This is a genomic window from Veillonella parvula (assembly GCF_945949885.1).
Classification (GTDB): Bacteria; Bacillota; Negativicutes; order Veillonellales; family Veillonellaceae; genus Veillonella; species Veillonella parvula_B.
In genome coordinates this window covers 1-49898 of the sequence record NZ_CAMFFZ010000015.1, presented here as the reverse complement: position 1 = coordinate 49898, position 49898 = coordinate 1, and the positions used below count along the sequence as shown (strand labels likewise).

Here is a 49898-nt window from a genome sequence, read left to right as displayed (position 1 = left end):
GTATTTCTTATCTCATGCTGCATAGGCTGTGTCACAAATGTTTGACTACTCTAGAGAAAAAATACAGGCTACTAGGTTTTTCCTATAGCCTGTTTTTCTATTCTATGAGAAAATAAAAGATAAGAGTTATTAATAATAGGAGGTCACAATGAGTGCAATTGGCGTAATTGGTGGTACTGGTGTTTATGATCCGTCCATCTTTGAAAATATTCATGAAGAATCCTTAGTGACACCATATGGTGAAATAGATTATGTACAAGGTACATACCATGGGAAAACTGTAATCTTTGTAGCTCGTCACGGCAAAGATCATACAATTCCTCCACACAAAATTAACTATCGTGCTAATATTTGGGGCCTCAAAAAACTAGGCGTTACATTTATTATCTCCACGACAGCAGTAGGTTCTTTAAATGAGAACTTTAAGCCAGGTCATTTTGTGTTGACTGACCAATTCTTAGATTTCACAAAGAACCGCATCACTACGTTTTATGAAGGTGGGGACCGTCCAGTGGCACATCTTGATGTAACAAATCCTTACTGCCCTGAGTTGCGTGATATTCTTCAAAAGGTGGGAACGGAACAAGGCCTTACTATTCATAACGGTGGTACTTATGTATGTACGGAAGGTCCTCGTTTTGAAACTCCTGCGGAAATTAAAATGTTCCACATGCTCGGTGGGGATACAGTAGGTATGACAAATGTTCCAGAAGTAAGCCTTGCTAACGAAGCTGAAATGGCTTATTCTACGATTTCTATGATTACAAACTATGCGGCAGGCATTTCCGAAGCTGCTTTGACTCATGGTGAAGTAGTAGAAATGATGGCTGACATGGCGGCTCAACTTAAATCTCTTATCTTAGGTGCTATTGATGCAATCGATGTAGATGCTCGATATGATGCTCACAATCGCATGCATGAATATGGTGGTTTTAAATTATAATCCATTCATCCTAGAAAACAATAGTTCATCGAAGGAGACGCTATGATTAATATTGAATGGCGTAAAGATACGCTAGTACTATTAGATCAAACTAAATTACCAACAGAGATTTCCTATGTACACTGTACTGATTGGCGCCAAGTGGCCGAGGCTATTAAAATGCTTCGCGTTCGTGGTGCACCTGCTATTGGCGTAGCTGCTAGTTATGGTCTCATTTTAGCTGCTATGGAAGCAGGACGTTTAGAGGCGCCATTTAGTGAACAACTTACAAGCTTATATGAGTTTAGTGAGACCTTAAAAGAAACTCGCCCTACAGCAATCAACTTAGCTTGGGCTGTAGATCGTGTCATTTCTCTTGTGAAAACTAATGTTGACAGTATGTCCTCAATGAGTGAAGTAGTAGACCTCATTACAAAAGAGGCTATTATCATTCACGAAGAAGATGTGTCTTTGAATAGACGTATGGCCGAAGCAGGGGCTACATTATTTGAAGGTAAAAAGAATATTCGCATCTTAACTCATTGTAATGCTGGTGCACTAGCTACAGGTGGTCTAGGAACAGCACTTGGTGTTGTTCGTAAATTACATGAAAATGGACAATTGGAACGCGTGTATGCTGATGAAACACGTCCATTATTACAAGGTGCTCGACTTACAGCCTTTGAACTTCACGAGGATGGTATTCCTATTACTCTTGAAACAGATAATATGGCAGCCTATGCTATGCAACAAGGTCTCATAGATGCTGTTATTGTTGGTGCAGACCGCATCACTACTAAGGGTGATGTAGCGAACAAAATCGGTACCTATGGTGTGGCTGTGCTCGCTAAATTCCATAATATTCCATTCTATGTAGCTGCACCCTATAGCACATTTGATTTTACCTTGGAAAATGGTACTGATATTCCTATAGAGATGCGCGATGATTATGAAGTGACATCTTTACACGGTGTTCAAACAGCACCTAATGGTATCGGTGTACTAAATCCTGCTTTCGATGTAACACCTCATGAGCTAGTGACTGCAATCGTTACTGAAGAAGGTGTTTTAAAGCCAAATTACGAAGAGTCTATAGGTAAGCTACGCCAGATTGTAGAATCTAAATAATTTATTATCTGAATGGTGTAGAATCAATAAATCCAAGTGGATTAACTATTAAAGGTTTATTTTATTATATCTACTCATATTATTAAAAGGAGTTATTATGCAATCCTTAATTCGAGATATTAACTTAGCAGCAGAAGGCCGTAAAAAAATTGATTGGGTTTCTAACTTTATGCCTACCTTAAATACATTAGGCGATCGTTTTGAAGCTGAACAAACTTTTAAAGGCCAAACTATTGTTGTTAGTGTTCACTTGGAAGCAAAAACAGCATATCTTGCAACTGTTCTTAAACGCGGTGGTGCTGATGTTATCGTAACTGGCTCTAATCCATTGTCTACACAAGACGATGTTGCCGCTGGCCTTGTAGATATGGGCATTACTGTATATGCTTGGTACGATTGTACTGATGAAGAATATTTTGATTTCCTTCATAAAGCATTAGATCACAAACCACATATCATCATCGATGATGGTGGTGACCTAGTAAACTTGTTACATACTACACGTCAAGACGCTAAAGAACGTCTTATCGGTGGTAGTGAAGAAACTACGACAGGCGTACATCGTTTATATGCATTAGAGAATGCTAAACAATTAACATTCCCTATGATTGCAGTAAACGACTCTTACTGTAAATATCTTTTTGATAATCGCTATGGTACTGGTCAATCCGTTTGGGATGGTATCATGCGTACTACAAACTTGACTGTAACAGGTAAAAACGTTGTCGTTGCTGGTTACGGCTGGTGCGGTAAAGGCGTTGCTATGCGCGCTAAAGGCCTTGGTGCACACGTATATGTAACTGAAGTAGATCCAATTAAAGCAGTTGAGGCTGTATTTGATGGCTTCAAAGTGTTACCTATGATTGAAGCTGCTAAAGTGGGCGATATCTTCTGTACTGTAACAGGTTGTAAAGATGTTATCGTAAAAGAACATTACAAAGTGATGAAAGATAAAGCAATCATGTGTAATGCAGGTCACTTCGACTGCGAAGTAAACGTAGCTGAATTAGCTGACCTTGCTGTAAGCCACGAGCGCGTTCGTCAAAATATCGAAGGTTATACCATGGCTGATGGCCGTAAACTCTATGTATTGGCTGAAGGTCGCTTGGTAAACCTTGCAGCTGGTGATGGTCATCCTGCAGAAATCATGGACTTGTCCTTTGCTATGCAAGCTCTTGCTGCAGAGCATATCTTAAAAAACGGCAAAGAAATGGAGTCGAAAGTATATGTATTACCGCATGAATTAGATGTGGAAATTGCTAAACTTAAATTGAATTCCATGGGTTATGATTTAGACTCTTTAACACAAGAGCAAATCGACTACCTTACAAAAGTAAACTAATACATATTGAAATATAATGGTTTCTGTAATACATTTTGTATCTAAACTATACTAGCTTTCAAATTAAACAAATATAACCGAGCTATCATGGCTCGGTTATACCTATGAGGGAAGACTATGTCTGATTTATTGATTACTCATGTAGACGTCCTCACCGATGAGGGGGTTCTTAAAAATCATGCCATTGAAATTAATAATGGTTATATTACAGCTATTTTAAACGATATTGAAGCTGAAAAGGTAAAAGACTCTGCTAAGGAAGTACTAGACGGTAAAGGTCAATTGGCTACGCCAGGTCTTGTAAATACACATACTCATATTGCGATGGGTCTATTTAGAAACTATGCAGATGATCTTGAGCTTATGGAATGGCTTGAAACGGCTATTTGGCCAACAGAAGCAAAATTAAATGACGATTATGTACGGTACGGCACACAACTCGGTATTGCTGAAATGTTGCGCACTGGTACCACTACATTTAGCGACATGTATTTCTTTATGAATACTACTGCTGAGGTGGTAAAAGAAACAGGTATTCGCTCTGTATTGTCACGTGGCTTAGCCGGTGTATCCCCAACAGCAGATCAAGCATTAGTTGAAAATGCTGACTTATTCCGCACTTGGAACGGCTTTGATAATGACCGCATCAAAGTATTGCTTGGACCACATGCACCATATACTTGCCCTGATGATTATATGGAAAAGGTGATTGCCTTATCTCATGAATTAAATTGTGGTATTCATATGCACTTGTCCGAAACAAAAGGAGAAGTGGAGAATGTTATGAAAGCTACTGGTAAGACACCAATTGCGCATATGCATGATTTAAGTTTATTCTGGAATACTACCTTAGCCGCACACTGCGTTCATGTAACAGATGAAGATATGGCTATTATGGCTGGAAATAATGTAGCCGTAGCGCATAACCCACAATCTAATTTAAAATTAGCTAGCGGTATTGCACCAGTACCTGAAATGATTGCCAAAGGTATTACGGTTGGTCTTGGTACAGATGGCTCCGCTTCTAATAATAATGCGGATATGCTTGAAGAAGTACGTCTTGCAGCAACATTACATAAAGCACGTCTTTATGATCCAAAGGCTATTCCTGCTCAAGTCGCATGGAACATGGGCACTGTAGAAGGTGCAAAAGCATTGGGATATACAGATCTTGGTGTATTAGATAAAGGCTATCGTGCAGATATCGTGCTATATGATGTATCTGGTATGCACTGGATGCCTCGTTACAATGATTTAGCAGCTCTTGTATACTCTGCTAATAGCTCCGATGTAAATACTACAATCGTAGGTGGTAAAGTTCTTATGAAAGACAAAGAACTGCTTACAATTGATGAAGAAAAACTACGGGCAGAGATTGATAAAGCTCAAGTATATTTTAGTAATTAGCAGTTAATCTAAACACAAAACCCACTCATGATAATCATAGAGTGGGTTTTGTGTTATATACTATGTAGATTTATTTAATTGCTTTCACCAAGAACATGGGGACAGGAATATAAAACTCGTCTTCTTCATTATAAATACGAGAACCTACAGTTAGATCAATGGTAATAGAGCTAGCACCCAGTTTAGTAAGTAATTCTTTATCCCATTCTGGTCGTGTATAAGAAGAAATCTCGAGCATATGATAAATGGTATGACATCGTTCTTTTAATTCCTTACTAACATATTCGTGAGCATGATGAACGGATTGTGGTAAGTCATGGTGATTACGAGCATGTTCCGCATCATAATTGAGAATTAAACCACCTGAGCGAATAACACGTAACCATTCGGCATAGGCTTTATCTGGATGAGGTAAGTTCCACGTCACATTACGAGCTACAACGATATCAAAGGTATTAGTAGCAAAGCTAAGATTTTCTGCATCCATTACGGAGAAAGTTGCATCACAATCTAGCGACTGTGCTAGTTGATTCGCTTCATCTATCATATTGGGCGTAATATCGATGCCATGCACTGTATGACCTAGTTGAGATAAGATGATGCTGAAAAATCCAGCTCCACAACCAATATCTAATATATGTAAAGATCTATCAGAATCAAATATATGACTTGTTAATTCGTCTATCCATAATTTTAGTTTTGGACTTTCCAATTCTTTAGCGCGTAAAGCACCAAAATCTTTAGCCCGATCTGTCCAATAGGATGTAATAAATTCTTTATCATCCTTCATAGGGTGATTGCGTTCAAAAATATCGTTCATATTTTACTTCTCCTCATATTCTATAGTATTTATAGTATCATAAAATAATAACGAACTATACAGCAAAAATCACATTAATTCCATAAATACTAACTATGAGGTATGATATAATACTTCTATGTTTTATTTTAAGGAAAGGGCAGGGCTATGATATTACAGACTGGACAACGTACAGATATTCCTGCTTTTTATGGCCAATGGCTAATCAATCGTGTCCGTGAAGGGTTTGTAGATGTTCGTAATCCATATAATCCGCTACAGGTGACTCGGTATCCTATTAATCAAGAGGTAGTAGATGGCATTGCATTTTGTACTAAGAATCCTTTACCATTTATTCCACTACTAAATGAAATTGTTGACTACAGACAATACTGGCATATGACAATAACGCCTTATGGAACTGATATTGAGCCCTATGTACCACCTTATGCTTCTGTTATAGAGGGATTTAAACACATATCCAAACTGCTTACTCCACAATCTATGGTATGGCGCTATGATCCTATCATTTTAACCAATGAGTATACAGTAGATTTTCATTTTGAAAGCTTTTATATAATGGCCAAGTCCCTTAAAGATTATACAGATACAGTTGTTGTTAGCTTTTTAGATATATTTGATAAGGTGGCTCAGAATTTCCCAGAAGGGTACAGACCGAGTTTAGATGTTCAAAATAAGATCATTAAAGAATTTCTATCCATAGCTCGTTCTCATCATATGACTCTCAAAACCTGTGGAGAAGGGCATATTTTTAAAGAAATTGGTGCTGATACGGAGGGATGCCTTACTTTAGATTGTTATGAAAGGGCCTGGAATATAAAATTAAAAGCACCAAAACGTACGCCAGCACGCCCAGAATGTAATTGTTATTTACATGGTGATATTGGGGCTTATGATAGCTGTAGTCATTTTTGTCGATATTGTTATGCCAATACTAATCAAGCGGCAGTTCGATATAATTGTTTACATCATGATCCAAACTCTAGCTTACTTATTGGAAAACTTTCAAAAAGAGAAATTATCAAAGAAAGTACAGAGAAGAGCTGGATTGTAAAGGAAACTATAAAACAAGATAGCTTATTTTAAGCAAAATTACTAGAAATTACTAAATTAAATGAATTGACTTACCGTGTAAAATAGATACCAAAGGGGTTGTCAAGAAGGAATCTCAGGAATATAAGAGAGTGTAAATGTATTTTTTGTTTAATTTAAAAGGAGGTACATTTTATGATAACGTATAAGAATGATAGTAAAGATAATTTACAATCATCTGACTCATCTATGCCCGTGTTAGCAATGTGTTACGACTTCGATAAAACCTTAACCCCTGACGATATGCAGGCACAAGGATTTATTCAATCGGTAGGTTATAACGAGGAGCAAATCAAACAATTTTGGCATGAATCAAATCAGTTGGCTAAAAAACATGATATGGATAATAATTTAGCCTATATGTATAAAATGATTCAAGAAGCAGTAGGCCATTTCTATGTAACAAAAGATAAGCTCATGGAATACGGCAATCAAGTAGAATTATACGAAGGGGTACGGACTTGGTTTGAACGTATTCGCCAATATGGCTTAGAACAAGGCGTTAAGATTGAACATTACATTATTTCATCTGGCTTAAAAGAGATGATCGAAGGCACTGAAATGGCAAAAGAGGGGGCTTTCACCAAAATCTATGCCAGTGCATTTATGTTCGATGATAAAGGTGTAGCTGTTTGGCCTGCACAAGCCATTAACTATACGAATAAGACACAATTTTTGTTCCGTATTCAAAAAGGAATTCTCGATATTAATGATACTGGTGTTAATGATTACATTAAGCCTGAAAATCAACGAGTGCCGTTCCGTAACATGATTTATATTGGGGATAGCGATACAGATATTCCTTGTATGAGTCTTGTGAACGCTAATGGGGGTCATTCTATAGGTGTATATGATCCATTTAAGAAAGATAAAGAAAAGGTATATAAGATGATGCGTCATCATCGTATCCGTTATTATGCACCTGCAGACTATACAAATGGTTCTAAACTAGATACATTAGTAAAGCAAATTATACGTAAAACCACAACCTACGAAGTATTAGAAGGCGAATATATTCATTGTAAATACGAAGCCGAGGAGTAATATGGAACAATCTAAATTAACTAGCGAATGGATTCAAACCTTTAACCGATTAGGTTCTGAAGGTAAATTAAAACCTACTGTACCATATCATGATTTATTTAACCGAAAAGAGTTAAAAGGATTTCCGTTACATACATTACCCATGTGGACGGTAAACTTCCCAACAGGGCATATTACATGTTGTGATCCTTTAGTTTCATTGCCGAGTAAGCCTGATACGTATCTTAGAACGGTAGAGCCAGGCACATATCTATTAGAGACTAAGATTATCGAAATGGAACCAAATGAATATCGTTATGTAGCTAGTCGAGTTGTTTTTAGCGGTAATGAGCCTGTATATTACGAATTAGCATTAAAAGGAACTGAAGACTTAACCGATTTAGATGATGGGGATACCTATATTGGATTTCCTGTAGATTCGGGTTTAGCTACAATAGTAGATGCACAAACTATTGAGACATATAACAAATTTTATGAACAATGGCATATAAACTACCCTGAAAAAAATATCTACGATGATTATTATAGTGATTTATTCCAATTGAATGCTATGGCATATCCACAATTCCAACGTTCTAAAGGTGATTGGATTAACTTTACAATTCCTGATACAGAATTAACAGTACCAATGATTCAATCTGGCTTTGGCGATGGTTTATATCCAGTATACTGGGCATTTGATAAAGATGGTCAGATCTGCCAAATTATTATGGAATACATAGATTGCAGCGAAGCATATGAGTAATATATTAGCTGTAGTGAAGAAAATAACTAGATATAACTGAATATATAAAAATAAGGCGCTTAGAATAACTAAGCGCCTTTTAATATGATCGTATTATATTTTGAGATTTAAATACCAAAAATCCAGTTTACTAATACGCGAATGATACTTATACTAAGAATAATTTCAGCAAGAAATCTTAAAGAACTCTCCATGCCATTACCTAAATGTTTTAAACCGCCAATTTTGGCTTTACTTACAATATCACACCAGCACATATAATTCCTCCATAAGAGTATGAGTAAATTAGATAATTTATATTACTATTTTACAATCTAATTCTAAAAATTTCAATATTTAGAATAGGTTATTTCTTGTTATTTTTATAATTACTTCCGATAACGATATATTATCGGAAGTAATTTAATACCAAAAATTGGGCCTAAATGGCCCAATCCCTTGTGTTATATAGTTTTTTGCTTATTTACGTTTAAATGTGTATGGTTCGTATTCTACATCATTATGGCGGTTAGTCCACCAGTTCCAGCCGATTCTTGCTAACTTCCAGGCAATGAATCCTACGATGATTCCTAATACTAAACCTGTTAATACATCTGTTGGATAATGTGCAAATAAGTAAACTCTAGAGAATGCTACTACTATTGAACCTAACAATGCTAAAATCCCTAAATATCGCTTCTGAGGTGCTATTTGGCCTAAGCCTAGGTAAATAGTCATGGCTGATGCGAATGAACCAAAGCTATGACCTGATGGGAATGAATAGCTTGTAGCTTTTGGTAGTGCAGATTCCAACGGTACCGTTACATTTGGAAAATCAACAAATGGTCTTAATCTAGCTACATTTGGTTTTAAACCTTGGTCGCCAATTATAAATACAAATCCTAAAGCAATAATAATCGCCACGCCTAAAACGCGGTATTTTTTTTGTAGCATTAATAATAATGCTATAATAATCCATAATGCGCCATTGCTTGTAATTTTTGATATAAATGCCATAATTGGTGTTAAAAAACTATATACAAAATGTTCATGTACATAGAAGATTAAAGAGTGATCAAATTGTAAAATTGTGTCCATAAATTCCTCTTCTATTCTACTTTTACCTAAATGATAATTATTGAGAATACCTTATTATACTTTTTATTTTAATAATTAATCTATACTAATTTATTTACGTATATAATAATTTCTCATTTACAGCCCAAATAATAGCCTAAACTATTTATATTTAATGGTCAATAGTTTAGGCTATATTTCATAAAAGCTATAGTTATGATTTCTTTTTATCTATTTTCTTAGGTGGCGCTTCAGGTGTTGCAGGCATTGTAATAATCGTATCTACAGGGTCATATACAGACTCAAAGGAATCGGTTTGAGTAACCCAGTTACCATATGTAATGGTTCTATACGTATTCATTTTTAAGCCTACATGGCCCTCTTGTACATCTTTTTCTTTTAAAGATGGATCTACCTTAGTTATTGTTTTATTTGGAATCTCACCATAATCGTCTACAGAGATAGATACATTTTTTGGTTTATCTTCAGCTGTACCTATAATGTAAATAGTTAACGTACCATTATTCATAACACTTAAGATATAAATAGAATGTTGGTACGGATTTCTAAACTTAAAGTCTAAATAGCCCCAAGCTACCGTAGCATCTCTACCAGCTTGAATATATCCAACTGGTTCAAAATGAGGTGTACGTTCAACAATATTCATACCAGATAATAAAGCTGTATTAAAAATAGTAGAACTCACTTGGCAAATACCACCACCAATGCCTGGAACTAATTTGCCATCAATCATAACAGGCGCATCATCATAGCCAGCTTCTGCAGTACGTTCGCCTACTACATCGTTAAAAGAGAATTGTGCACCGGGCTTAATGAGTGTACCATTTATCTTATCAGAAGCTAATTGGATATTATGTGTTCTGCTTTCATTACTTGGATTATACTCCGTTGTGAAAGATGCTAATACAGTATTTAAAGGTTTTAGGTCAGTATCAGTAACTTTTACCGTATTCTGTGTAGTAAATACCATAGAAAGAGAATTTATACTATCGCTAGCCTGTAGATCATCTTTTAGCTTTTTCAGGGTGGCATCGATATCAATACGTTTGCCTTCTTTTGACGGATGTATTACTACTTGTCCATTTTCAACAGTAAGATAGGCATCATGACCAGGTGTATCTATTGTTTTTGCTAACTCAGTGAGATATGTTTTACCCTTTACTTCGTCTAACTTATATTGTGGTTTAAAATGATGACCATAAAATAAACCATTAAATCTATGTGACAATACTGTCCACATATCATCCTCATAGCCGTATGTGGAAATAGCTTTTACCATAGCCTCTGTATCGAATTGAATACCTAAATCATGATATGTGGCTTGTTGTTTTTTATTATTTCCCATATCGATAGATATAGTCTGAGGTATCTTATCATTCACCTCTTGTAAACGTGCTTGTAATTCGTTCTTTGGTGTATTTGATAGATCTGTATCATTATAATATACACCATAAGAAATATTTTCTGTTGGAATGTATGAGCAACCACTTGTACCCAAAAGAACAAGTACTGTTCCTACTAATATGTATTTCTTCGTCATGTATTCGTAAACTCTCCCGAATAAGTTATTATATTTTCTAATTATAGCATATAAAGATCTAATCTATGGTACAATTATATTAATATTTTATGGGTAAGGGTGAATTATGTCAGAGTCTAAGAAACAACAAAAGCATTTTTATTTGCGTAATAATGATGCGCTTATGAATAGTACAAAGTTGTCTATGAAAGCAAAACAAAGCATATTGTTATCTAAGGCTGAGAATACTGTTGATGCTTACGAATCGGATTGGGACGATTTCGTAGATTGGTGTACTTATCAAAAGGTATCTTATTTTCCAGCTACACCAGAAACAATAGTAAATTATATTAACGATCTAGCAGATTATGCAAAGGCAAATACAATTTCACGTCGTATTAGTGCTATATCTGAAAATTTTAATGCTTCTGGCCAAAGAGATAATCCATGTATGGCTCCTATCGTTAAACAGGCCTTACGTGGTATTAGACGATTAAAAGGAACATTCCAACAAGGAAAAACCCCAGTTTTGTTAGAAGATATTGAAGATATTATAGACTGTATGACTAAGCTAGATGTGCCGGAACTTCAATTATTGCGCGATAAAGCTATTCTTTTGATTGGCTTTATGGGTGCTTTCCGGCGCAGTGAGATTGCAGCTATTACAGTAGAAAATCTTCAATTTTCACCACAAGGTGTTGAAATCTTTGTAGCATCCTCTAAGGCCGATCAAGAAGGTCAAGGTGCCGTGGTAGCTATCCCACACTTATCTGGTTCTCCGTTAGATGCAGTACGAGCCTTACAACAATGGTTACGTGCTTCTGGTATTACTGAAGGGCCAGTGTTTAGAGGGTTTACAAAAAATATGTCTTTACGTAAAACAGCTATATCCGATAAGATGATTGCAGAAATCGTAAAGAAATATATTTCTCTTATTGGTCTAGATCCGACCATGTATGGCGCTCATAGTTTACGTCATGGCTTCGCAACGACTGCAGCAGCTTATGGTGTTGAGGAACGTAATATTATGCGACAAACTCGCCATCATAGTGTTAATATGGTTCGTCGCTATATTAATGAAGCTAACAAATTTGTAGATAATCCTATTTCAACGATTTTTGAAAAACGATTTAGATAACAAAAAGCAGCTAACTCAATTGAGTAGCTGCTTTTTTGCGTGGGATATTCCCATATATATTTAGTTTTGAGCCACATAGTCCAAAGCTCTAACTGGACTATCAATTTTTTTAGCTGGCACTTTTAATACTGTACCAGGTACAAGTGCACCAGAATCGCTAATATTGTTAAGTTCCTTCATGGCATATACCATTTCACGAACATCCATATCTTTATGAGCTGTACGTGCTGCAATGTCCCACATTGTATCGCCTACTTGAACCTTTACCTCACGTACATTATGTGTATTTACCTCTGTTGCAGGATTTGACATATTATAACCAAATAATACTGTTAAGCACATTCCTACCATCATCAATATATTTTTCATCTCATACCTCACATTTACATCGAACATAATATCTAAGAACATTTGTTTGTTTACATGCTTATAATAGCACACGAACGAATGTTCGGTCAAGTGTTTTAGAACAAATGTTTGCAAAAACTTTTAAAATTGCCTATAATAGGTATATAAGTTAAGTAAATATCTTATATTTTTATTATATAGTACATTATGTGGTAATTTTTACGCATATATATTGACATTAATCTGACATTAGATTGACTTTGGAGGTTTATCGTGAGACGCCCTGCTACAGATATTAATACAAAACAGCGCCGTATATTAGACTTTATAAAAGATTCATTACATAATGAATATCGTTGTCCTACAGTTCGTGAAATCTGTACACATGTAGGGCTAAGTTCCACTTCTACTGTTCAATCTCATTTGAATGCGCTAGAAAAATTTGGCTATATTAAACGTGATCCAAATAAAAATCGTGCTATTACCGTTTTAGAAGATACTAAACCTTCTATCGCAGTAGCTGGTAATGAAATGTCTAGCTCTGATAACTTTGAGTTTTTAGGTGTAGGTCTTAAACAAGTACCTCTTATCGGTACTGTACAAGCAGGTATGCCTATTACTGCGGTGGAAAACTTAGAGTCTACGCTTACATTGCCAGTTCAATTGACTGGTGATTCCGATTGTTTCTTACTTCGTGTTCAAGGCGAATCTATGATGAATATCGGTATGTATGAAGGTGATATGCTCATCGTACGCCATCAAAATACAGCAAATAATGGCGATGTAGTTGTAGCACGTATCGATGATGAGGCTACAGTAAAACGTTTTTATAAAGAAAATGGTCATATTCGTTTACAACCTGAAAATGATGATTTTGATCCAATCATTGTAGATGATTGTCATATTGAGGGCCTTGTAATCGGTCTTGTACGAGATAGAATATAAACAAAAAAACGGCAACATATTGTTGCCGTTTTTTTGTTGCATGTATAAAGTTTATTTTTAATGTAAACTATTTTCTCTCCGTAGAGTAGCAAAAATAGCACCTGATATATTATGCCATACACTAAAAATAGCCCCTACTAGCGTTGCTAATGGATTTAATGCAAAATTTGTTGCTGCCAATGTTACGGCTAAACCACTATTTTGCATTCCTACCTCTATTGCTAGCGCTGTAGTTTTATCATATCTTAATTTAAGCAGTGCTCCTACACCTAATCCTAGTAATAGACCTAGTATATTATGTATACCAACAACAATAAGTGTTTCAAGCCCAGAAATCAATAGTTTCTCTTTGTTAATAGCAATAATGGCTGCTATTAACAGTATAATAGCAATCATTGAGAAGATTGGACTAATGCTGGTTAAAGTATTGATATGTGATTTACATACATATTGGATTACTGCGCCCAATAAGATTGGCACAATAATAACTTTTACCATAGTAATCATCATAGGTAGTACTTGAACATCTACCCATGCGCCACCGATATATAAGATTAATAATGGTGTAACTATGGGAGCTATTAATGTTGAAGTAATTGTCATTCCTACAGATAAAGGGACATCACCATTGGCAATATAGGTTATAACATTACTGGCTGTCCCACCGGGACAACAACCTACTAATATTACACCAATAACAATATCTGGTGATAATGTGAATATATGGCAAATTCCCCAGGCTAATAGAGGCATTATCGTATATTGTGCAAGTACACCAATACAAATATCTTTTGGATGCCTAAGGATACTACATAAGCTTTCAAACTTAATAGTAAGCCCCATTCCAAACATGGCTATACCAAGTAAAAAAGGTGTATAAGCGATTGCCCAAGTAAAGTATTCTGGTACTATATAGGCAATAGATGAAAAGCCTAGGATTATAAAAATCAAGTATTTGGAAAGGACGTTATTGAGTGTAAGTAAATGATTCATAACTTCTCTCCTTAATTTGGATCGTATGAGAAGTTATCGATAAGTCGTGTAGAACCAATATATATAGCCATAGCCACTAATACTGGAGCAGTAACCTCTTGTATAGGTTGCATAGTCTTAGCATCAACAACTGAAATATAATCTATTTTAGCAAGTGGTTCGGTTTGTATAGTGTCTGTCATAGTATCAATGATACATTTAGCAGGGCAACCATATTGTATAGTTTGTTTTCCCAATTGAATAGCTTTATACAGTATTGTAGCGGCTTTCCGTTCTTTACTAGATAAATATGTATTACGAGAAGATTTTGCTATACCATCTTCTTCACGAACAATGGGAACGCCAATAATATTGACAGGAAAATTTAAATCAAAGACCATTTTACGTATAATGGCTAATTGCTGTGCGTCTTTTTCACCAAAATACGCATTTGTTGGTTGAGTAATATTAAAGAATTTTGCCACCACAGTGCAAACGCCTTTAAAGTGAATTGGTCTGCGAATACCACACAATGTATCAGATAAATCCGCAATGTTTACAAATGCCTTTTTATCTTGGTACATTTCCTCCGGATTTGGAGCAAAAATAAGATCGACACCATGTGATTCACATAACTTTTTATCGCTATTAATATCACGAGGGTAAGTACTTAAGTCTTCATTTTCTCCAAATTGAATAGGATTTACAAATATAGAAACAATGACCTTATCGTTATTTTTTCTAGCTTGATCTATTAATGCAGCATGTCCTTCATGTAAGAATCCCATGGTTGGTACAAAACCAATTGTGTAACCTTCTTTTCTCCAGCTATTTACTGTATTCCGTACATTTTCGATAGTTGTTATAAATTCCATTATATTCCTCCGTTATATTGTAAATACGAAGATAGTCCTATACAGTCTACTGTAATTCGATCAATGACAATTATTTTTGATCAACTAATAAACCATGTTTCTCATAGTTTTTTATATGACTTATCTTGTTATTATTATCTACAAATACAACGAGAGGCTTATGACTCTCAACTTCGCTTTCATCAAGCTGTGCATAACACATGATAATTATCTTATCATGTACTTGTACATGTCGCGCGGCAGCACCATTTAAGCATATAACACCACTACCTGCTTCTCCGGCAATAGTATATGTACTAAAACGCGCTCCATTATTGATGTTTACAATTTGAACTTGCTCATATTCTCGTATTCCGGATGCATTCAATAAATCTGTATCAATTGTAATGCTCCCTACATAATCAAGTTCTGCTTGTGTCACAGTAGCTCTGTGAATTTTACCCTTTAACATTGTTAGTATCATGCTAAACTCCTTGTGTTTTAAATGTACCCGCCATATTGGTCGGTTCGAACTTTCACAATTTGTCTGTTTATCATGAATTAACAGTAGACTAGAGTATAGTTAAAAATACTATCTCCAGAGAAATTATACCACAATTATAAATTTTTACATTAAAATACAACTAGTATAGTATACTATAAATAATGTTACATCAATCAAAAATAATAGTAAGGATTTAGTATAAAGTAAAAACCAGTAGCTATAATGTAGTTACTGGTTTTAATTATACTGATATTTTATTGTAAATATTCTACCAATGCTTTATCAATATATGCTGCTTCATCAGCCGTTGGTTCACACATTGGTAAATTAAATTTTCCCACAGGCAAGCCAACTTTACGGGCTGCATATTTGACAGGAATCGGATTTGTGGTGATGAACATTGCTTTTATGATTTCTGATAAGGCTTGATGAATACGAATCGCTTCGTGGTTATGACCAGATTCATAAGCTTGAATCATAGCATTCATATCTTTGCCTGCTACATGAGATACTACGGATACTACCCCACATCCTCCAATAGAAAGCATCGGTAATGTAAGACCATCATCCCCACTATATACCATGAAATCATCTCCAGGCATTAAGCGCTTAATTTCAGAAGCAATCATCAAATTACCACTTGCCTCTTTAATAGCACAAATATGTGGATATTCGTTATGTAGTTGAACTAAGGTAGTTGGGAAAATACCTGTCCCCACACGACTTGGAACATTATACACCATGATTGGCAATGTAGTAGCTTCTGCAATAGTTTTAAAATGCAAATATTGACCTTGCTGGTTAGGTTTATTGTAATAAGGTACTACAACTAGCAAACCATCGATACCATCGATTTTAGAGACTTCCTTTACAAAGTCTGCAGAAGCTTTTGTATCGTTACTGCCTACATTGGCAATAATCGAACCTTTATGTCCACATTCTTTTGCAATCGCATTAAATAGAGCTAATTTTTCGTCTCTAGACATAGTTGGGTTTTCACCCGTTGTACCACAAACCACAAGACCATCAGAGCCATTATCTAACAGATAATTGGCGATATCAATACAATTTTCAATATTTACGGATCCATCACTATTAAAGGATGTCACCATAGCTGTTAACACTCGACCAAAGGTTTTCATATATATCCTCCCCTTGATAGATTAAAATGCTTGTTTTTCCACCAAGTACTCAGCAATTTGCAATGCATTAAGAGCTGCACCTTTACGAATTTGGTCCCCTACAATCCAGAAGTTCATACCGTTGTCATTGTATAAGTCTTTACGAATACGACCTATTTCACAGTCGTTTTGATTAGATGTATACAATGGCATAGGGTAAATTTGTTCAGCAGGATTATCTTTAACTTGTAAACAAGGGAATTTTTCACATGCCGCTTTGAAAGCCTCTACAGATACCGGTTCTGCTGTTTCTACCAAGACAGATTCAGAATGAGAGCGATATACAGGAACACGAACTGTAGTTGGAACTACTTGAATAGTTTCGTCATGAAGAATTTTTTGTGTTTCGTAAACCATCTTCATTTCTTCTTTAGTATAATCGTTTTCTAAAAACACATCAATTTGTGGCAATAAGTTGAAAGCTACAGGATAGTGTTTAGGAGCAGAGCCTGTTGGTAATAGATTTGCTGTCATCTCTTTGCCTGCAGTATATTGTTTTACTTGGTTTTCAAGTTCTTCAATACCTTCTTTACCTGCACCAGATACAGCTTGGTATGTGCTTACAATTACGCGTCTAATAGGAGAAATATCATGAAGAGGTTTTAAACCTAAGCTCATAATGATTGTAGAGCAGTTAGGATTTGCAATGATACCTTTATGTTTTAAAATATCTTCTGGGTTAACTTCTGGTACTACAAGAGGAACTTCAGGATCCATACGAAATGCACTAGAGTTATCGATTACAATAGCACCACGTTTAGCAGCTTCTGGAGCTAATGTCTTAGATATAGAGCCACCTGCAAATAATGCAATATCAATATCATCAAAAGATTCTGATTTTGCTTCTTCTACAATATAGGTTTTACCATTCACAGAAAGCTCTGTACCTGTAGAACGTGCGGAAGCCAATAGTTTTAAGTTCTCATAAGGAAAGTTACGTTCTTCAATAAGTGTAATAAATTCAGCACCTACTGCACCAGTAGCACCTAGAATTGCAACATTAGGTTTTTTCATTGATATATCTCCTTGCTCAAATATTATAAATAATGTTCTAATCCGTATGTTAAGCCAGTTTTAGAACTAATTTTTTTACACGCTAATACTACGCCTGGCATAAAAGATAAACGACTTAAGCTATCATGACGTATGGTTAATGTTTCATCATAACCACCAAATAATACTTCTTGATGAGCTACATAACCTGGAAGGCGTACACTATGAATTGTTACATCGTCAACCTTAGCACCACGAGCACCTGGTAAGCTTTCACGAGTCAAATCCTCATCAGCAGTTACCTTAGCAGCTTGTTTAGCATCGTTAATTAATTTAGCTGTTAAAATAGCTGTGCCAGAAGGCGCATCGTATTTGTGATTATGATGTAATTCTATAATTTCTACATTAGGAAAATATGGAGCGAGCTCGGCAGAGACTTTCATCATCATTACCGCCCCAAGAGAAAAGTTTGGAGCTACTAAACAATTTGCTTGATTCGAACGACCTATTGTATCAAGTTCATCGCGTTGTTCTGGGGTCAATCCTGTAGTACCGATGACAACATGGATCCCAGCAGATAACATTCTTTTCGCGTTTTCATAAATAACAGCAGGATTAGTAAAATCTACAATAACATCAGGTTTATTTGTATCTAACACCTCATCGATGGAGGCATTCATCTTGATACCTAATTGTTCGATTCCTGCTACGGAGCCTACATCTTCCCCTGCCTTAGTGGGATCAATACCACCAACTAATGTTAATTCAGGATCATTATGTACTGCTTTAACTACTTCACGACCCATTTTGCCGCCAGCGCCATTTACCATTACTCGAATCATATATACCTCCAAAAAAGCCAGTGGATGCATCCACTGGCCTTATAGATTATATAACTATATATACTCTTACGAAAAGCTCAATGATAGCACTCCACCAATACAGGATTGATGACAGTTGTCTATCTATTAAATAGACAACCAGAACGATGAGTCGCAATCATCGAACTTCGGCAAGCATCCCTTTTATCATGGATCAATGCATGCCTACTCCTCATGATTACTCTTAATACTCGCACCTCTATCAACATATTCATTTAATACTATTAGTATAAGTAATTATGCGATTTTAGTCAATTAAAATGGTCAATAAGTTCTTTCGCCGCTGCAAGTGCTGTAGCAGACATTCCCTTACCAGACATCATAGACGCAATTTGTGTTACTCGTTCTTCCTCATTTAAAACTGCTAATGTAGAAATTGTACGATCATCTTGCTCGATTTTAGATAGATGATAGTGTTGTTTCGCAATACTTGCAGTTTGAGGCAGATGAGTAATACAAAATACTTGATTTGTTTTAGATAAATTAAGTATTTTTTCTGCCACCTTAAGTGCTATATCACCGCTGATACCGACGTCAATTTCATCAAATACCATCGTTTTAAATGTATCACTACGGAATACAGATTTAAACGCTAATGCAATACGGGACAATTCGCCGCCAGAAGCGACTTTATGAAGTGGCAATAATTGCTCCCCTTTATTTGCGGAAAATAACATTTCAATGGATTTTGCACCTAATGTAGATAACTCATTACCCTCTTCTATATGAAATTGGATATCTCCTTTTGGCATACCTAAATCTACTAGTTCTTGATGTAAGGCCGTAGCAATCACTTTTGCATTTTTCAGACGTACCTCGTGTAAAATAGCTAAAGCTTCTTCTGCTATCTTTTTAGCTTCTTCTAGACGAGTTTCTAATTCATCTTGAGCAAATACAAAACCTTCTAGTTCTTCTAAGCGAGCTTGCGCCTTTTCTTCGTATGCTAAAATCTCTTCTACAGTTTCACCATATTTTTTCTTTAACCCATAAATTGTTGTATCTCTATCTTGGCAATACTTATAACGTTCTTCATCGTAGCTGATAGTATCCCTATAACGATCTAAGGATTGTGCAGCCTCTTCTAGTTGGAAATAAGCAGAGTCCACCATTTCTGATACTTCTTTTAACTCGCTATCGTATTTTACCAGATCATTAACCTCTACCTTAATCGAGTTAATCGTATCAAGTAATGGTTGACGTCCATTATAAAAAGCATCATAACAAGAACCTAATACCTTATCAATATGTTCAAAACTGTCTAAACGTTTAAGTTCTTCAGCAATAATTACATCTTCACCAACACTTAGACCAGCATCTTCAATTTCGTCGATTTGGTATCTAAGCATATCAAGCTCCCGAGCTCGCTCAGACATATTTTCTTGTAAATGATCTACATCTTGTTTTGCTTGCTTATAAATTTTATACGCATCAGTATAAGCTTTATAGGCTTCTTTTCCTTCTTTATTAAAAGTATCTAAATATTCATGATGTGTATCAGCATCTAGTAAGCGTTGGTTGCTATATTGTCCGTGAATATCTGCTAAGTATTGACCGATTTCCTTTAAAGCTTTTAAAGGTATTGGTTGATCATTAGCCAAAATACTAGATTTGCCATTACGGTTAAAAGATCTAGATAGAATTAACTGGCCTTCTTCTATCATGATATTTTTAGACTCTAATAGGTCTTGAATACTTTGGTGATTAGCAATATCAAATATTCCATCAATAACAAAACTATCTTTACCGTGACGAATAAACTCGCTACTTGCGCGTTCTCCTAATAGGATACTAAAGGCATCCATAAGAATGGATTTCCCTGCCCCAGTTTCGCCGGTAAAGATAGTAATGCCATCATTAAATGAAATATTCATTTGCTCAATCAACGCAAAGTTGCGAATGCTCATTTGCGTTAACATATTATTAGTCCTTCATTAAATCTTGAATTTTCGCTAAAATTGCTGGAACGTCAGCTTCAGATTTTGCAATTAACAAAATAGTATCATCCCCTGCTAATGTACCAATAATTTCAGTCCATTTTGCATGATCGATAGAAAATGCTACAGATTGAGCAGAACCTGGGATTGTATGTAATACAACTTGGTTTAAACTGTGATCAACCTTAATCAAAGAATCTTGGAATAGTCGGTTAATACGACTACGAGATAAAACTACATTTTCCTCTGGAGATAATGCATAACGATAATGTCCATCGCCTGTAGGAATTTTGATTAACATCAATTCCTTTATATCACGAGAAACTGTAGCTTGTGTTACTTCAATACCTTCCTCGAGTAAAGCCGCAGCTAATTCCTCTTGTGTTTCAATCGCCTTGGACTGCACAATCTCTTTAATTTTGTTATAGCGATAGCGTTTCATTTTGAACTCCCTTTTTTAAACCTTGCACATAAAAGAGAATAGTATCTTTCTGATAATATTATACCATATATTCATAATTAATATATGGTATAAATCGCATATATTATACGTCTTATGCATATTATATTAATATTTAAAATATTGTTAATATTCTATATAATAACAACGTACAAATTCATAGCTAATAAGGTTCATCTATTTATAGGAAATTAATAATTTAAAAATAGAAAAATATACATGTATAATTAAAATCCCCTATAAAAGGGGTTTTACTAACTGAGTATGAGTTTTATTCATAATGAATAAAGATATATTTCGTTTTATCGTTTTTGCAATATAAATAACTCAGGTGGATTATGTATTTGGTTCATCGGATGCCAATGGCATACATTATATATTTTCTGATCTAAATCTGCTAAATACGATTTAAGAGACTGCATTTCTTCAAATCCCTCTGTTGTTCCCGGATAAGCAACTATTGTGATAACTCCAGACTTAGAAAGTTTTTGTAAACCTTCATTTATGGCATCAATGGTCTGGTGCGGTTTTGTTACAACTTGATGATCACCTCCAGGTAAATATCCGAGGTTAAAAATCATTAAATCGATAACTTCATCCTTTAATTGATGAGCTACCGCCAAATCATGAGAGTCATGAATAAACGTTAAACTTACTTCTGGCGCAATATCATTTGATTGTAAAAGCTCTTTGCTAGTTTTAATAGCTTTCATTTGAATATCAATTCCATATAGATGGCATGCTTTTTGTGCCCGTTTAGAAAGGTATAAAAGATCATGACCATTACCACATGTAGCATCTACTACCACTTTGGCATTTTTCATGCATCGATCCCAGATTAAATGTTGGAATTGAACAGCATTGTTAATGTTAATCACAAAACCACCCCACTTGAGATTTAGTTATAACAATTCGTCTCGACGAGATGCTAACTTTTTAAATAGTGTACCAAAGAAACATTGATCCTTGAATCGTACAAATAAACAATATACAGGGTTAGAGCTTATATGTAAGGTTTCTTTATTTGTATAAGTATAGTCAAATGTACCATCAATACAAATATGTAATTGTGGTTCTCTTTCCGGCATTGTAATTTGAATCGTATCATGTTCCTCTAAAACAAGGCTTACACCTTGAATTAAATGTGGTGCTACTGGGGTGACAATGATTGATCGATTATCTGGTTTCATGATTGGACCACCAGCCGATAGATTATAGCCCGTAGAACCTGTAGCAGAGGAAATAATTAAACCATCCGATGGATATATTTGTGTGTGTTGATTATTTATGGACATGTTAATTCGCGCCATTTTAGCTGGCTCAGCACGAGTAATGACAATTTCATTAATGATTGGTACTAACTCTTCTTCATTACCATTATTGCGGTCAATATATGCATATAAGTGGCCGCGCTTTTCAATATTGTAATCACCGTTAGCGATACGTTTAATATGGCTTTGCATTTGGTGAACTTCGATTTGGTTTAAAAAACCTAGTTCGCCAAGATTAATACCACAAACAGGTACATTATATGGATAAATTTGTCTTGCAAGATGGATGATGGTACCATCACCACCAAAACTAAAGGCAATATCTATTTGTTTAAAGATTTCTGGGCGACTTAAAATATGAGTTTCAGGAATCTTAAGTACTCGTGCAGGTGCATCTGATTCGAGATCATCTGGCAAAAATACTTCGATACCTTCATCTTTACAAATATGTGCAGCCATTTTTAGAACTGCCATAATATTGCTTTTCCCCATATTAGGGAAGAATCCGATACGCATAGTAATCTCCTATAGTGAATGAGCGTTTATAACGACTGAATCAATTAATTCATCGTTAATCGATAAGGCCCCTTCTTCGTACTTTTTAAAATAACCTAAAAACTCAATATTCCCTTCCATTCCTTTGATTGGAGAGAAAGTTAAGCCGTGTGTATATAAACCACAGTCATACGCAACTTGTAGAATACGATGTAATACTTCTTTATGGATTTCACTATCTCGCACTATACCGCCCTTACCAACATTTTCTTTACCAGCCTCAAATTGTGGTTTTATTAAGGCCACAAGTGAGCCCGTATCTTTTAATAAATTAGTAGCTACTGGTAAAACTTTGTCTAAAGAAATAAATGCTACATCAATAGAAATAAAATCAACAAGTTCACCTATTTGTTCAACAGTAACTGTACGGATATTTTGTTTTTCCATATTGATTACACGTGAATCTTGGCGTAATTTCCAAGCTAATTGATTATATCCTACATCGATGGCAAAAACCTTAGACGCACCGTTTTGTAATGCGCAATCTGTAAAACCACCTGTACTAGCTCCTATATCAATCATCACAGCCCCATGTAAATCGATAGGGTAAGTTTGAATAGCCTTTTCTAATTTAAGGCCTCCACGGCTTACATAAGGTAGGGTATTGCCTTTTACAATAATATTGGCATCCACAGGAATCTTGGTGCCTGCTTTATCTATACGTGTAGTATCCATAAATATAAGGCCCGCCATAATAGCTGCTTTTGCTTTTTCTCTACTTTCAAAAAGGCCTCGATTAACGAGGAGTATATCTAATCGTTCTTTATTGTTCATATTACACCATGATAAATACAATAAAACTGAATAAAGGCCACAAGAATACCGAGAATTAAACCACCAAATACTTCGATAGGTGTATGTCCCAACAACTCTTTTAATGCTTCTTTACGTGTAATGACAACAGGTATATTCTTTTTGGTAAAATAATCTACAATTTGATTAAGTATTTGAGCTTGTCGTCCTGCCTCTAATCGTACACCAGACGCATCATACATAACAACAATTGAAAATACTAAGGATAATATAAAAAGATCTGATACACCATTTTTTAAATAAATTGCTGTTGTTGTAGCAATAACAAATGATGTATGTGAACTTGGGAAACCACCAGATCCAACGAGACGCTCTGGACGAAATTTACCATGTCTTACAAGTTGCCATATGAATTTAATAGCTTGAGCAGTAAACCAGCCCCAAAATGCAGCTTGTGCGATATAATTATGTGTTATTTGTGGTAATATATCAATCATTGTTTATACCTTCTATAGGTAACACCTATTAATTCGTACGTTCTAAAAGATAATCAATCAATGCAGCCAGTATAGTTGTATCATAAGAAAGCAAGTTTAATGCATCATGAGCTTGTTGCCCTACTAAGGAAGCTTGTTGTTTTGCCTCCTCTAAGCCTAGTAAAGATACATAGGTAGATTTATGTTGGCGAATATCACTACCGGGTGTTTTTCCTAATTCTTCAATAGTACCGGTTACATCTAAAATATCATCAGTGATTTGGAATAACAATCCCAAGCAATTAGAATATTCCATAAGGGCTGTTCGTGTAGTATTATTAGCATTTCCAAGAATAAGACCTAATTCTACAGAAGCGTTAAATAGTGCACCTGTTTTACCACTATGTAAAACCTTTAATTCTTTTAAAGAAATATGTTTGTCTTCGCTGAGTAAATCAAAGGCTTGTCCCCCAACCATACCTTCAGGACCAGCCGCAGTAGCAACACATAGTACAGCATCTAGTTTTTGCTGTGCACTAGCAACTGTATTTGATGTCATCAATTGAAATGCATATGTTAATAACCCATCACCGGCTAAAATAGCAAGCCCCTCACCGTATACTTTGTGATTAGTCAAATTACCTCTGCGATAATCATCATTATCCATAGCTGGTAAATCATCATGAACTAATGAATAAGTATGGATACACTCCATAGCACATAAAAATTCCTTATAATCAGCTGGCTCTTTATGAAGCATTTCTAACACAGCCTTAGTTAAAATAGGTCGTATTCGTTTGCCACCTTGCATTAAACTATAATTCATAGATTCATAAAGTTGTTCAAATTCTTGATTTGGGCTATTAAGTACTTCGCCTAACCATTGTTCAATATTTTGTTTGCTAGATGCTAAATAATCTTTGAACATAGAATCTCCTTATTCGCTGATGCGGACTTCTTCGATAATTTGTTGTACTTCATCTTCAACAGAGTCAAGCATTTCAGCACATTCTTTTACCAAAGTTAAGCCCTTTTTATATTGTGATAAAAGCTCAGAAATGGTCATATCCCCATCGTCTAATTGCTTAACAATATCTTCTAAGGCCTTATATTTTTTCTCATAACTTTTTAGTGATGCGGCCATCCTTGTGCGCCTCCTTTACCGTAGCAGTAATATAACCATCAGCTAGTGTAACTCGTATATCGTCATTTGGTTGTAATTGGGCAACCGATGTAATAGGTTTGTTATCATGCTCAACCTTTGCAAAACCTTTAATCATCATTTGTAATGGATTTAGCGACTCTAACTGTTGTGCCAATAATGCTAAGCTATGCCTCTCTGCATTACATCGTTCTTTAGTTGCATTAGTTAGAGTTTGTGAAAGCTCTTGTAAGTGTGATTTTTGCTTATGTAAAAATTGCAGAGCTGGAATGCCAAGTTTTCGATTAAAGAGCAATGTTAAATCTGTACGTTTTTGTTGTAGTGTATAGCGTATATATTCGTGTAAATACTCTTCTTTTTCTGTCAGCTGATCTTGTAATGTAGTAATTGGAAGTACTGCCATTTCTGTAGCATGGCTAGGCGTAGCCCCGCGTGCATCAGCTACATAATCACATAAGGTGTAATCTGTTTCATGACCTACCGCCGAAATAATCGGTGTATGAGCATTATAAATTGCCTCTACAACAGCTCTATCATTGAAACACCACAAGTCCTCCATAGATCCACCACCACGACCAACGATGATGACATCAATATCTGGATCAGCATCTGCCGTAGCAATTCCTTTTGCTATAATTGGGCCTGCGGTACTACCTTGTACAGGAACGGAAAACAATTTAAATTGAACTAGTGGATTGCGTTGTTTACTAACATGTAGAATATCATGTAATACAGCACCAGATTGGGATGTAACAATACCAATGCAACTCGCCATATAGGGTAAACCTACTTTATGGCTATCATCAAAGTACCCCAAAGCAGTTAACTCTCGTTTTAGAGCGTCAAATTCAAGCTGTAACGGACTTTTAGCACCTATCTGCATATCTGATGCAATGAGATTTAAACGGCCCATTTTATTGTAAAAGTTAACAGATGCTTTTACAGTTACTAATAAACCATTTTGAATGGCATTAGCTAGTCCCTTTTGCATGACTGTACTAGACCACATTGTCACATCAATAGCAGATTCCTCATCTTTTAAAGAAAAATACATGTGACCACTACTATGACGTTTTGCATTAATAATGGTACCACTTACATATACATTCTTTAATAGATATTCACGATCTAAGGTACGTTTTATGAGATTGTTTAATTGTGTAATGGTTAATACATTCACGATTATCCTCTAGATTCTTGTAAATAAGCAGCACCAAAAGCATTACCTGTGGCATTATCAACAGAGAATTGTGGCTGCGCCACATGTAATTGGAGATGATTTCGTTTACAATAGGTTTCCATCCGCTTACGAAGTAAACTATTACTCATCACACCACCTACAGCAATGAGTGCACGTACAGATTTCTCTTTAGTATGATAAGTAATCACTTTTTCTAGAGCATTTCCAATGGAAGTAAAAACAGCTCTAGCTAACTTAGATTTATCTATATCACTCATAGCGTTATTTATACGCCGCATAGCAGCACTACAAGGACCGGCAAAGCTAATCCATCCGCCTTTTACAGATGATGGCAATGGTTCATATTCTGTAGTTTGTAATGCTAAAGCCTCTAAATGTTTACCTGCAGGAAATGGTAAGCCCAACGCGACACCTATGCGATCAACATATTGCCCCCCTTGTAAATCTTTAGAACCACCAACGATGTGAGATTCAAAAATACCGTTTCCTTGATAATGGCAATATACTAGTTCTGTCGTGCCACCTGATAGATGTAATGCCAAAAATGGCTCATTAGGAATATTTTTTAAATCCCTCAAAGCAGCTAATATATGATTCTCTTGATGTGCAAAAATATGTAAAGGCACATTCATAAGATGACTCAAGGTTTGCCCCTGTCCTAACCCGACCATAAAGGCAGGCATATAAGAGCATTCTTCACGGCGCGGAAAGCCACTAACACCTATACCGCTAATTGGTACCTGAGGCAACTCGGACATTAACTTAGGCAATGCCTTTATATGCTGAAAGACCATATTTGATTGTTGTAGTCCTCGCTCACCTAGTTTTACCTCTAAGATTTTACGTGCTTCCCCTACTATGTGAAAGTCGCTATCTACAATGGCACAACTTGTAGTGTAACAACTCGTATCAATGCCTAAGTAATATCGTTTCATTATTTACTCTTATTATATGCGTCTAAGATTGCATTAATTAATTTATAAGATGCATCAGAGCCAAACTCTTTAGCTAATTGAATGGCTTCATTAATAGCAATAGATGGCTCTAAAGGTTCCACTTTATTGTTCATTTCCCAAACGGCAATACGTAAAATAGAACGATCCACCTTATCTAAATTTGCTACTTTACGAGATTTACAGAATGGCTGTAATGTAGCATCAATTGCTTCAGCGTTTGATAGTACACCCTCTATAATACTATTTGCATATGCCTTATCCATTGCTTTATGAATGTTTCCTTCGGGAAATTGAACATCATTTTGATCAGTATGAAATTCATTGGCATATAACATTTGGAATGCGTATTGACGAGCCTCTCGCCGATTTCGCTTAGTTACCATGTAAAACTGGCTCCTTTTCTTTTACAATACCTTCAATATGCACATCAACCTTAATATGATCAAGATCTAGCATATTTTTTAAGGTTTGTTTGATTTCTAATTGCAATTGTTTCGATAATTCAATGAGATTATATCCATACAATGCTTTAATATAAATGTTAATTTCAATAAAACCTTTACGATGCTTTACATTGATACCAGGTAAGCTACGCTGACCAAAAGCATGGGTAATACCCTCTACCAACTCATCGTAAAAGCGTGGGCTTAAAGAATGAATACCAGGAATGGTTCCTAAAGTTTTTGTTGCTACATCAATGATGACAGAATCTGCAATATCAATAGTATCCGTGTCTAAACCATAATTTAATTGATTATCTGAACTCATAGAGATACCTCCTATGGCTGTTGAGGTGTTACTAAATCATCAAAAATAATGTCTTGTACAACTACATCAATAGTTTGAACCTCAATTTCTGTATAAGAGACTAAAGCAGTTTTAATGCGCTCTTGTAGACGTAAAACAACATCAGGGATACGATATCCATACTGAATGCACACATATAGTGTAACTGATATTGCTCCTTCATCGTTAAAGGATATCTTAACACCTTCATGATCGGATTTACGTCTAAAAAAAGTGTTAACACCATCATTAAAGGTGGAACTCATATGATGAATTCCCTTTGTGTCAAGCGCTGTCATTGTTACAATTGTAGCATACACATCATCGTTAATCTTAATTTTACCCGACTCTAGTTCAGTATTTTTCTTGGTCATACTGGCCTCTTTCAAAAAAAGCACCTGTCCCTATATATAATTACATAGACGACAAGTGCTTACAGTGCAAATGTTACGATATATGGGGAATAAGATTCCTTGAAAAGATCTTGCCCCAATACATATCAATGAGTATTAGGCACGTTCGATGTATTGTCCTGTACGAGTATCAATACGAAGTACATCATCTACTTCAATGAAGAGAGGTACTTTTACAGTGTAGCCTGTTTCTAATACGGCTGGTTTATTACCACCAGTTGCAGTATCGCCACGGATACCAGGATCTGTTTCAACTACGCGAAGTTCAACAGCTACAGGTAAATCGATACCGATTACGATACCTTGGAAGAACATGATGGATACTTCCATATTTTCAAGAAGGAAGTTTTTAGCATCACCTAATTGTTCAAGGGTAAGTTCAACTTGATCATAAGTTTCGTTATCCATGAATGTATAAGAGCCATCAGATTCATATAAGTATTGCATACGACGACGATCAACATGTGCTTTAGGCACTTTTTCACCTGCATTAAATGTACGCTCAACTACAGAGCCAGTTTGCAAGTTTTTCATTTTAGTACGTACGAATGCAGCACCTTTACCTGGTTTAACGTGTTGGAAATCAACTACTTGCCATACATTACCGTCAATTTCAACGGTTACACCTGGACGAAAATCATTACTGGAAATCATCTAACTCTTCTCCTTCTAAATACCTATTTCAATTAACGCTTTTGGACTATGTGTCAACACCTCATAGCCGTCAGATTTGACGATGACACTATCCTCTATTCTCAATCCGATAGTACCTGTTATATAAATGCCAGGTTCTACCGTAATGATCATATTTTCTGTAAATACCGTATCGGATTTAGTATTGGCTACTGGTTCTTCGTGAATCTCAAGACCTACGCCATGTCCAGTACCATGATTAAATTCCTTGGTATATCCATGTTCTTTAATATAATCACGACAAACTGCATCAAGTTCTTTACCAGTAATACCAGCCCGAACTGCAGCTACGCCACGTTTTTGTGCTTCTAAAACTATACCATACAGCTTCTTTTGTAATTCAGAGGCAGGCCCCATTACAATAGTTCTAGTCATATCAGAATGATAACCCTTATATACTGCACCAAAGTCAAAGGTAACAAAATCACCTACTTCAATGACCTTATCACTGGCTACACCATGAGGCATACTAGAACGATTACCAGAAGCAACAATGGTTGCAAAGGAAGGTTCCTCTGATCCACGTTTTAACATTTCTGATTCTAATATAATGCGCGCTTCGTTTTCTGCCATCCCTACCTTTAGTTGTGGTAGCAAGGCAGCAAAAGCATCATCACCAATTTTAGCAGCTTTACGCAATAAGTCTAATTCGTCTTCACGCTTAACCGCACGTAGTTTTGCAAAATTGATAGATGTAAAATTAAAGCGTTCATCTAATGTATCACATAAGGTTTCATACGTATCTACCGGCATTTGCTTGCCTTCAATACCGAATAAACCTTCGTGAATATGATGCTCATTGAATATATCTACAAGAGTATCCATAACAGAGGATTCATATTGAATGACTGTATATCCTTCACATTGTTTTGTAGCTTGCTCAGTATATCTGAAATCAGTAATCATAAAGGCTTTATCTTGTGTAATAATAGCAAAGCCTGTAGTACCAGTAAAACCAGCAAAATAATGTAAATTTATAGGGCTCATCAAAATGACGCCTGTTAATTTTTGCTCTTTAATATACTGTTGTAGCAGATTTAATCCATTCATAATCTTGCTCCTAGTCTATAAAGTACAATTAATCTTACCATAAAATGCCTATATTGAATAGAATTTTATGCTATTTTTTAAAGCCCTCTATCTGTTCAACGGTCAATTCCATTGCAGAACCAACCTCTTCAATGCCACTTAAATCAATATGACCAATCGTAAGACGTTTCAAATATGTTACAGTACCACCTGCAGCACCAATCATGCGCTTAACTTGATGATATTTGCCTTCTTCAATCGTTATATGTGCTGAGTGTAACGATACAGATTCGATTTCTGCCGGTTTACATTGCGTACCATCTCCAAGAAGAATCCCCTCTTTAATACGTTGTATACCTTCATTAGATAGTTCTCCATCGAATTCCACGTAATAAACCTTAGGCACATGTTTATTACCATTGATGATAGAATGTCCCCACACACCATCATTAGTTAATAATAAAAGTCCTTCTGTATCCTTGTCTAATCTGCCTACTGGAACTACTCCCATTTTTATGAATTCTGGAGGGAGTAAATCCATAACAACAGGGTGACTAGAATCTTCTACCGCTGTAACATAGCCCTTTGGCTTATGAAATTTTACATAATATAGTTGAGTAGTACTAACGGCTTTACCGTCAACAGCAACTATATCAACATCAATATCAATATGAGTATCTTTTTTCGTTGTTATACTACCATTAATTGTAACTCTTCTATCCTTTAGGATTTGATTAACTTCTTTTCGACTACCATAAGCTTTATTGGCTAATAATTTATCTAGTCGCATTATGCATGACCTTGTAATACATCTACGTGTGCTGTATCATTGAGCAAATTTAAAATATTATGATCAAATTCTCCCATGCCATTGTAGAAAATACGATTAATTGCTGTATTACCTTGACTAAAATTCCAACAATGACTAATGGAAATATCTAATAATTTACACAATAATGTTCGTATAGTTCCACCGTGACAAGCAATGAGAAGTGTTTCCTCCTCATTATTAATATTGATGAATTCCTCTAGACCTGCCCACGCACGGTCTTGTAAATTCTTAAAGCTTTCACCATTAGGAACCTTAACTAAATGTGGTCGCAAATACATTTCATCTATTAAACCAGGCCACTGAGCTTCGATGTCGGAAAACAACATAGCTTCCCAATCCCCAAAATTAAGTTCTCGTAAGCGTTTATCTACTGTTATAGGAGTAGTACGTTCCCCGCGAATGACTTCAGCTGTAACTAAAGCACGACTCAAATCACTAGATAATATGCGATCAAATTTAACATCTTTAAGAGCCTGACCACATGCCTTTGCTTGATTTAAACCATTTTCATTAAGTGGAACATCTGTGATGCCTTGGTATTTTCCCATTTTGTTCCAATCAGTTTCACCATGGCGTACAATATACAATGTCTTCATAGTCTTCCTATACTTTCAAAATATCTGTTAATTTTTCTACTAACTTAACATTAGTATCATGATCTTTTATTGCAACGCGAACCCATTGATTATTTAATCCCATATAAGAATCACAGTTGCGAACAATCATATTATCTTTTTTAAGAGCTTCATTAATCGACTCTGCCGTTATTCCTTCTTGCTCAATGTGGAACAACATAAAATTAGCTGAAGGCGGATATACAGTAATACCATCTATAGTATCTAATGAGTTATGCATAAAAAGTTGCTCTTCATGTAATTCCTGTTTTGTTCGTTTCACATACTCTACATCATTCAAAGCCGCCTCTGTATAGGATTGAGCTAATGTGTTAACAGACCAAGTTGGAATAAAACTATTTAGTTGCTCAATGATAAGTGGATTGCTGAAAGCAGCACCGATTCGTAGCCCTGGCACGGCATAGAATTTTGTAAAAGAATGAACCACGATAATATTATCAAACTCGTTAACTAGGGAGCGCATGGAGTATTCATTATCTTGTAATGTGTCGTTACCAACAAAATCGATAAAGGACTCATCTATAACAAGTAAACTATTAGCATCTTTCAGCATGCTTGCAATAGTACGAATATGGTTTTTATCAAGTAACGTACCATCTGGATTATTGGGATTACCTAGAAATACGATAATACGACCATCTTGCCCCTTTAACTCAGCTGCAAAAGTTTCTAATGCTAAATAAGGAACCTCAAAATAAGGTTTTCCATGTTCATCTTCCCGTGGTCGATAATAAATATCGCGTACTGGAATTCTACTTGCTTCTAAAGCTGCTTTATATTCTGAAAAACCTGGTGCGGGAACAAAAGCGCCCGTATAGCCAGGTAACCGACAAATTGCATATAATAGCTCTGCTGCTCCATTGCCAACTACAATTTGATTTTTATTCATACCATAGATATCAGCAATGGCATTTAATATATCATCATTTGTAGCATCCGGATAATGTGATATATATCGCAATTGAGATTCTAATGCAGATAAGCCACGTTGGCTAGGGCCTAGTGGATTGATATTAGCACTAAAGTCAATAACCTCGTATGGTTCAATTCGTTGTTCATGGGCAAACTGAAAGATATTGCCCCCATGTATTTTAGACATACTATTCTCTTTCTATGAAATACTTTATCGTTTGATATAAGTTAATCCTTCATTCGTAGTTTCAACCGTATCTACATAGGTTAATTGTGGCAACTTACGCAAAATCTCATTCTTACAATCATCAATACGACCATAATCAACGGGGAATAATAGTCCCACAATGGTTCCGCTATGAGCGGTGATTGTTCCCACACTATTATAAGAATTACCTACATCGTGAAAGTCATATAAATTAGGTTTATATAAAATACGCTGATTGCCAAAAGCACTTAATGTAGCAGCTTGGCCAATGAGCTTTACATCATGCGTTATAAGACCCTGTTTAAACAAATCAAAGGATTCTTGTATAATAGATTCTTTTTCTAAAATTTTATTTTGTAAATCTGCTTGTTTATTAAAGCTAACTGTATCAATGCTACCGCCTTCGTCAAAAACGAGGATTTTTAAAGGCGGACACATTCCTAATGGTTGAGAGATAGTCCCTTTAATATAATCAAACTGAGTTACACCTTGATAAAAAGAGGCATCTGTAGGCTCTACAGATAAACAAATTTGCTCAAGTTCTTTTAATGATAAATCATAGTTCATGGCCAAAGCTGTAGCCATAGCTGTTACAGAAATATCTGCCGAACTTGAAGCCATGCCTTTTCCTTGCAGAATATCGGATCTTACATACACAGGCGGGCAAATTTGATTTTTATTTTTTTGTTGGACCAATTCTTGTACTAATTTACGAGCTTGTGCAGATTTTGGTTGAAGTGCACAAAATTCTTTAGAAAAAGGTTGTATTACATTACTCAATGCGTAGGAGTATCGATTAATTGGACATGTCACTAAAAATGACTGACCATCAATAGAACCTTGTAGAAATTCCCCACATGTACCTGGGGCTCTTACATAATAGGTCACATTAAACTCCTTTCACATCAAATAAAGTATACGTTCTAAAAATATTAAAACTTTGAAAATCAAAAATTTAGAGTTAGAACATAGTTGGATTATTAACTACCGTAGCTGATAGTATAGATAAAATTATGCTATATACCAATATCAATAATACTTCAGTTACTTCCACAACAAATCCATATGTATCACCGGTAGTGCCACCTAACGCTTTTACAATATAGAGGTTTAATAATCGGTTAATAATATACGTAATAATCATGCTAACAATATTGATTTGGAAAATACCTATAGTAGCATATACTAACACACCTAATCCTACCAAATACCCTACATCAGGTGCTGAAAAAATTGCATAAGCACCATATAAAAATGTATATAATACTAAACCGATTAATAGCAATAGAATAGGCATAAAGAACGTAGATATGGTGTTATAAGTAATAACATGTTTAGGTGCTAAATTAGCAAATGCTGCCCCCATTCCCTGTTCTCTAGCATATGGATAGGATCGAATACTAAAAACCATAGACCAGCGGCTCATTAAAGGCATCATAATGAGTGCCATAGGAATAAATTCAGCCGATGGAATCGAAGCTAATAATTGCCATTTCAAAAGTGTAACAAATACAAAAGCAACAACTCCAAAGGAGCCTATACGACTATCTTTCATGATTTCTAGTTTACGTTCTCTTTCACGACCGGAAAACAAACCATCGCTTGTATCCATCAAACCATCAGCATGAAGGCCACCAGTTATTAAAAACTCAGCCACAACGATAATTAACATCAATGGCATAATCGGAATAAATGGCGATAATACGCCATATAATATAGCTAATATGAGACCAATAATAAGGCCCACATAAGGAAAGGCTACAACAGATTTACCAAAGTCCTCTACAGACCATTCAGTTTGATTTACAATTTTTAAACGCGTTAAAAATTGTAGTGCTATAAAAAAAGGTGTCATTATACATTCATCCCATAGGTAATGACTGTACTAATGATGACCATTAGTATAGTCGTAACATACATCATATAAATTGTTCGAGTAATATGGTTACGGTTTAGCTTTTCAATAGGATCACCCATATATTCACGGAAGGTCATTTTTTTGAAATACTGATTGTAACCACCTAAACGGATATGTAAGGCCCCTGCCACAGGTGCTTCTGCATACCCCCCATTAGGGCTAGGATGTTTTTTTGCATCACGTAAACCGATTTCTATTGCCTTTTTAGCATCAAAGCGTAAAAAGAATGCAGAAATTACAAATAATACAAAGGTAATTCGGGCAGGAATCCAATTTAATATGTCATCAAAGCGTGCAGCTACGCGACCAAAGTACAAGTACTTTTGATTCTTATAGCCTAACATAGAATCCATAGTATTAGCAGTTCTATAAAGAATAGCCCCCATAGGGCCACCGATAATAAAAAAGAAAAAAGGCGCAATAATACCATCTACCGTATTTTCCGCAATCGTTTCCACTGTAGCCCGAGTGATTTCGCTTTCATCTAAGTCTTCAGTATCTCGTCCCACAATCCATGATAAACGTTTGCGAGCATCTACAATATTACCTTGCTTTATTAACTGACTAATCGTAAAACTTGCGCCAGCCAATGAACGTGGAGAAATGGCTATGTAGAGAATCACTACTTCCAGAGCATAGTATACCCATTCATGTACTACTCCACCTAGCCATAATAATAAAGATACTATTATATATACCGATATAAGAATTAAACCTACTGCAATACCACCGTACCACAATTTCTTCGTATCATTATCAGTGTCCTTATAAAGGACGGCTTCAAAAAAAGATATTATACGTCCAATAACGGCGACGGGATGATATTTACTATTTGGATCCCCAATAATTAAATCTAATAAAAATGCTAAAACCGGTATGCACACAAAGCTATACTTTGAAAACCAGTGAAAAATTGCTAAATGTTCCATATATCTCCTCTACTATCCCAAGGTAGACATAATATAATCCATATCTAAATGTTCCTCCACAATATCAGCTAAGCGGTTATATGCCGCATTTTTATGGTCAAAATAATGGAATACTACATCTAATGGTTGTAATCCCTTACGTTCACGTAATTGATTGATAATAAAACGTCTAAACTCGTCATTATCAAATACACCGTGAATATATGTACCCATTACTTGATGATTGCCATCAATAAAACCATCAATAACATTTACAGCCTCTTCACTGCGACTTGTAATTGTAAAGCAACGAGACACCGTATCTGCTAGTGGTGTAGTATCCCCCATATGAATTTCATAGCCTACTAATTCCTCACCACTGAAAGTACCATTTAAGAATTGTAAATTAGATACATTGAATTGTACTTGATGGGTAGTTTTTTGAGCCTTCATAGTCGTAGAGGATTCAACAAGGCCAAGTCCTTCGATTTCCTCGATATCACCCTCCATATGATGCGGATCATAAATAGTTTTACCTAACATTTGGTTACCGCCACAAACACCAATAACAGGTATACCTTGGGACGCTAAACTTTTAATTTCATCAGCAAAACCCGTATCACGTAAATACGTCAAGTCAGCCAATGTATTTTTAGAACCAGGTAGAATAATTAAATCTGGTTTTCCAATAATATCTCCAGGGCCTACAAAACGAACCGATACATCTGGCTCATAATTAAGTGCATCAAAGTCTGTAAAATTTGAGATTTTAGGTGTTTGCATAACTACGACTTGAATATCTTTAGACCCACTATTGCATTTGTTCTCTAATGCAACGGAATCTTCTTCATCAATATCGAGGTTTTCAATGGCAGGAATAACACCTACCACTTTTTTACCTGTTTTTTCTTCAATGAATGTAAGAGCTGGTTCTAATAGTTTGATATCACCACGGAATTTATTGATAACGATACCTTTAATAAGATCTCGTTCTTCTGTTTCTAATAATTCTAAAGTACCAACAATGGACGCAATAGCACCACCTCGGTCAATATCTGCAATGAGAAATACTGGAGCTTGAGTCATCTTAGCAATGCGCATGTTTACAATATCATTTGCTTTTAAGTTGACTTCTGCAGGACTACCAGCACCTTCGATAACCATCATATCAAAATTTGAGTCTAAGAAATCGATAGACTCTTTAACCTTATCGAGAGCTGTTAGTGAATATTTAGTATGATATTCCTTAGCACTATATACACCAACAGGCTTTCCCATCAAAACAACTTGAGACGATTGATTACCTGTAGGTTTTAATAAAACAGGATTCATTTGAACTATTGGATCAATACCAGCAGCTTCGGCTTGAGCTACTTGAGCACGACCAATTTCATCGCCCCATTTTGTCACATAAGAATTGAGGGCCATATTTTGTGCTTTAAAAGGAACCGTCTTAAAACCTTTTCTATAAAAGATACGGCATAATGCAGTACAAAGAATACTTTTACCTACATTAGAACTCGTCCCTTGAAACATTATTTTCTTAGCCATTTATATGAACCTCCTGTGATTTCAATTCAATGGTAACGCCACTGATTGTTAAATAGAGTTTATCTGCAACAGAAGCTACTGTTCGATTTACTCGCCCAGCAATATCTCTAAAATATCTAGCCAGTTTATTATCCGGCACGATACCTAAACCAATTTCATTGGTCACAAATATAACAGTTTTACCTTCACATGATTGTATCGAGTCTAATAAAAGGTTTAGCTCTGACAGTATTGTCTGTTCTAACCGATTGGCATCTTCTTGTCCACAAATGGAGCCATGAGCCATCATGTGGTTGGTAGTAAACATTGTTAAACAATCTATAAGAATTACATCTGCTGATTTACTGATATTTTCCCATTCATCAGCTAAATGCAAAGGTACTTCAAAATTATTCCATATTTCTCCCCGTCGTTCTTGATGTTTTTTGATGCGATCCACCATTTCCTCATCAAAAGCTTGACCCGTAGCTACATAAGCTTTTAAACCTTTTGTAGCCAATGCTAAACGTTCAGCAAATTCACTTTTTCCACTGCGTGCCCCACCGGAACACAATATAATTTGTGATTTCATAATGCACCTATACAAGAATTTATAATTTCAGTATCATTATAAGTATAACAAAGGAGCGATACTATGGAAATTATGAATATGAAACTAAAAATGATGGCTACGCTATGGGATAATACATATCGTGTTGCCATCGATGACGGACAAGGTAAATATATTGGTACTGCACGAGTAGTAGTGAATGTTCCTCTACCACCAGAAACCTTACCAGAAAATGCACCTCAAGTTGAAGCACAACTATTAGTATTAGTTGAAGATTTTGATTTCGGCGCTGATAAAATTATAAACTTTGAAACAACATTAGCCGATTTATTAAGAGAAAAATTCCGTTATGAAATTCCTCATATCTTTTTCTACTATCCTAGCCCTCAAGATGTTTTAAACCAAACAATTTCACAATAAGGTCTATAACGAGCAAAAAGCTATGTAAAATACATAGCTTTTTTTGTTTATTCAGCTCCAAGTTCTTCCTCTACACGACACAAGATAAAGCAAAGGTCGGATAGACGATTTAAGTATTTTAAATTAGATTCGTGAACACTTTCACCAGCGTCTAATACTCGCCATAAAGCGCGTTCCGCACGTCGAGTAATTGTTCTAGCTGCATGTAAGTAAGCAGAAGATTGTTTTTCACCTGGAATAACAAAACTAGATAAAGGTTCTAACTTTGCATCAAAGCGATCAATAACTTTTTCTAAATGCTTTACATATTGCTCAGTAATTACCGGAGCAGTATTTAAACTTGCAATATCGGCCATTAATGTCCATAAGTTGCGCTCTATATCGTATAATTCAGCAGCAACACGTGGATTTTCAGCATAAGCGCGAGCCAAGCCTAAAAAAGCTTGTAATTCATCGATTGTACCATAAGCTTCTACGCGTAAAGATGATTTTTGTACACGTTCTCCCGTGTATAAACCAGTTGTACCAGCATCACCTGTTTTTGTATAAACACTACTTGCCATATGATTACCTCCTATAGATATACATGGATGTAGAAATAAAAGCTAAATGATCCCAACCTTGAGATTATTTGTATTCAGGGAACCAAAGATGAATTTCACGAGCAGCGGCTTCTGGAGAATCAGAAGCATGTACTACGTTAGCATCCATTGTTAGGGCATAGTCACCACGAATACTACCAGGGGCAGCATCTACAGGATTTGTTGCTCCGTTTAAAGCACGTACGGGTACAATTGCGTTCTCACCAGCTAACACAAAAGCAAGAACTGGGCCTGATGTAATAAAATCAACTAATTCACCAAAGAATGGCTTTTCCTTATGTTCTGCATAGTGTTCTTTCGCTAATTCACGAGGTACTTGTAAGAGTTTTAATGCTTTAATAACAAGGCCTTTACGTTCATAACGGCTAAGGATTTCACCACTTAATTGACGTTTAACTGCATCTGGTTTAATTAAAACTAATGTTTCTTGCATGATACCCTCCAGTAGATACTAATTATAATATTGCCTTTTCTTTATACTTTGGGTTCATAGCTTGTTTCTTTAACTTTTGAATACGTTCTTCCGTGCGAGGATGTGTACTAAAAAGATTGCTCAAGCTTTCACCAATTCCCATCATAGGGTTAATAATAAACATATGGGCTGTAGCATTACTTGCATTAGGCAATGCACCATGTTTAGAGTAGTAGTCAATTTTTGCAAGTGCAGAAGCCAGTGCTAATGGATTGCGACACATATCTCCGCCCCCCTCATCAGCTAAAAACTCACGAGTACGGGAAATACTCATCTGAATAAGACCGGCTGCGATAGGTGCAATAATGATTGTACCAAGAAGCGCCAAAGGGTTAGTACCTTCTCGATCATCGGAACGCCCAAATATGGCAGTAAATTGAAGTATATTGGCTATCATAGAAATAGCACCAGCCATCATAGCTGCAATTGTACTAATCAATGTATCTCGATTCTTAACATGTGTTAATTCGTGTGCAAGCACACCTTCTAATTCTTCATCAGTTAATAGACGTTGGATACCTTCTGTAACAGCAACTGCTGCATGACTAGGATTTCTACCTGTTGCAAAAGCATTCGGTACTTCACTGGGAATGATATAAACCTTTGGCATTGGTAAATTACCATTTTTAGCCAATTGATCTACCATTGCATATAGTTTTGGATTAGACTGTGCAGTAACAGGTTGAGCATTGTATTGGGCTAAAACGATTTTATCGCTGTACCAATAGGACATAAAATTCATACCCATGGATATGACAAACATCATAATCATACCGCTTCTGCCGCCAATCATATCACCAATAACCACTAAAATGGCTGTTAGCGTCGCTAATAAAAGTGTTGTTTTTATATTGTTCATAGTTTCCTCCAATTATTGTTATGGACTATGCCTAACACTATAATTATACCATAAACTATATAATTAACGCTCCAGTTGTATCAGCTTCTAAGCAATATATTTTATTTTCAATCTCATTTGCTGTGAATACGGCCCCCATAGCCTTTGCTACCTCTTGTACATGAGTTTTATCAACATATGCAATCAGAGTAGAACCCGATCCACTGATAGTAGCACCGTAAGCTCCAGCAACTTTTGCGGCTTCAAAAACTTCATCACAATGAGGAATCAATGTCTTACGATAAGGTACATGCAAGTTGTCATCTAAGGCAACAGATAAATTACTTAATTGATGCGTAATTAAGCTTGTTACAAATAATGAAGCATGACTTACATTTTGTACAGCTTCTTTAAATGGAATATGATTTGGTAGCACAGAACGAGCATATTCAGTAGATACCATGACTTCTGGTACTACAACAGCAAAATGTAGTTCCGGAGGAATAGAAATGACCGTATTTAGTACCTTATTTTTTAAACCTGTAGCACAACATAAATTTCCGTAAATAGCTGGCGCTACATTATCTGGATGACCTTCCATACGATTCGCTATAACTAGTAACTCTTCTTTTGAAAGTGGATTTTTTACTAATGCGTTCGCCAGTAAAAGTCCTCCGACAATAGCCGTACTACTACTACCTAGTCCACGAGATGGAGGAATCAAAGTTTCAGACCGTATATGTCCATATTGAATTGGTTCTTGAGCAGTAGCAAAAACTTGATCCATCGCAAAGCCAATTAGATTTTTTCTAGGATCTTCAGCGCGCAGAATATCTGCTCCAAATCCTTCAAAAGTATATGTATATGCTGTAGCCTTCGGATCTGGTGTAAAGCTGAATATATTATAAAGATTTAGTGCTAATCCTAAGCAATCAAAACCAGGGCCACAGTTTGCGCTAGTGGCAGGTACTTGTACTCGAACAGTGTTCATAATTAAGCTTCCATAATACGAATAACACTATTAACAGACTTAACGGAACGCAAGCTATTAAAGGAGTCAATTAAATTTAAAATATAAGATCTTGGGCATTTAGATGTAACAATGGCAAGAACTGCAGTTTCTGGATCCATATTTCGTTGAACGATGGATAAAACAGAAATTTTTTGTTCTGCTAATTTTGCAGAGATTTTTGCTAGAACACCTGTTTTATTATCCACTGCTAAACGCAAGTAGTAGCTAGATTGGATTTTACCTGGAGAATAAATATCTTTTTGATCATAATAGAACGGTTTCAAACGCCCTGTTTCATTATAAGAGACATTCTTTGCCACTTCCATTATGTCAGATACTACAGAACTACCTGTCGGTAAGCTACCTGCACCACGACCATATAGCATGACATCATCGATACCATTGCCCTTAACATAAATTGCATTGTAGGATCCTCGAACAGATGCTAATGGGTGTGTCGTAGGAATAAATGCAGGATATACATTTAGAGATAATCCTTGAGCAGTTTCTTTAGCAATACCTAATAATTTAATATTGTAACCAAACTCTTTCCCAAATTTAATATCTTCAGTATCAATACAAGTAATACCTTCTACAGTTACATCTTCAAAGAAAATACGACGGTTAAAACTAATGGATGCAAGAATAGCCAATTTACGAGCTGCATCAAGGCCTTCAACATCAGCTGTAGGATCTGCCTCTGCATATCCTAAATCTTGTGCTTCTTTCAATACATCTTGATAGCTTAAACCTTCTTCAGACATTTTAGTCAAAATAAAGTTTGTAGTACCGTTCATAATACCAATGATTTCAGTAATACGATTACCGGCTAACGATTCGTATAATGTACGGATAATAGGAATACCACCTAATACAGATGCTTCAAAACGTAGATCTACCCCATTTTTACTAGCTAAATCTAATAAGTATGGACCGGATTCTGCTAATAAGTCTTTATTGGCAGTTACCACATTTTTCTTAGCTTTTAAAGCCCCTTCTACACAGTCCTTCGCAAAGGTTGTGCCCCCCATCAGTTCCACTACCATTTGAATGGAGTCATCTTTCAATACTTCGTCAATATCTGATACATATTTAGCAGTTTCTGGTAGTGTAATATGATTATATTTGTCTGGGTTACGCACATAAATTTTAGAAATTTCAACATTGACACCTGTACGATTTTTAATTAATTCAGCATTGTCTTGCAATAAGTTAAAAGTACCTTGTGCAACAGTACCAAAACCTAATAAAGCAATTTTTATAGTGGTCATAATCGTCCTACTCTCTTAATTAGCCTATGCTTGGCCTAAAATCTCTACCTTTATAATACCCTTCATAGAGCGAATATCTAGCAATAAATCTTCTAATGAGCCTTGTAAATCCTTGGTTTCAAAAGAAATGCTACTATTCGCAATGCCTTGTAATGGAATATCTTGATTAATCGTTAAAATACTACCGTTACGTTCAGCAATGGCTTTCAAAACGCTTGATAACATACCAGATTCATTTGACATAGAAACATAAATACTAACAATTTTTCCTTGAGCAATTTCAAAAAATGGAAAAACATAATCCTTGTATTTATAATACGCAGATCGACTTAAATCCATTTTTTCAACTGCTTCGTTAATTGTTTTAACCTCACCTAGTTTTAGAATTTCTTTTACTTTTATCGTCTTTTTTATAGCCTCTGGTAAAATATCTTCTTGAACCAGATAAAATTTATCTTTTTTTGGTTTAGACATAGAGCACACTCCCTTATTGTTCTCTTGAAGTTTCTTGGGCAACGAATTGTCGTCCATATAATGTTAATACTGCATACATACCGATGAAGAATGGCATATACTCAGCCACAACACGCCATCCTACAGCGATGATGCCCACTGTTCCATTAGGTACAAAGGCACTAAATAATACTACAAATAGACCTTCTGCAATGCCTGTTCCCCCTGGGGTTGGTGCAAAATACAAAATAAGATTTAATAAAATCATGCGATCTAAAATATCGATAATAGGAATATCTGGTGTGAAAGCATACATTAAGGCGGGTGCAATACAATATAAGCATAATAAACTCAAACCAGATTCAATAAAAACTATTAAAGATTGGACAGGTTGTTTATAAAGCAAGCCAAGTCCTTCATTTAATGTTTCTAATTTAGAAAGCCAATCTTTAGTTTTATGTGCTTTAAATCGTTGTGCTAGATTATAGACAAATTGACGCATATATTTGGTCTGTAATATATAAGTTCCTGCTAAGGTCGCTATAACAGCAAGCACGGCAAAAATCAAAAGCATATCACGAGAGATATATGGAATTTCAATAGCATCTCGTAAGAATACTAATGGCAGCATAATGACCAAAAACATAATGGAAAATACGGTACGTATTAATACAATCGGTGTACCTTTAGATATAGGTACGCCATAACTTCTCAACACCAGTACTTGCGCGACAGCACCCCCGCTAGCTCCAGGTGTCAACATAGCCATAAAATAATTACTAAAAATAACTCGTAGCACTGCTCGTATCGATAACTTGTAACCACCAATTTTTACAAGCCTTTGAAGTCGTAATCCATCAAAATACATACCTGCTGCTAGAGCGACTAAAGCTAATAATAAGGAAATACTATTAAAAGATGATATGGCTTTCAATGCATCTAAATCAATAGTATAGTAAATAATACCAATTGATATAGCCAATAACAAGAGAAACATAAAGATGCCTCTCTTCATCATTTTACTCATACCAAGTCTCCATAATTAATGAGCTCTATATCATATTGACTTATATATAATCGCGTATGACTGGAACAGAGTGCATGCAACTCATCTTCCCAATGATAACCCCAATTATAAAACTTACTAAGAATACTACTATTACTACCTGGGTGAACCATCAATTCATGTGTACCAGAATGTTTATTTACCGCTTTTAGGATACCCATTAGAGATTTCTGATTTATATGACCTCCATTTACCATGCCCCAAAAATATTGGGTTGTAGTCATACAATTATTTCGTATGATTGGTCGCGCATTAGCCGCAACCGTTGATAAACCAACTTTACCAAGAAATCGAATTGGGGAATACATATAATTCATAAAACCAGTAGACTCATCGGGTATACGTATAGCATGTATACCAAAGGATTTTGCCTGTTCAATCACAATCGGTAATACCGTTGGTAACACATGCATATGTTGATGTCCATCAATATGAGTTACCCTTAAGCCGGTATCCATTATTTGAGCTATTTGTGCATGAATCTCTTTACGTAATTCACTATAATTGATTTTGCCAGAGTAAATACGTTTAATAAATTCTACATAGTTCTCTGGAAATACACCTTCTGGTGTGAGAAGTGATGAAACTTCTGATGAATCACATACTGGTTTCACCCCACCCACCAAGGTAATATGAATACCAATGCCCAACTTAGGGTTCTGTTTTGCCATACTTACGGCTTCTGTAAAAGCTTCTCCTCCTGCCATTAAAGAGGTACTGGTAATAATACCTCTACGATGACCATCAATAATACCAGCATTAACTGCACTATGAAGGCCAAAATCGTCTGCATTTACAATTAATTTGGACATAGTTATCTTCCTTTTCATGAAAAAAAGGGAGAACTTTGTTCTCCCACAAAGGATATATGTTATTGTACCAAATACACAACTAAAAAATCAATACAAAAGCCCTCTACTTGTATACTAGTAGAGGACTTTTTATAAGGTCATAAATTTTTATCATATATACTAAGGCATCAATTGTTCTTGTACTTTATACATACATAATGCAGCAGCTACGCTTACATTTAAGGATTCCATATCACCATACATAGGAATCATAATACGATTTGTACATAGATTCATAACCTCTGGTGTTACGCCATTCCCTTCGTTTCCTAATACTAGCATAGTTCGCTTAGCATAACGTACAGTATGATAAGGATTGGAATGTTCTAAAGCAGTTACATAGGTAGTCATATTAGACTCGGTTACCATATCATGTAACAGAGATAAGGTAATGTCTTCATATAAAGGTATTTTATGTAAGGCGCTCATGGTACTGCGCACTGTCTTGTCATTAAAAGGGTCCACAGTTCCTTTCATCAAAAATATCCCTTTAACACCTGCTGCAACAGCAGTACGAATAATGGTACCTAGATTGCCGGGATCTTGAACACCATCTAATGTAATATATAAGCCATCCTCAATGTAAATGCTTTCGATATTGTATTTTGGTTTCGATACAATAGCAACTACACCTTGTCCATTTACGGTATTATCTACTTTATCAAACACTGGATCTTGTGCGATATATTTAGGTACAGATTGAACCGTGTCTAAGTCTAATAAATCTAATATATTTTGATCTTGAGCTTTAGATTCACGTATAACAATTGTTTTTACTGCCCCCATAGCTGCAATATCTCGAACAGAGCGAATACCTTCAACAATGTACTCTCCATATTTTTGGCGATTTTTACGCTGCCCTAATGAGATAATTCTCTTAATAGTCTTATTATCTTTAGATTGGATAAATTCCATACTAACTCCCACTGTGTTGATTATTCCATAGATTATAAAAGGCCCCTTTTAAGTTGATAAGTTCATCAAAAGATCCTTTTTCTATTATTTTACCATATTCCATATACACTATTTTATTGGCATCTTCTACTGTTGAAAGACGATGAGCAATACTTACGATTGTTTTACTACCTCGAATACTTTCAATACTTGCTTGAATTTGTTTCTCCGTATGACTATCGATATTAGCCGTTGCTTCATCTAGCAATAGAATAGGTGTTTTTTTAATCAAGGTACGTCCAAAAGCCAATAATTGTTTTTGTCCATCAGATAATAAGGAACCTAAATAACCAACCGGTGTATCATACCCTTCCGGAAGTTGTTCAATCATAGCATCCAAATTAACTTGTTTTGCTGCATTGACCATGTCTTCATTAGCAATTGATGTATCAAAAAGTGTTAAATTATCTCTAATGGAACCCTTAAATAGATAAGCTTGCTGAAAAACATACCCCATTAAATGGCGAAGCACAGAATTGTCATATTTGGTAATATTTATACCGTTAATATAGATAGTCCCTCTTGTTGGTTTGTAGACTCCCATCAACAATGATAAAAGTGTTGATTTACCACTACCAGAGGGACCTACAATCCCTATGAATTCTCCAGCTTTAATGTTTAATGTAAAGTCTTCTAGCGCATAAATGTCGTTATTATTATAGGAAAACCACACATGCTCAAATTCAATGGTCTCTATATGTTTAAATTCATCAGGAACTTCATCAGCCATCTGACGCTCTTCTTCCTCTAATAAGGGAACTAATCTTTCAGCACCAGCTAATGCACTTTGTAGTGAGTTATATTTATCTGCAATTTCCTTTAATGGTTGGAAGAATCGGTCCATATATTGTATAAAGGCAAATACTGTACCAGCGTCAGCTACAGAGTCTATTAAATTCGTAGTTGTAAAAATAACAATTAACGCAACAAAGAATAGACCATCTACGAGTGGTCTAAAAATAGAAAATGTAGTAACTTCAAAAAGACCTGCTTCTAAGAAACCTTTATTAACAGTATTATAACGTTCCTCAATTGCTTTTTCGCCACCATAGGATTTTACGATTACAATATAATTTAACAGTTCCTTGATACTCGCATTAGATGCAGCTACAGAGCGTCTTACCTGACGAAATGCTTTACGGGAAAACTTTTGAAACACCCAAATAATTCCACCCATTATAGGTAATAAAATTGTCATGATGATAGCTAGGGATACATTAATAGCATACATAAATCCTAATATACCAATAATCATCAAACCGCTACTAGCTAAATTCAGAATTACATCTGTATATAATGTACGTAATGACTCTACATCATTAGTGATGCGAGTTACCCAATTACCGATTGGCAACTTATAGAATTCATCATGTGGTTTATTAAGAATCTTTTTAAAGACAATACTACGAATATTATAAATTATTTTTTGACCAAAACTTTTTAAAAAGTAATTCTCTACAAAAATAAATAAAACACTACCAATTATAGTAAGTCCATACATTAGAGCATAGTATTCAATAACAGCGATATCATTAGTGGCAAAGCCAAGATCGATGACTTGCTTTGTTATATACGGTCGTAAAAGTAATAGCACTAAATTTCCTGCTAGCGCAACCGTTGCTAATAATAGAATACCTAAATAAGGCTTGATGTAGGTAGTTATATAGGAAAATAGAGCCCAGTCATTTCTTAGATTACGCTTCTTCATGATGGGCCTCTCCTTTCTGCGCTTCATATAAGGTGCGGTATAAACCATTGTTAGCTAATAATTCTTTATGAGTACCTTCTTCTACGATACGCCCCTCATCGAATACTAGAATTTTATCTGCTTTCTCTACAACCTCTAATCGCTGTGAAATACATAAAATTGTTTGTTCTTTTACATTATGTAATGTATTTAAAATAGTTGTAACTGTTACTGCATCCAAAGCAGAAAAACAATCATCTAGCAATAAATATGGTGCATTTTTATAAAAGCCGCGAGCCATATTAATTCGCTGCTTTTGTCCACCTGATAAATCATGACCTTCTTCAGCTAGCTCATGTAAATCATCATTGAACAAATCGCCTAAATCTCTATATAAGTCTGCCTTTTGTGCCGCAACCTCTACAGTTTCATGCATAGGTAAATTTTTACCAAATTTAATATTATCTGCAATGGTCGTACTTAAAAGGTAAGATTGTGTTGGCACATAAGCAATTGAGTTTCTAAGTTTTGATAAAGAAACAGCAGCTAAATCTTGATTACCAAAATAAATGGACTGTTCCGGACATTCTTGTAATCCAATAAGCAATTTAAACAATGTACTTTTACCAGAACCAGGTTTGCCAACTAAACCAATAAAAGAACCTTTCGGTATTGTCGTTGTCACTTGAGATAATACATGACCTTTAGAGTTTTCATAATTAAAATCTAAGTATCGGATGTGAATATCTTCAAGTGGCAATACCTCATCGGTATCATCTATTGTTTCAGTGGGCAAATGCAAGAAATCCATGATACGATCTAAAGAAGCAAGACCTTTTTGTACAATAGAAATAAGGCCCCCAAAGCCTATTAAAGGCCCTACAATTAACATTATAAAAGAATTGATTGTAACAAATTCGCCTATAGTCATTTTACCTTCTACAGCTAAATGTCCACAAATAAAAATACTAATACTGATACAGATAAAGGGTGCAATTCTTGTTAACGGTGTTAATATTGCATCTAGTAGTGCAACATCCATATTCTTCTTATAATTAAGTTTATTTATTTTTTCAAAAGAATTAGATATAATGCTTTCACGATTAAATGCTCGAATAACATCCATTCCTTGAAATAACTCTTGTCCAAACTCTGTTAAATCGCTATAAGTAGCTTGTGCACTACGTTGTTTAGTACGTAGCTTTCTGCCTAGTACAAATATAGCCACAATAATTAAGAATACAGGTGTCATAATTTTAAAAGCTAATACAGTATTAATCTTTTGAATTAATATTATGGAGCCCACAACGGAGTAGAAAATAATATCCACTACAATCATTACACCTAGGCCAAGGGCAACACGTAACGATGTTACATCGTTAGTCATGAGCGCCATAACCTTACCAGGTCCATTAGCCTCATGGTACGTTGTTTTTACTTGTAATGCTTTACTACACAAAATCTCACGAAAAAGATACTCCATGCGACGAATAGATCCTAATAGGGTTCTACGTGAAATAACTTTCAAAATAGTGATAATAATAAATAATAAAATAAAATAATAAATATAAGTAACTAAACCTTCCTTATTATTGCTCAATGTATCTATAGCATTGCCAATAAATTGAGGAACAAATAAAAAAGCCACATCAATTGCCATCAACATAGTTAAGCCAATGGCATAGATCCAGCCTTCACGCCGGAAAAACTGCATAAATAAATCTATTGGTTTCATAGGTCCTCTCTAATATATTCTATTAAGTCTAATTAAAATCATTGCCTATATAATCATTAGTATTATTATATTGTAATTGAATTTGAATCAATACTGTAAAAGCTAAATCAACAAACTTTATTATGTTAACTTTACTCTTTATAGTATACACATTTTTTATGATACATTAATACACCTATATGTATAACAGTTAGATTAAATATTTTTATCACAGCAGCAGTTGTATTTCAACAATATAAGTTAAATGACCTCTTTAAATTTTAATGGTAATCAATCTTAAAGTTTTTTCTAAATTAATACTATATCGAATTTTTTAGTTTACTTATGATAATGTAAATGTTATACTATGCATATAAAGAAATTTTATGCTTAATTGTAGAATGAAATTGAACAGATAAAAAATCCATAGTGAACCTTGTGT

General features: G+C 35.4%; 55 protein-coding genes and 1 riboswitch. Of the genes, 10 read left to right on the top strand and 45 right to left on the bottom strand.

Going from position 1 to position 49898, the window contains the following annotated elements:
• The first annotated feature begins 148 nt into the window (after positions 1-148).
• The 4 genes from mtnP to Q7O55_RS06070 all read left to right on the top strand — a co-directional run bounded on the left by mtnP (position 149) and on the right by Q7O55_RS06070 (position 4799).
• Complete coding sequence (gene mtnP, locus Q7O55_RS06085) at positions 149-943, top strand: S-methyl-5'-thioadenosine phosphorylase (RefSeq protein WP_303929212.1); 795 nt, start codon at positions 149-151, stop codon at positions 941-943.
• Between the two features lie 42 nt (positions 944-985).
• Positions 986-2050, top strand: a complete 1065-nt coding sequence (mtnA, locus tag Q7O55_RS06080) for an S-methyl-5-thioribose-1-phosphate isomerase (RefSeq protein WP_303929210.1) — start codon at positions 986-988, stop codon at positions 2048-2050.
• Between the two features lie 97 nt (positions 2051-2147).
• Positions 2148-3392 (top strand): adenosylhomocysteinase, encoded by a 1245-nt coding sequence (locus tag Q7O55_RS06075; protein WP_303929208.1) that lies wholly within the window; start codon positions 2148-2150, stop codon positions 3390-3392.
• Positions 3393-3509: 117 nt separating this feature from the next.
• Positions 3510-4799, top strand: a complete 1290-nt coding sequence (locus Q7O55_RS06070) for an amidohydrolase (RefSeq protein ID WP_303929207.1) — start codon at positions 3510-3512, stop codon at positions 4797-4799.
• 70 nt (positions 4800-4869) lie between these two features.
• On the opposite strand, the gene Q7O55_RS06065 is transcribed toward Q7O55_RS06070, so the two are convergent.
• Entirely contained in the window at positions 4870-5619 is a 750-nt protein-coding gene (locus tag Q7O55_RS06065) for a class I SAM-dependent methyltransferase (RefSeq protein WP_303929205.1), read from the bottom strand.
• A 147-nt stretch (positions 5620-5766) separates the two neighbouring features.
• Between Q7O55_RS06065 and Q7O55_RS06060 the strand changes: the two genes are divergently transcribed.
• The 3 genes from Q7O55_RS06060 (at position 5767) to Q7O55_RS06050 (ending at position 8500) form a co-directional block, all read left to right on the top strand.
• Entirely contained in the window at positions 5767-6705 is a 939-nt protein-coding gene (locus Q7O55_RS06060) for a DUF1848 domain-containing protein (protein WP_303929203.1), read from the top strand.
• A gap of 141 nt (positions 6706-6846) precedes the next feature.
• A complete protein-coding gene (locus tag Q7O55_RS06055; protein ID WP_303929201.1) occupies positions 6847-7755 on the top strand; it encodes an HAD family hydrolase in 909 nt (302 codons plus the stop codon).
• A 1-nt stretch (position 7756) separates the two neighbouring features.
• Positions 7757-8500, top strand: coding sequence for a DUF4241 domain-containing protein (locus Q7O55_RS06050; RefSeq protein ID WP_303929200.1), 744 nt, complete (start codon positions 7757-7759; stop codon positions 8498-8500).
• A gap of 107 nt (positions 8501-8607) precedes the next feature.
• Here the strand turns inward: Q7O55_RS06050 and Q7O55_RS06045 are convergent, their stop codons facing one another.
• The 3 genes from Q7O55_RS06045 to Q7O55_RS06035 form a co-directional block, all read right to left on the bottom strand.
• Positions 8608-8757, bottom strand: a complete 150-nt coding sequence (locus Q7O55_RS06045; RefSeq protein ID WP_303929199.1) for a hypothetical protein — start codon at positions 8755-8757, stop codon at positions 8608-8610.
• 202 nt (positions 8758-8959) lie between these two features.
• Entirely contained in the window at positions 8960-9577 is a 618-nt protein-coding gene (locus Q7O55_RS06040; RefSeq protein ID WP_008600961.1) for a phosphatase PAP2 family protein, read from the bottom strand.
• Between the two features lie 193 nt (positions 9578-9770).
• Entirely contained in the window at positions 9771-11117 is a 1347-nt protein-coding gene (locus Q7O55_RS06035) for a VanW family protein (RefSeq protein ID WP_303929196.1), read from the bottom strand.
• Between the two features lie 106 nt (positions 11118-11223).
• Between Q7O55_RS06035 and Q7O55_RS06030 the strand changes: the two genes are divergently transcribed.
• Positions 11224-12234 carry a site-specific integrase gene (locus Q7O55_RS06030; protein WP_008600957.1) on the top strand — a complete coding sequence of 337 codons (1011 nt, stop codon included), beginning with the start codon at positions 11224-11226 and terminating at the stop codon, positions 12232-12234.
• Between the two features lie 60 nt (positions 12235-12294).
• On the opposite strand, the gene Q7O55_RS06025 is transcribed toward Q7O55_RS06030, so the two are convergent.
• Positions 12295-12603 (bottom strand): LysM domain-containing protein, encoded by a 309-nt coding sequence (locus tag Q7O55_RS06025; RefSeq protein WP_303929193.1) that lies wholly within the window; start codon positions 12601-12603, stop codon positions 12295-12297.
• A 252-nt stretch (positions 12604-12855) separates the two neighbouring features.
• Here Q7O55_RS06025 and lexA point away from each other — a divergent pair, with 252 nt between their 5' ends.
• A complete protein-coding gene (lexA, locus tag Q7O55_RS06020) occupies positions 12856-13527 on the top strand; it encodes a transcriptional repressor LexA (protein WP_303929191.1) in 672 nt (223 codons plus the stop codon).
• Positions 13528-13584: 57 nt separating this feature from the next.
• Here the strand turns inward: lexA and Q7O55_RS06015 are convergent, their stop codons facing one another.
• The 29 genes from Q7O55_RS06015 to cobU form a co-directional block, all read right to left on the bottom strand.
• The gene (locus tag Q7O55_RS06015) at positions 13585-14520 is read right to left on the bottom strand and encodes a bile acid:sodium symporter family protein (protein WP_303929189.1); all 936 of its coding nucleotides are present in this window, start codon (positions 14518-14520) and stop codon (positions 13585-13587) included.
• A gap of 11 nt (positions 14521-14531) precedes the next feature.
• Positions 14532-15374, bottom strand: coding sequence for a pantoate--beta-alanine ligase (gene panC / locus Q7O55_RS06010; RefSeq protein ID WP_303929188.1), 843 nt, complete (start codon positions 15372-15374; stop codon positions 14532-14534).
• A 70-nt stretch (positions 15375-15444) separates the two neighbouring features.
• Positions 15445-15837 (bottom strand): aspartate 1-decarboxylase, encoded by a 393-nt coding sequence (panD, locus tag Q7O55_RS06005; protein ID WP_303929186.1) that lies wholly within the window; start codon positions 15835-15837, stop codon positions 15445-15447.
• A gap of 275 nt (positions 15838-16112) precedes the next feature.
• Positions 16113-17000 carry a 4-hydroxy-tetrahydrodipicolinate synthase gene (dapA, locus tag Q7O55_RS06000; protein WP_303929184.1) on the bottom strand — a complete coding sequence of 296 codons (888 nt, stop codon included), beginning with the start codon at positions 16998-17000 and terminating at the stop codon, positions 16113-16115.
• A 21-nt stretch (positions 17001-17021) separates the two neighbouring features.
• Positions 17022-18053: an aspartate-semialdehyde dehydrogenase gene (locus Q7O55_RS05995; RefSeq protein WP_303929183.1), complete on the bottom strand. Its 1032-nt coding sequence runs from the start codon at positions 18051-18053 to the stop codon at positions 17022-17024.
• A 23-nt stretch (positions 18054-18076) separates the two neighbouring features.
• Positions 18077-18874 (bottom strand): 4-hydroxy-tetrahydrodipicolinate reductase, encoded by a 798-nt coding sequence (gene dapB / locus Q7O55_RS05990; RefSeq protein ID WP_303929181.1) that lies wholly within the window; start codon positions 18872-18874, stop codon positions 18077-18079.
• Between the two features lie 76 nt (positions 18875-18950).
• Positions 18951-19123: riboswitch (Lysine riboswitch) on the bottom strand.
• Positions 19124-19164: 41 nt separating this feature from the next.
• Positions 19165-20829 carry a DNA repair protein RecN gene (gene recN / locus Q7O55_RS05985; protein WP_303929179.1) on the bottom strand — a complete coding sequence of 555 codons (1665 nt, stop codon included), beginning with the start codon at positions 20827-20829 and terminating at the stop codon, positions 19165-19167.
• Positions 20830-20833: 4 nt separating this feature from the next.
• Entirely contained in the window at positions 20834-21289 is a 456-nt protein-coding gene (gene argR / locus Q7O55_RS05980) for an arginine repressor (protein ID WP_303929177.1), read from the bottom strand.
• 320 nt (positions 21290-21609) lie between these two features.
• The gene (locus Q7O55_RS05975; RefSeq protein WP_303929175.1) at positions 21610-22185 is read right to left on the bottom strand and encodes a class I SAM-dependent methyltransferase; all 576 of its coding nucleotides are present in this window, start codon (positions 22183-22185) and stop codon (positions 21610-21612) included.
• Between the two features lie 24 nt (positions 22186-22209).
• Positions 22210-23094, bottom strand: coding sequence for an NAD(+)/NADH kinase (locus Q7O55_RS05970; RefSeq protein ID WP_303929173.1), 885 nt, complete (start codon positions 23092-23094; stop codon positions 22210-22212).
• Between the two features lie 9 nt (positions 23095-23103).
• Complete coding sequence (locus tag Q7O55_RS05965) at positions 23104-23907, bottom strand: TlyA family RNA methyltransferase (protein ID WP_303929171.1); 804 nt, start codon at positions 23905-23907, stop codon at positions 23104-23106.
• Positions 23904-24383 carry a divergent PAP2 family protein gene (locus Q7O55_RS05960; RefSeq protein WP_303929169.1) on the bottom strand — a complete coding sequence of 160 codons (480 nt, stop codon included), beginning with the start codon at positions 24381-24383 and terminating at the stop codon, positions 23904-23906. Before Q7O55_RS05960 ends, Q7O55_RS05965 begins: the two co-directional genes overlap by 4 nt.
• Before the next feature lie 28 nt (positions 24384-24411).
• A complete protein-coding gene (locus Q7O55_RS05955; protein ID WP_303929168.1) occupies positions 24412-25290 on the bottom strand; it encodes a polyprenyl synthetase family protein in 879 nt (292 codons plus the stop codon).
• Between the two features lie 9 nt (positions 25291-25299).
• Entirely contained in the window at positions 25300-25506 is a 207-nt protein-coding gene (gene xseB, locus Q7O55_RS05950) for an exodeoxyribonuclease VII small subunit (RefSeq protein ID WP_004697322.1), read from the bottom strand.
• On the bottom strand, positions 25481-26704 hold the full coding sequence (gene xseA / locus Q7O55_RS05945; protein WP_303929167.1) for an exodeoxyribonuclease VII large subunit: 1224 nt from the start codon (positions 26702-26704) through the stop codon (positions 25481-25483). Before xseA ends, xseB begins: the two co-directional genes overlap by 26 nt.
• 2 nt (positions 26705-26706) lie before the next feature.
• Positions 26707-27660, bottom strand: coding sequence for a metallohydrolase (locus Q7O55_RS05940; protein WP_303929165.1), 954 nt, complete (start codon positions 27658-27660; stop codon positions 26707-26709).
• Positions 27660-28064 (bottom strand): transcription antitermination factor NusB, encoded by a 405-nt coding sequence (gene nusB / locus Q7O55_RS05935; protein WP_012864357.1) that lies wholly within the window; start codon positions 28062-28064, stop codon positions 27660-27662. The genes Q7O55_RS05940 and nusB overlap by 1 nt, the downstream gene beginning before the upstream one ends.
• A complete protein-coding gene (locus Q7O55_RS05930; RefSeq protein ID WP_004695803.1) occupies positions 28054-28449 on the bottom strand; it encodes an Asp23/Gls24 family envelope stress response protein in 396 nt (131 codons plus the stop codon). The genes nusB and Q7O55_RS05930 overlap by 11 nt, the downstream gene beginning before the upstream one ends.
• Before the next feature lie 11 nt (positions 28450-28460).
• Positions 28461-28841: an Asp23/Gls24 family envelope stress response protein gene (locus tag Q7O55_RS05925; RefSeq protein ID WP_004695801.1), complete on the bottom strand. Its 381-nt coding sequence runs from the start codon at positions 28839-28841 to the stop codon at positions 28461-28463.
• 135 nt (positions 28842-28976) lie between these two features.
• Entirely contained in the window at positions 28977-29534 is a 558-nt protein-coding gene (efp, locus tag Q7O55_RS05920) for an elongation factor P (RefSeq protein ID WP_004695799.1), read from the bottom strand.
• A 15-nt stretch (positions 29535-29549) separates the two neighbouring features.
• Positions 29550-30623: a Xaa-Pro peptidase family protein gene (locus tag Q7O55_RS05915; RefSeq protein WP_303929162.1), complete on the bottom strand. Its 1074-nt coding sequence runs from the start codon at positions 30621-30623 to the stop codon at positions 29550-29552.
• 70 nt (positions 30624-30693) lie between these two features.
• Positions 30694-31392 (bottom strand): pseudouridine synthase, encoded by a 699-nt coding sequence (locus Q7O55_RS05910; protein WP_303929160.1) that lies wholly within the window; start codon positions 31390-31392, stop codon positions 30694-30696.
• A complete protein-coding gene (gene cobC, locus Q7O55_RS05905; protein WP_303929158.1) occupies positions 31392-32030 on the bottom strand; it encodes an alpha-ribazole phosphatase in 639 nt (212 codons plus the stop codon). Before cobC ends, Q7O55_RS05910 begins: the two co-directional genes overlap by 1 nt.
• Before the next feature lie 7 nt (positions 32031-32037).
• Positions 32038-33168, bottom strand: coding sequence for a histidinol-phosphate transaminase (locus Q7O55_RS05900; RefSeq protein WP_303929156.1), 1131 nt, complete (start codon positions 33166-33168; stop codon positions 32038-32040).
• 24 nt (positions 33169-33192) lie between these two features.
• Complete coding sequence (locus Q7O55_RS05895) at positions 33193-34077, bottom strand: GHMP kinase (RefSeq protein WP_303929154.1); 885 nt, start codon at positions 34075-34077, stop codon at positions 33193-33195.
• Positions 34078-34150: 73 nt separating this feature from the next.
• A complete protein-coding gene (gene cobS / locus Q7O55_RS05890) occupies positions 34151-35044 on the bottom strand; it encodes an adenosylcobinamide-GDP ribazoletransferase (RefSeq protein WP_303929152.1) in 894 nt (297 codons plus the stop codon).
• Positions 35044-36036 carry an adenosylcobinamide-phosphate synthase CbiB gene (gene cbiB, locus Q7O55_RS05885; RefSeq protein WP_303929151.1) on the bottom strand — a complete coding sequence of 331 codons (993 nt, stop codon included), beginning with the start codon at positions 36034-36036 and terminating at the stop codon, positions 35044-35046. Before cbiB ends, cobS begins: the two co-directional genes overlap by 1 nt.
• Positions 36037-36048: 12 nt before the next feature.
• Positions 36049-37566, bottom strand: a complete 1518-nt coding sequence (locus Q7O55_RS05880) for a cobyric acid synthase (protein WP_303929150.1) — start codon at positions 37564-37566, stop codon at positions 36049-36051.
• On the bottom strand, positions 37559-38137 hold the full coding sequence (gene cobU / locus Q7O55_RS05875; protein ID WP_369691711.1) for a bifunctional adenosylcobinamide kinase/adenosylcobinamide-phosphate guanylyltransferase: 579 nt from the start codon (positions 38135-38137) through the stop codon (positions 37559-37561). Before cobU ends, Q7O55_RS05880 begins: the two co-directional genes overlap by 8 nt.
• Before the next feature lie 63 nt (positions 38138-38200).
• Here cobU and Q7O55_RS05870 point away from each other — a divergent pair, with 63 nt between their 5' ends.
• Positions 38201-38536, top strand: a complete 336-nt coding sequence (locus Q7O55_RS05870; RefSeq protein WP_303929148.1) for a hypothetical protein — start codon at positions 38201-38203, stop codon at positions 38534-38536.
• 47 nt (positions 38537-38583) lie between these two features.
• Here the strand turns inward: Q7O55_RS05870 and Q7O55_RS05865 are convergent, their stop codons facing one another.
• The 11 genes from Q7O55_RS05865 to Q7O55_RS05815 all read right to left on the bottom strand — a co-directional run bounded on the left by Q7O55_RS05865 (position 38584) and on the right by Q7O55_RS05815 (position 49477).
• Entirely contained in the window at positions 38584-39099 is a 516-nt protein-coding gene (locus Q7O55_RS05865; protein ID WP_303929147.1) for a cob(I)yrinic acid a,c-diamide adenosyltransferase, read from the bottom strand.
• Between the two features lie 64 nt (positions 39100-39163).
• Positions 39164-39571 (bottom strand): nucleoside-diphosphate kinase, encoded by a 408-nt coding sequence (gene ndk, locus Q7O55_RS05860; RefSeq protein ID WP_303929146.1) that lies wholly within the window; start codon positions 39569-39571, stop codon positions 39164-39166.
• Positions 39572-39593: 22 nt separating this feature from the next.
• Complete coding sequence (gene htpX / locus Q7O55_RS05855) at positions 39594-40469, bottom strand: zinc metalloprotease HtpX (RefSeq protein WP_303929144.1); 876 nt, start codon at positions 40467-40469, stop codon at positions 39594-39596.
• Positions 40470-40524: 55 nt separating this feature from the next.
• Complete coding sequence (gene thrB, locus Q7O55_RS05850; protein ID WP_303929142.1) at positions 40525-41439, bottom strand: homoserine kinase; 915 nt, start codon at positions 41437-41439, stop codon at positions 40525-40527.
• 2 nt (positions 41440-41441) lie between these two features.
• Complete coding sequence (locus tag Q7O55_RS05845) at positions 41442-42731, bottom strand: homoserine dehydrogenase (protein WP_303929140.1); 1290 nt, start codon at positions 42729-42731, stop codon at positions 41442-41444.
• Between the two features lie 24 nt (positions 42732-42755).
• A complete protein-coding gene (locus Q7O55_RS05840; protein WP_004695770.1) occupies positions 42756-43205 on the bottom strand; it encodes an ACT domain-containing protein in 450 nt (149 codons plus the stop codon).
• Positions 43206-43218: 13 nt separating this feature from the next.
• Positions 43219-44211, bottom strand: coding sequence for a lysylphosphatidylglycerol synthase transmembrane domain-containing protein (locus Q7O55_RS05835; RefSeq protein WP_303929139.1), 993 nt, complete (start codon positions 44209-44211; stop codon positions 43219-43221).
• Positions 44208-45062, bottom strand: coding sequence for a ChbG/HpnK family deacetylase (locus tag Q7O55_RS05830; protein ID WP_303929137.1), 855 nt, complete (start codon positions 45060-45062; stop codon positions 44208-44210). The genes Q7O55_RS05835 and Q7O55_RS05830 overlap by 4 nt, the downstream gene beginning before the upstream one ends.
• A 159-nt stretch (positions 45063-45221) precedes the next feature.
• A complete protein-coding gene (locus Q7O55_RS05825; RefSeq protein WP_303929135.1) occupies positions 45222-46016 on the bottom strand; it encodes an RNA methyltransferase in 795 nt (264 codons plus the stop codon).
• A 1-nt stretch (position 46017) separates the two neighbouring features.
• Positions 46018-47763, bottom strand: a complete 1746-nt coding sequence (locus tag Q7O55_RS05820) for an ABC transporter ATP-binding protein (protein ID WP_303929133.1) — start codon at positions 47761-47763, stop codon at positions 46018-46020.
• Entirely contained in the window at positions 47750-49477 is a 1728-nt protein-coding gene (locus Q7O55_RS05815; RefSeq protein ID WP_303929131.1) for an ABC transporter ATP-binding protein, read from the bottom strand. The genes Q7O55_RS05820 and Q7O55_RS05815 overlap by 14 nt, the downstream gene beginning before the upstream one ends.
• Between the last annotated feature and the right edge of the window lie 421 nt (positions 49478-49898).

What these genes read in the sequence shown, in the direction of transcription:
- Q7O55_RS06065 (WP_303929205.1), bottom strand. Translation starts at nt 5,619, where the DNA reads ATGAACGATATTTTTGAACGCAATCACCCTATGAAGGATGATAAAGAA.
- Q7O55_RS05970 (WP_303929173.1), bottom strand. Translation starts at nt 23,094, where the DNA reads ATGCGTATCGGATTCTTCCCTAATATGGGGAAAAGCAATATTATGGCA.
- cobU (WP_369691711.1), bottom strand. Translation starts at nt 38,137, where the DNA reads ATGAAATCACAAATTATATTGTGTTCCGGTGGGGCACGCAGTGGAAAA.
- cobC (WP_303929158.1), bottom strand. Translation starts at nt 32,030, where the DNA reads ATGAAGACATTGTATATTGTACGCCATGGTGAAACTGATTGGAACAAA.
- ndk (WP_303929146.1), bottom strand. Translation starts at nt 39,571, where the DNA reads ATGCAAGAAACATTAGTTTTAATTAAACCAGATGCAGTTAAACGTCAA.
- Q7O55_RS05960 (WP_303929169.1), bottom strand. Translation starts at nt 24,383, where the DNA reads ATGATTGATATATTACCACAAATAACACATAATTATATCGCACAAGCT.
- Q7O55_RS06045 (WP_303929199.1), bottom strand. Translation starts at nt 8,757, where the DNA reads ATGTGCTGGTGTGATATTGTAAGTAAAGCCAAAATTGGCGGTTTAAAA.
- Q7O55_RS05815 (WP_303929131.1), bottom strand. Translation starts at nt 49,477, where the DNA reads ATGAAACCAATAGATTTATTTATGCAGTTTTTCCGGCGTGAAGGCTGG.
- Q7O55_RS06030 (WP_008600957.1), top strand. Translation starts at nt 11,224, where the DNA reads ATGTCAGAGTCTAAGAAACAACAAAAGCATTTTTATTTGCGTAATAAT.
- Q7O55_RS06060 (WP_303929203.1), top strand. Translation starts at nt 5,767, where the DNA reads ATGATATTACAGACTGGACAACGTACAGATATTCCTGCTTTTTATGGC.
- Q7O55_RS06025 (WP_303929193.1), bottom strand. Translation starts at nt 12,603, where the DNA reads ATGAAAAATATATTGATGATGGTAGGAATGTGCTTAACAGTATTATTT.
- Q7O55_RS05900 (WP_303929156.1), bottom strand. Translation starts at nt 33,168, where the DNA reads ATGTCTAAAATACATGGGGGCAATATCTTTCAGTTTGCCCATGAACAA.
- Q7O55_RS05955 (WP_303929168.1), bottom strand. Translation starts at nt 25,290, where the DNA reads ATGTTCAAAGATTATTTAGCATCTAGCAAACAAAATATTGAACAATGG.
- Q7O55_RS05910 (WP_303929160.1), bottom strand. Translation starts at nt 31,392, where the DNA reads ATGCGACTAGATAAATTATTAGCCAATAAAGCTTATGGTAGTCGAAAA.
- Q7O55_RS05965 (WP_303929171.1), bottom strand. Translation starts at nt 23,907, where the DNA reads ATGAACAATAAAGAACGATTAGATATACTCCTCGTTAATCGAGGCCTT.
- panC (WP_303929188.1), bottom strand. Translation starts at nt 15,374, where the DNA reads ATGGAATTTATAACAACTATCGAAAATGTACGGAATACAGTAAATAGC.
- recN (WP_303929179.1), bottom strand. Translation starts at nt 20,829, where the DNA reads ATGTTAACGCAAATGAGCATTCGCAACTTTGCGTTGATTGAGCAAATG.
- efp (WP_004695799.1), bottom strand. Translation starts at nt 29,534, where the DNA reads ATGATTTCCAGTAATGATTTTCGTCCAGGTGTAACCGTTGAAATTGAC.
- Q7O55_RS05915 (WP_303929162.1), bottom strand. Translation starts at nt 30,623, where the DNA reads ATGAATGGATTAAATCTGCTACAACAGTATATTAAAGAGCAAAAATTA.
- Q7O55_RS05995 (WP_303929183.1), bottom strand. Translation starts at nt 18,053, where the DNA reads ATGAAAAAACCTAATGTTGCAATTCTAGGTGCTACTGGTGCAGTAGGT.
- dapA (WP_303929184.1), bottom strand. Translation starts at nt 17,000, where the DNA reads ATGAAAACCTTTGGTCGAGTGTTAACAGCTATGGTGACATCCTTTAAT.
- Q7O55_RS05880 (WP_303929150.1), bottom strand. Translation starts at nt 37,566, where the DNA reads ATGGCTAAGAAAATAATGTTTCAAGGGACGAGTTCTAATGTAGGTAAA.
- thrB (WP_303929142.1), bottom strand. Translation starts at nt 41,439, where the DNA reads ATGAACACTGTTCGAGTACAAGTACCTGCCACTAGCGCAAACTGTGGC.
- xseB (WP_004697322.1), bottom strand. Translation starts at nt 25,506, where the DNA reads ATGGCCGCATCACTAAAAAGTTATGAGAAAAAATATAAGGCCTTAGAA.
- Q7O55_RS05930 (WP_004695803.1), bottom strand. Translation starts at nt 28,449, where the DNA reads ATGAGTTCAGATAATCAATTAAATTATGGTTTAGACACGGATACTATT.
- cobS (WP_303929152.1), bottom strand. Translation starts at nt 35,044, where the DNA reads ATGACACCTTTTTTTATAGCACTACAATTTTTAACGCGTTTAAAAATT.
- Q7O55_RS05845 (WP_303929140.1), bottom strand. Translation starts at nt 42,731, where the DNA reads ATGACCACTATAAAAATTGCTTTATTAGGTTTTGGTACTGTTGCACAA.
- Q7O55_RS06040 (WP_008600961.1), bottom strand. Translation starts at nt 9,577, where the DNA reads ATGGACACAATTTTACAATTTGATCACTCTTTAATCTTCTATGTACAT.
- dapB (WP_303929181.1), bottom strand. Translation starts at nt 18,874, where the DNA reads ATGATTCGAGTAATGGTAAATGGCGCTGGCGGCAAAATGGGTCGTGAA.
- Q7O55_RS05940 (WP_303929165.1), bottom strand. Translation starts at nt 27,660, where the DNA reads ATGAAACGATATTACTTAGGCATTGATACGAGTTGTTACACTACAAGT.
- Q7O55_RS06015 (WP_303929189.1), bottom strand. Translation starts at nt 14,520, where the DNA reads ATGAATCATTTACTTACACTCAATAACGTCCTTTCCAAATACTTGATT.
- nusB (WP_012864357.1), bottom strand. Translation starts at nt 28,064, where the DNA reads ATGGTAACTAAGCGAAATCGGCGAGAGGCTCGTCAATACGCATTCCAA.
- Q7O55_RS05825 (WP_303929135.1), bottom strand. Translation starts at nt 46,016, where the DNA reads ATGGAATTTATCCAATCTAAAGATAATAAGACTATTAAGAGAATTATC.
- Q7O55_RS06055 (WP_303929201.1), top strand. Translation starts at nt 6,847, where the DNA reads ATGATAACGTATAAGAATGATAGTAAAGATAATTTACAATCATCTGAC.
- Q7O55_RS06075 (WP_303929208.1), top strand. Translation starts at nt 2,148, where the DNA reads ATGCAATCCTTAATTCGAGATATTAACTTAGCAGCAGAAGGCCGTAAA.
- Q7O55_RS05840 (WP_004695770.1), bottom strand. Translation starts at nt 43,205, where the DNA reads ATGTCTAAACCAAAAAAAGATAAATTTTATCTGGTTCAAGAAGATATT.
- Q7O55_RS05925 (WP_004695801.1), bottom strand. Translation starts at nt 28,841, where the DNA reads ATGACCAAGAAAAATACTGAACTAGAGTCGGGTAAAATTAAGATTAAC.
- Q7O55_RS05820 (WP_303929133.1), bottom strand. Translation starts at nt 47,763, where the DNA reads ATGAAGAAGCGTAATCTAAGAAATGACTGGGCTCTATTTTCCTATATA.
- Q7O55_RS06035 (WP_303929196.1), bottom strand. Translation starts at nt 11,117, where the DNA reads ATGACGAAGAAATACATATTAGTAGGAACAGTACTTGTTCTTTTGGGT.
- cbiB (WP_303929151.1), bottom strand. Translation starts at nt 36,036, where the DNA reads ATGGAACATTTAGCAATTTTTCACTGGTTTTCAAAGTATAGCTTTGTG.
- Q7O55_RS06050 (WP_303929200.1), top strand. Translation starts at nt 7,757, where the DNA reads ATGGAACAATCTAAATTAACTAGCGAATGGATTCAAACCTTTAACCGA.
- Q7O55_RS05830 (WP_303929137.1), bottom strand. Translation starts at nt 45,062, where the DNA reads ATGTCCAAATTAATTGTAAATGCAGACGATTTTGGCCTTCATAGTGCA.
- panD (WP_303929186.1), bottom strand. Translation starts at nt 15,837, where the DNA reads ATGATACTAACAATGTTAAAGGGTAAAATTCACAGAGCTACTGTGACA.
- Q7O55_RS05870 (WP_303929148.1), top strand. Translation starts at nt 38,201, where the DNA reads ATGGAAATTATGAATATGAAACTAAAAATGATGGCTACGCTATGGGAT.
- Q7O55_RS05835 (WP_303929139.1), bottom strand. Translation starts at nt 44,211, where the DNA reads ATGAGTAAAATGATGAAGAGAGGCATCTTTATGTTTCTCTTGTTATTG.
- htpX (WP_303929144.1), bottom strand. Translation starts at nt 40,469, where the DNA reads ATGAACAATATAAAAACAACACTTTTATTAGCGACGCTAACAGCCATT.
- mtnP (WP_303929212.1), top strand. Translation starts at nt 149, where the DNA reads ATGAGTGCAATTGGCGTAATTGGTGGTACTGGTGTTTATGATCCGTCC.
- Q7O55_RS05865 (WP_303929147.1), bottom strand. Translation starts at nt 39,099, where the DNA reads ATGGCAAGTAGTGTTTATACAAAAACAGGTGATGCTGGTACAACTGGT.
- mtnA (WP_303929210.1), top strand. Translation starts at nt 986, where the DNA reads ATGATTAATATTGAATGGCGTAAAGATACGCTAGTACTATTAGATCAA.
- Q7O55_RS06070 (WP_303929207.1), top strand. Translation starts at nt 3,510, where the DNA reads ATGTCTGATTTATTGATTACTCATGTAGACGTCCTCACCGATGAGGGG.
- argR (WP_303929177.1), bottom strand. Translation starts at nt 21,289, where the DNA reads ATGAAACGCTATCGCTATAACAAAATTAAAGAGATTGTGCAGTCCAAG.